The organism is Pseudarthrobacter oxydans (genome assembly GCF_034258515.1).
Taxonomy (GTDB): domain Bacteria; phylum Actinomycetota; class Actinomycetes; order Actinomycetales; family Micrococcaceae; genus Arthrobacter.
Genome location: NZ_CP139438.1, coordinates 227471 through 284852 on the forward strand (window position 1 = coordinate 227471; position 57382 = coordinate 284852).

Consider the following 57382-nt stretch of genomic DNA (forward strand, 5'->3'; position numbering starts at 1 on the left):
TATCAGTGTGATCTCAATGGTATGATTGGGATCACAGCTGAGTCAATAGCTGGACGAAAGTGGCACGAAGCTCCCGGTCGGTAGCCTCGTAACTGCAGCAAAGAACGGAGTGGCGCCTTGAATGCACTTCTTGCCCTGCCTCAGACGGAGGAGGAAGCACCGTCCCAGGCGGAGGCCGCGTACCGGCAGCTGCGGGACAAGCTGATCATGCTGGAAATCCGGCCGGGCGAGCCCATCAACGAGGGCCAGTTGGCGGCTGAGCTCGGGTTCGGCCGCACTCCCGTCCGGGAGGCCATCAAGCGGCTGGAAGTGGACCACTTGGTCATTTCCTACGCGCGCCGCGGAACCTTTGCCACGAACGTGGACTTCACGGAACTGGCGGATGTCTCGGAAATCCGGGAACTCCTGGAGCCGCTGGCCGCGCGCCGCGCGGCCAATAGGGCCAGTGACAGCATGCGCCGTGAACTGCTGCAGGTGGCCGACGCCATCGCCGGGCTGGCGCCGGGCCAGGGCGAATCGCGCGAACTCATGCGCTACGACCTGATGGTCCACCGGCTGATCTACAAGGCGGCCGCCAACCCGCACCTGGAAAGCACCCTGATCCGCTACGACAACCTGGCCACGCGCATCTGGTGCGTGGTGCTGGACAAGGTGCCCTCCGTGACCGGCCACATCACCGAGCATGTGGACCTGCTCAAGGCGGTGGCCGCCGGCGACGCCGACAAGGCAGGCGAGCTGGCCCTGCACCACGTCACCAGCTTCGAGGAAACCATCCGCAAGGTGCTGTAGCACAAACCGCGCCGTCGCCACTATTGCCTTGGCTGATGTGCAGATTCACAATGCCGCGGGCCGAATTGGTTGTCCGGTCCCAGTGCCTGCAGCATGCCGTCCTGAGACGATTGTGTACATCATCAATCCAAGCGTTAAGGACAAGCAGTCATGAGCAACGGTGCCGTGCCCGAACCCGATCCCACGAAGTTCACAGGAGCTGACGCCGTGTTCCTACAGGACTTCGCCACACTCAGCGCTTTTGGTGCCACTCCCGGCGGGGGTGTGGAGCGGCAGGCGGGTTCACCGGCAGACGGGGAACAGCGTGCCTGGCTGTCCGCCATCCTTCGGGACAAGGGGTTCAACGTATCCTTCGACCGGATCGGAAACCAGTTCGGCCTGCTGGAGGTGAACCCCGGTGCGCCATACGTGCTGGTCGGCTCCCACCTTGATTCGCAGCCGACGGCGGGACGGTATGACGGTGCCTACGGCGTGCTCGCCGCCGCCCATGCAGCATTCAGCCTCGCTGCCGAATGGCGTGCCGCAGGGACAACTCCCCGGTACAACCTGGCCGTCGTGAACTGGTTCAATGAGGAAGGTGCCCGCTTCAAACCGTCCATGATGGGCAGTTCCGTCTACACGGGAAAGATGACACCCGAGGAAGCCCTGGCGACGGCGGACCATGGCGGCACAACCGTTCGCCAGGCCTTGGAAGCAACCGCATCGCTGGGCGAGGGCACAGGGCCGACGGCAGCCTACGCCGCCGAAATCCATATCCAGCAGGGCCGCAGCATGGAACGCGACGGCGTCACTATCGGCGTCGTCGACTCCAACTGGGCGGCCAACAAGTACCAGTTTGAGGTCCGCGGCGAGCAGGCGCACACCGGTTCAACGGTCATCGCTGACCGGCGCGACGCCCTCCTGGGTGCATCGATGCTCGTGGTCGCCGCGAGGGAAATCGCAGACCACTTTCCAGGCGGGGCAGTGCATACCTCGGTGGGCCAGCTTGACGTCTATCCCAACTCGCCCGTCGTCGTGCCCTCGCTGGTTTCCTTGCTCCTTGACCTGAGGTCAGCCGACGAGGAACTCCTCGCCGAAGCCGACCGGATGTTCCACGACCGCATCGGCCGGATCGAGCGGACTGCCCGGGTGGAGATCAGCAAGACCGGATCCCACTGCTGGCCGGTTACTCCTTACCAGCCGGAAGGAGTGGCGCTGGCCGAAAAGACCGCGGCAAACCGCGGGTTGGCCTATGCGCGGGTCAAGACGCTGGCCGGACACGACTCCACCAACCTGAAGGACGTCGTTCCCACCGTGATGCTGTTCGTGCCGTCAGCTGAGGGCATCTCCCACAACGAGCATGAGTACACCAGGGACCAGGACATCATCAGCGGCCTGCACGTGCTCACCGACGTTGTCCGCAGCCTCTGCCTCGGGGAACTCGACCCCCGGTAGGCACCACAACGTGCAGAAGGCGCCCGGCCATTGGCCGGGCGCCTTCTGCGTGCCGTAAGGATCATGCTGCCTCGGTGACACCGCACCAGCCGGCGATGAACAAGGCGATGGTCTTGGTCACCTGGCGGACCGACTCGATGTTCACACGCTCATCGAACCCGTGAATCGCCTCTGACACGGGACCGTAGACCAGCGCCGGGATCCCCGCGTAAAGGGCGAAGACCCGGCCGTCGAGGTAACCGGGCGTCGTAAAGCTCTGCAACGCCGAACCGAAGACAGCCTCGTGCGCCGTGGCCAGCGCCGCTTCCGCTTCCGATCCCTCCTCCAGGACGTAGCCCTCAGAGAAGAAGCCCGTCCGTTCGGCCGACACCGACGCACCCGCTCCGGCCGTCTGCAGGCACTCCAGGATCTCGTTCCACGCATCCACGGCGGGGACCCCCGGATACAGGGCCGCCCGGACATCGAACTCGCACCAGGCCGGCACGCTTGAAGGCCAGTCGCCGCCGGAAATCATGCCGATGTTGACGTTGATCGGGTGGTCTGTGTCCTCGAAGTGCGGGTGGCTGCCCTTATCTGCGTTCCACTTGGCTTCGAGCTCCCGCAACGCACCCATGACGGTGTAGGCGGCGTCGATTGCGTTGAAGCCCGAAGCCATCTCCCGTACGTGGGTGGGCCTGCCGGAAACACGGACCCGGAACCAGATCACCCCCACGTTTGCCCGGACCAGCATGTTCTCTTCCGGCTCGGGGATGATGACAGCATCCGCGGTGTAGCCGCGCTGCAGCGCAGCCAGCGACCCGTTGCCCGTGCACTCCTCCTCCACCACTGACTGGAAGTGGATGGTCGAGGCCGGCGCGAAGCCGGCGGCCCGGATGGCGTCGAAGGCGAACAGGTTGGCAGCGAGCCCGGCCTTCATGTCACCGGCCCCGCGGCCATACATCCAGCCGTCCTTCACCACGGCATTCCAGGGGTTGCGTTCCCATACTTGCTCAGGCCCGGTGGGAACCACATCGACATGCCCGTTCAGGATGAGCGAACGGCCCTTTTCCTCCGGGGGAGTGTAGGTGCCCACCACGTTGGTGAGGTCCTCGAAGGCGACCGTGCTGGGACCATAACCCACGTGCGAAGCGAGGGCTTCGCCGTCGAGCGTCCAGCGGTCCACGGCAAGTCCGCGGGCCTCAAACTCAGCGAACATCAGGTCCTGCGCCCCGGCCTCGGCTGTCCTCAGGGAGGGATGCCGGACCAGCTCCGCGGTGAAATCGAGCTGGCGGTCAAAGGCTGCATCCACGGCCTCGGTAATACGGCGGGCTGTTTCCGGGTTCAGCATGGGGCTCCTTACCGTACGATCGCTTTGTCCTTGACGCGGAGGCGCTCTCCGAAGAATCCGCCGGCTGCGGTAATGAGCGACACGACGATCAGCAGCAGGGAAGCGGTCCATGACGCTCCACCGGATACACCGAGCAGGGCGACGGCGATCAGCGGCAGGAATCCGCTCAGGGCACCGGCCAAGTTGTAGCCCAGCGCGACGCCGCTGTAGCGCAGCTGCGGCGGGAACAGTTCGGTCAGCAGGGCGCCGGTGACCGAGTAGGCCACGGAAAGCAGCCCGATGCCGAGGGTGACGGCGAGGACCACGGCAAACGGATTGCGGGAGTCGATCATCCAGAAGAGCGGGAACGCTGCGGCGGCGGTCACGAGGCCGCCGATGAAGGTCATCCGTCCCGGGCCGACCTTCTCACTGATGCGGCCGATGACCAGGATGACGCCGATCTGCACGACGGCGGCGACGAGGGTGGCGTTGACCATGAGTCCACGGTCCAGGCCGAGGGTGGCGGTGCCGTAGCTGATGACGAAGGTAGTCATGATGTAGAAACCGCCGACGCCGAGGAAAGCGGCGGCGATAGCAACGATCAGCCGGCCCCACGCCTGACGGAAGACGTCGACTGCCGGAATCTTGGCGCGTTCCTCCAGCTTGACCAGTTCACGGAAGATCGGTGATTCCTCAACCTTCAGCCGGATGTACAGCGCGATCAGCAGCAGCGGGAAGGCCGCCAGGAACGGCAGGCGCCAGCCCCAGGAATCGAAGACCGCGGAGGGCATGAGCAGTACCAGGGCGAAGGCGCCGGAGGACATCAGCGTCCCCACGGGTGAACCGACCTGCACCAGGGCGGCATACCGTCCACGCTTCTCAATGGGGGCGTGTTCGACGGCGATGGTCATGGCACCGCCCCACTCACCGCCCACTGCGAGGCCCTGCACCAGGCGCAGGATGGCCAGCATGACGGGGGCTGCGAGGCCGATGGTGCCGAAATCAGGCAGCACGCCGATAAGGCCCGTGGCCACGCCAATCGCGACGATGGTGATCAGCAGGGCCGGACGCCTCCCTACACGGTCACCGATGTAGCCGAAGAGAACGGCGCCGAGCGGACGGGCAGCGAAACCGACACCGAATGTGGCGAAGGCCGCCAACGTTGCAGCCGTCGGATCCAGCGATGTGAAAAACAGCCGGTTGAAAACGATGGCTGCAGCGGTTCCGAAGAGGAAGTAGTCGTACCATTCGAGGGCGGTGCCGACGAAGGCCGCGCGGGCGATTTTGCCGGCGTCGGCTCCGCTGACAACGGGTACGGCTGCTTCTTCCTGGGTGGCGTCATGGGGTTGCATGCTCGGTGCCTCTCAATGTGGGAATGGGGTGGGACGATGCGGTGCTCTGGAGTTTCTCGATGTAGCCGTGCCCGAAAACGCAGGCGCCGTCGAGCAGGGTCGCCAGCACGCTGATCTGGCCGATCTCGTGGGGCGGCACGTCTGCGGGGTGTGCGGAGAGGAACACGAGATCGGCGAACTTTCCCGGTTCCAGCGTTCCCCGGCGGTCTTCCTCGCCTGCCATCCACGCGGTGTCGACCGTGTAGGCGCGCAGGGCGGTCTCGGCGTCGACCCGTTCCTGTGGGCTCAGCGTGGCGCCGCCGGAACTGGCGCGCGTCACCATGGATTGCATGCCCAGCAGCGGCGCCCCGGCCGCTACCGGGCGGTCCGAGCTGCCGGGAACGCGTACCCCGGAGTCCAGGAAGGACTTGTGGCGGTACAGCCACGGCGTCCGCTCCTCGCCGACTGCGTCCACCATGGTGTCGCCCACCTCATACAGGAAGTGCGGCTGCGGAACGGGTGTGACGCCCAGCGCCGCGAACCGGGGAAGCTGGTCCGGACGGACCATGCCGGCGTGCTCGATGCGGTGCCGCGCGTCGGGCCGCGCCAACTTCCGGTGCGCTGCCTCAAATGCGTCCAGCGCGACGTCGACTGCCGAATCCCCGATCGCGTGCGCTGCGACGTTCCAGCCGGAGCAGTGTGCGTCGATAATGCGCCGGGCCAGTTCCCCGGGCGATAGCTGGAAGCTGCCGTTGCCGTGATCATGATCGCAAAACGGCTCGGTTACTGCTGCAGTGCGGCCGATCAGGGAACCGTCGATGAATATTTTCATGGCGCCCAGCCGGAGGTGGTCGTCGCCAAAGCCCGACGTGATGCCGAGGTCCAAGCCGAAGCTGATCCCGTCCGCGGCATTGGACTGGAGCGGGTGCAGGGCATCGCTGACGGCCATCATCTGGACCCGGGTTTTCAGCAGGCCCCGGCGTCGTGCTTCAACGTAGGCAGCGAGTTCGACCGGGCTTCGGCCGATCCAGCCCGACCCGATGCCGGCCTCCACAACGTGCGTCAGGCCCTCGGAAGCGTAAACCCCGCTTGCTGCGCCAATCGCGTCCGCGAGGTCCGTGACCGGGTACGGCACAACCAGTGCGGTGACCAGTTTCTGAGCCTGTTCCTCAAGCAATCCGGTAGGCCCCCCGGAATCCTCCACCACCGTGCCGCCCTCGGGAACAATCGCCGAGCCGTCCAGAACGCCCGTGCGACCAAGCACCTCAGAGTTGACGGCGCACATGTGCCCTGACCGATGCTTGAGCCAGACCGCACGGCCGGGAGCGGACCGGTCCAGGCCGCTCCGGTGCGGATGACCCCCCAGGACCGTGTCGTCATAACCCGATCCCACCACCCACGCGTCTTCAGGGAGGCCGCGCGCAAACCGGGAGACTGCATCGTACAGTTCCTCCAGGGTCCGGCAGCCGGACAGATCGAGTTCGGCGAGGGATTGGCCAAACCACGCCATATGGTTGTGCGAATCACCAAAGCCGGGGACGACGACGGCTCCGCCGCAGTCGAGCGTCCGCCGAGCCGGGAGGTCCAGGACGTCGTCGTCAAACCCGATGATCCGCCCGTGGAGCACTCCCATGGCGTGGGCTGTTGAAGGGGCATCAGCCATCGTGAAGATGCGGGCTTTGACAAGTTTCAAATCGAGCATGGGCCTCGGCGGCTGTCCTTTCCGGATACGAGCGCGAGCTTACGGAACACCTCCTTCAATGGTGGGATGGATCACGTGGGGAAACAATGGACGAACACAGTGCAGTCCGGTTCTAGAATGGGCATATGCCCAATACAGCGTCCGCGGACAGGACTCCGGCGTCCGCTGGAGCCGCCCCCCGGTCGGTGGTGTCTGACCTGGTGTCCGACTGCCTCGCCGACATCGACCGGATCGCGCACCAGTACCTTCTCGAGGTGCAGAAGATTGAGGATTATGCGGCCTCTGCGGTGGCTGTCCAGGATCTGGAGGAGACAGCTGTCGCCTCGATAGAACTACTGCTGCGGCTGGTGGGAAGCCTTCCGATACCCGACCGGCTCGCGGGTATGTCCGACGCACTGGGACACCGCCGCGCGCAGCAGGGCCTGCCCCTGGAATCCCTGCTGCGCGCAGTGCGCATGGACTTCCGGGTGCTCTGGACGGCAATGCTGGAGAAGGTTCCGCCCTCGTCCTTGCCGGAGTTGACCAAGGATGCAGTGCGCGTGTGGGAAGCGGTGGAGTTCCACACTATCCGGGTGCACGCAGGCTACCTCGATGAGCTCGCCAGCATGGCGCAGGAAAAAGAGACGCAGCGCGCGTTCCTCCTGTCGCGGCTGCTCAATTCGGACGGTAAGGATCCGCAGGTGCTGGGACAGGCTGCCCGCGCGCTCGGCGTGGCGCCGGACAGCAACTTCATCGTTGCCGTTGCCGCCGAATACGCCCAGAAGGCATTCCGTGCGGAGGTGCTTCGTGCCGGTGCTGAGCAATTCCTCCACGAGCGCGACGGTGCACTGATCCTCATTCTTGAGGACGTTCCTGCCCGGACGGGTAGGGAGCCGGAGGGCGCCCGCCCGTGGCTGTCCAGGGTGGACTGCTTTGTGGCGCCGCCCGCCCGCTCCTTGGCCGACGTGCCCCGGATGCTTCGGATCGCCCTGGAGTCGTTGCCGGTGGTGACGCCGCAACGCCCGGGCCAGCGGACCGTGCGTGAGGCATGGGGGCATGTTGCCATGACTCGGCTGGGAGAATACGGAACCGTCCTGGCGGACACCGTGCTGGGCCCTCTCGCTACGATCTCCACGCATGAACGTGACCGGCTGATCGAGACGGTCCAGGCGTACCTCCGCACCGGATCGGTGTCGGAAACTGCCGGGGAGCTGTACTGCCACCGAAACACTGTGCTGAACCGCCTTGCCCGGTTCGGGCAACTCACCAGCTTCGATCCCGCTAATCCCCAGGACGCCGCTGCGGTGATTGCCGCCCTCCATGTCCTTTTCCCGGCCTCAACCTAAGGAAAGGCGGATGCCTCCGGGGCTGTAACAGCTCAGGTTCAGGCGTGCGCCTGGGCCCGGACGGAGGTCCGTTCCACGGCGGGACAGAGTATTTTCGCAACCCCGTCCGCCGCGGTCCCGGGTGCGTCGTCCAGCCCGAGCAGCATCCGCACGCCCGCCGCGCCCAGTTCATAGTGGGGGAGCGAGACGGTGGAAAGCGGGGGACGCAGGTGCGCGGCAATGACTTCCTGGTTGTCGAACCCCACCACAGCCATGTCCTCGGGGATGGAGAGGCCGTGCTCGCGGAGGCCGTCGTAGAGGCCCATTGCCATCCGGTCGTTGTAGCAGTACACCGCGGTCACGCCGCGCTTGAGGAGTTCGGGGGTGGCCCCGTAGCCGCCTTCCTGGTCCGGATAGGCTTCCAGCACCAGCTCGGGGTCGAACGGAACACCGGCCTTCTCCAGTGCTTCCCGGTACCCCTGGAGCCGTCCGTCCTTGGCGGGGGCGGGGATGGTGGCGTTGATGAAGGCGATCTTCCGGTGCCCGTGTCCCAGCAGGATGTCGGTGGCTGAGCGGCCGCCCTGCACCTCGTCGGGCACCACGGCCCGGGTTCCCGGCTCCTGGGAGAAGCAGTTGACCAGGACGAAGTCGGCTTCCCGGAGCGGCGCCGGAATTTCCGTCTGGCGGTGGAACCAGGTGGAGTAGAGGATGCCGCGGACTTTGTATTCGAGCATCATCTGGATGGCGTCCTGCTCAAGCTCGCCGTTGCCTTCGGTGTTGGCGATGAGAAGGGCGTACCCGTGCTTCCACGCCTCGTCCTGTGCGCCGTGGATGATCTGGCCGGCGAAGGGCGTGGTGGCAACGCCGTCCGCCACCAGCCCGATGAACCGGGAGGTGCCGCTGACCAGGGTTTTGGCCATCGCGTTGGGGCGGTATCCCAGGGTCCGGATGGCGTCCTGCACCCGCCGGCGGGTTTCCTCGGCGATCCGGGCGGCTTTTTTCTTGTTGACCACCAGGGACACCGTGGCCGTGGAAACACCGGCTGCTTCTGCCACGTCGCGGAGGGTGACAGGGTGCGCGCGCTCCGGGGCTTTTGGCGCCCGGGCCGCAGGTGCCGGCACCTCCGCACCATTCTCCATTGAACTCATCTGCCCTCCTTGAGGAGTATATCCATCCGCCGTTGCCGTCATCCTTTCGTCGCCCCGCTTTCGAGTCCCTGGATCATGGCCTTGTTGAGCACCAGGAACACCAGCAGCAGCGGGGTGATGGTCACGCACACGGCGGCGAAGGTTGCCGTCCAGTCCACCTTGCCCATGGCGCCGATGTAGTTCTGCAGGCCCAGCGGAATGGTCTTCAGGTCCTCGGACAGGACGAACGTGTTGGCGAAGATGAAGTCGTTCCAGATGAAGATGCTGTTCACCAGGACCACGGTCACCACGGTGTTCAGGGACAGCGGCATGGTGATCAGCCCGAAGATCCGGTAGGGGCCGGCGCCGTCCAGGGACGCTGCCTCATATGTCTCCTGGGGGATGTACTCGTAGAACGAGCAGAAAAGGTAGATGGACATGGGCAGCGAGAAACCGGCCAGCGGGATGATCATCGACTGGTAGGTGTCCAGCAGGTTCACGGCCGAATAGTCGATGAACAGGGGGACCAGGGCGATCTGGACCGGGACGATGATGCCGATCAGGAACAGCCCGCGGACCAGTTTGCTGAGCCGGAAACCGAGGACCTGGATGGCGTAGGCGGCCATCATGCCCAGCAGGACAATCAGGATGTTCGCGCCCATGGTGACGATGAAGCTGTTCAGGATGTTCCGGCCCAGGTCACCGGTTTCGAAAGCCCGGGCATAGTTCTCCCACGTCAGGGAGCCGGGCAGGGCAAAGGGGTCACCGGTGGCGAAGTCCTGTTCCGTGCGGAGGCTGGTCAGGAAGAGCCACGCCAGCGGGTAGACCTGCACGATCACGATCAGCATGACCAGCACGCGGGACAACGTCCGGAACAGGTCGGGCCTGCGCCGGCGGCGCTTCACTGGCGGCCGTTGGGGCACGACGGCGGCGGGCGGGGTGGGAGGGGCTGCCTGGGTGATCATGAGTCTGCCTTCCGCTTCAGCAGGAACAGGATGAGGCCGACGGCCACGAGGCACTCAACCACGATGAACACGGAGATGGTGCTGGCGTAGCCGAAGTCCGTGCTGGTGAACGCCGTCTTGTACATGTAGGTGGTGAGCAGTTCCGAGGACTGCCCCGGGCCGCCGTTGGTCATCAGGTAGGGGATGTCGAAGCCGCGCAGCCCGTAGGTGGTGGCCATGATGGTGGTGGTGATCCACACCGGGCGGATGTACGGGAAGCGGATCTTGGTGAACAGCGTCCACCGGGACGCGCCATCCAGGACGGCAGCCTCCTCAAGCTCCTTGGGCACCGCCAGCAGGGCCGCGTAGATGATGAGCATGTACAGCCCGGTGAAACGCCACCCCTCCGGTGCGGACACCGCCGCAAGGACCGTGTTGACGTCCGAGAGCCACGGCCGCTCGAGGCTGTCGAGGCCCACCCAGTGGAACAGCTGGTTGAGCAGGCCCACGGGCTCCAGGGAGTAGATCCGCACGAAGAGGAAGGCGATGGCCACCGTGGAGATCACGGCCGGCAGCAGGTAGAGGGTCTTGACCAGCTCACGTCCGCGGCGGAGCGACGTGAGGAGGCTGGCCACCGCCAGGGCGCCGCCGAGCTGCAGCACCAGGCAGATGGCCAGGTAGACGAGGGCGTTCAGGAACGCCCTCCAGAAGATATCGTCGGTTGCGAACATCCGGATGTAGTTGTCCAGGCCCACGAACTCCATGTCGCTGATGCCGTTCCAGGAGAAGAAACTGAGGAACAGGGACTGGAGGATGGGGAAGAGGACTGCTGCGCTGTAGAGGAGCAGCGGCGGGAGCAGGAAGACCAGGACCGAGGTCCGTGACCTGTTGGGCAGCATCCTGTTGGGTTGCATGGCGGGGCCTTTCGGGGCCTTGCGGACGGGGGAGCGCTGGGATCCCCCGCCGCGTTGGTTTCGTGAGGAAGCAGTGCCTACTTGAAGAACTTGGGGGCGTTCTGCGCGATGGTCTTGTCCATGGTTTCGGTGAACTGCTCAGGCGTGATGTTGCCCTGCACCAGCAGCACCAGCTCCTGCTGCAGCCGGCCGTTGGTGGTCGGATCCAGCTGCGTATCCCACGGCATGGCCTGCTTGGAACCGAGGCTGTCGGCCTGGTCCAGCGCCTTCCGGTATAGCGGGGTGGCGTTGGCCGGGACAACGGTTTCGACGTCGGTGGTGGGGGACAGCGCGCCGGTGGCGGCATATTCGGCCGGGTACTTTTCTAGGGCGAACTTCAGGAAGTCGCTCACCAGGGGATCGTAGGTTTTGGCGTTCACCGCCATGCCGATGCCGGACGGGGACACGAATTCGTTGGCCGCCGTCACGGAGTTGGCCGTGGTGGGCAGGGTAAAGAAGTCGATGTCGTTGCGGACGGCAGGATCCAGCTTCTCCGTGGCCAGGCTGGGCAGTTCCCACGTGCCGATGTTGTACATGGCGGCCTGTCCGGAGGTGAACTGGTTTTGCGCGTCGGAGTAGCCCTGGGCGGAGAAGCCGTCCTGGAAGCACTTGGCCTTGCCCAGTTCCGCCATCCAGTTCACGGTCTTCTGGCCGACGGGATCGCTGAACTTCGCCTCGCCCTTCTTCAGCTTCTGGACGAAGTCCGGGCCGGCTTCCCGGAAGGGCTGGTAGGCGACGTAGCGTTCCAGCGGCCACTGGTCCTGCCCGTCGATGGCGATGGGGGTGACGCCGGCGCTGCGCAGGGCAGTGCACATGGCCGGGATGTCGTCGAGCGACGTGGGTACTGCGACGCCGGCCTTCTGCAGCAGTGCCTTGTTGTACCAGATGAATTCCAGCTCGAACTGGAACGGGATCATGTACAGGGAGCCGTCGTCGAAGCGCTGGTAGTCCAGCGCGCCCGGACGGTAGTCGTCGTAGACGTTGAGCGACTTCAGCAGCTTTTCGGCGTCCACCATCTTGCCCTGCTTGGCCAACTCCTGGGCGAAGGGCGTTGCGTCGGTGTCGAACAGTTCGGGCAGCTTGTTGGCTGCCGCCAGGGTCTCGAGTTTCTGGATGTAGGAGGGACGGTCCGGGGTGGTGATCAGGTTGAGCTCAAAGCCCGGGTGGTCCTTGGCGTAGTCGTCGGCCAGCTTTTTCATGATGTTGATGACCGCGCCGTCGGCGGGCCGGGAGAGCAGCCACGAGATCTCGCGCGGCTTGATCTCGCCGGTGGGGCTGACGTTGGACGGATCGGTGGAGCTTGCGCCGCCACAGGCGGTCAGCGCCAGGGCGGTAACGGCTGCGCAGGCGGCAGCGCGGAACAGGTTCTTCATTGGTCAATCTCCCTTGATTGGAACGGAGGATGGGGTTGCGGGGGTATTCAGTTGTCGGTGCGCTTGCGTACTTCGAAATCTGTGATGGTGACGGATCCTTCGCCGGCGAACACGCCTATTCCGCCGGCGGGGAGGTCGTAGATGCGGGTGCTGAGGGCCACCTGCCGGTCCACGACGGCGACGCACAGGTCGCCGTCGACCACCACTTCCAGCGTGTGGCGGCCGGGCGGGAGGTGGCAGGGGCGTTCCAGTTCGATGGCGTAGGGAACGTCGCCGGAAACATGCCATTGGGCTTCTCCGGTGATCGTCCGGGGCCATCGGTCGAACACCAGGCGTCCACGCTTCGGTTCGAGGCGGAGGACGTAGGAGTGGTCGCCGTCCGGGCTGGAGCGCAGCAGGATCCCGCATTCCGTGGTGCCCGGCTGGATGTCCAGCACCGCTTTGGCATAGAACTGCGTGGGCAGATCGTTGCTGCTCACGATGGCGGCGTAACCATCCGGGACGTTTAACTGCAGAGGCAGCTCCTGGTCCAGCTCGAGCGGGACCCCGTCCCAAAAGCTGTCCACAAGCTCGTCCGCGAGGCCGAAAGCCAGGGTCCCGTCGGGGTTCTGCCGTGCCTCCAGGACGGACATGGTGCCCGCCCACTGCCAGGCGCCGTCGTCGCAATTGCCTTCCTTGCTGGCAATCCAGCCGAAGAAGAACCGCCGGCCGTCCCGCTCCGACGTCTTGGACGCGTAGAACGCACGCCCGTCGATGCTGTCCAGGTCCGGGACTGTCCACGGCCCGGTGGGGCTCTTGGCCATCCGGTACCGGGTGGTGAACGTTTCGGAGAACTCGGAGTAGACCATGTACCACCACCCGTTCCATTCGAAGACGTCCGGGCATTCATGCGTGATGTACCTGCGGGGATCCCAGAAGGGGTCCGTGTGCTCCCACGTCATCAAATCCGTGGACGTGCACTGCGCGATGACCCCGCGGCGGCGTTCCGGGCCGTCGGAGTGCCTGGCCGCCAGGAGCATCCGCCACAGGCCGGCCGCCTCGTCGCGGAAGACGAAGGGGTCCCGCCAGTCCGCGGACTCGAACCGGTCCGGCGCACCGAACGTAAGCTCGGGGCGCTTTACCCACGTGTTCATGCCGTCCGTGCTGGTGGCGTGCATAACCAGCTGCAGGGGCAGGCCGTCCGTCCCGAGGTTGCCCGGGTTCTGTCCCGTGTAGAACAGATGGTGGACGCCTGAGTCGTCGGCAATGATGCTGCCTGTGTAGCAGTTGAAGTCGAGCTCGTCCGAGGTGCCGTGGGGAAGGGCCACCCCGTGGTCCTGGAACTGGGTGAGGTCCTTGGTGGTCACCAGGTTCCAGGCCGTTCCGGGCTTCGGGTCGGCGCGGACCTCGGAAAGGTAGAAGAGCCAGAACTCCCCGTCCTTCTGGAAGGGGATAAGGTCTCCAACCCATGCATCGGCGGGCTGGAAGAAGACTGGATAGCTCATCGGCGTTGATGTCCATTTCTGCTAAAGCGTTTGATCACCATGAAGCTAGCGTGGAATGGAGCGGCGATCAAGCGTTTTAGCAAAAATAGTTCCGGTGCGATTTTTCGGCCTGTTTGTGACGGCGGCAATTTTGCTGAAACGCTTGACCATAACGGTGCGACTGGGTATCTTGTTCTGCTAAAGCGCTTAATCAGCCCGTGGGCTGATCGGCGAACCACCGATGGTTCCATCCCCGAGCGCCCGGCGGAGCAGCCGCCCCCTGAGAGGAAGTCAACGATGACATCTGCCTTTTCCCGTCGCCGTGTCCTGCAAGGCACCGGAGCAGGAGCACTCGCCCTGCTCATGGGCGGCACGATCCCTGCCACGCCGGCCTGGGCCAAGCGCTCACTGCGGGCGGTTTATCACATGACGCCGCCCTCGGGCTGGCTGTGCGATCCGCAGCGCCCGGTGTTCCTGGGCGGTGAGTACCACCTCTACTACCTGCACTCCACGCAGAACAACGGCCAGGGCGGCTGGGACCACGCCACCACGGCAGATGGCGTGGCGTTCACCCATCACGGCGATGCGTTGCCGCTGCAGCCGGACTTCCCCGTGTGGTCCGGATCCGCGGTGGTGGACACTGCCAACACCACAGGCTTCGGTGCCGGCGCCATCGTGGCCCTTGCCACCCAGCCCACGGACGGCATCCGCAAGTACCAGGAGCAGTATCTCTACTGGTCAACCGACGGCGGCTACACGTTCACCGCGCTGCCGGACCCGGTCATCGTGAACACGGACGGAAGGGCCGCCACCACGCAGGCGGAAATCGACAACGCCGAATGGTTCCGGGACCCGAAGATCCACTGGGATGCGGTGCGCAACGAGTGGGTCTGCGTGATCGGCCGGGCCCGGTACGCGGCCTTCTATACGTCCCCGAACCTGCGTGACTGGCAGCTGAAGCGCAACTTCGACTTCCCCAACCCCGCGCTGGGTGGCATCGAGTGCCCCGACCTGTTCGAGATGACGGCCGACGACGGCACCCGGCATTGGGTGCTGGGCGCCAGCATGGACGCCTACAGCATCGGACTGCCCATGACCTACGCCTACTGGACCGGCACGTGGGACGGCACGCAGTTCCTGGCTGACGACGTCAGCAATCCGCAGTGGCTGGACTGGGGCTGGGACTGGTACGGCGCGGTGACGTGGCCGGCCGTTGAGGCACCGGAGCGCCGGCGGTACGCGATCGGCTGGATGAACAACTGGAAGTACGCCGCCCGCGACGTTCCCACGGATGCAACCGACGGCTACAACGGCCAGAACTCGATCGTGCGCGAACTGCGCCTCGAACGCCAGCCGGGCGGTTGGTACTCCCTGCTCAGCAGCCCGATCGGGGCGCTCGCGAATTACGCCAGCTCCGCCACCACGTTCCCCGGCCGCACCGTGAACGGCAGCTACGTGGTGCCCTGGAACGGCCGCGCCTACGAGCTGGAACTCGATATTTCCTGGGAGGCCGCAACGAACGTGGGGATCTCCGTGGGCCGCTCCGCTGACGGCGCCCGCCATACGAACATCGGAAAGTACGGCAACGAGCTCTATGTGGACCGCGCGCCGTCGGACCTGGGCGGCTTCTCGCTGGTGCCGTACACGCGCGCAGCAGCGCCCATCGACGCGGCCGCGCGGTCAGTGCACCTGCGCATCTTCGTGGATACCCAAAGCGTTGAGGTGTTTGTGAACGCCGGCCACACGGTGCTCTCGCAGCAGGTGCATTTCGCCGACGGTGACACCGGGATCTCCTTCTACACGGACGGCGGCCCTGCGACCTTCTCCGGCATCACCATCCGTTCGTTCCAGTAGCCGGCCACGCGAAGCGGCGGCCCCCACGAGTCCGTGGGGGCCGCCGTCGGGTTGCGGGAGGTGGATGATCGGCAGGAAGCTAGCTGATCGCGGCCCGCAGTTCCTTGGCGGCGACGGCGGGATCGTCGGCGCTGTAGATGGAACCGCCGACGACGGCCACGTCGGCCCCGGCGCGCTGCACGGCTCCGATGGTGGACAGGTTCACGCCGCCGGCCACCGAGAACGGCACGCGGGCCTCTTCTCCTGCGCTCAGCAGCACGTCCAGGTTGTAGCCCGGCTTGGCCTGCTCATCCAGGCCGGCATGGAACTCGATGAACTTGGCGCCCAGGGCGCGGGCTTCCTGGGCGCGGGACACCTTGTCCGCAACGCCGATCAGGTCCACCACCACGCCCTTGTTGTGGGCCGTGGCGGCCTTCACGGCGCCGGCAATGGTGGAGTCGTCGGCGCTGCCCAGGACGGACACCAGGTCCGCGCCCGCGGTGAAGGCGATTTCGGCCTCGAGCTCGCCGGCGTCCATGGTCTTCATGTCCGCGAAGACAATCTTGTCCGGGTGGGCGGTCTTAACGGCGGTCACGGCCGAGAGCCCGGCGTTCTTGATCAGCGGGGTGCCGAGCTCGATGATGTCCACGGACTCGGCGACTTTGCCGGCAAGGTCCAGGGCGGCTTCGACGGTGAGGACGTCCATTGCTACTTGCAGTTTCATGTTCTATCTCTTTCGGTTGTGAAACGGACTTGCGGGGGGAGAGGGGGCTTATTCGAGGTTCGCGTGCCGCTGCCAGAGGTCCTCCGGGGCGGCGGCGTCCTCGTCCCACAGGCTTTGGAACACCGCCTCCGTGGTGGCAAAAAGCACCTGCTCAAAGAGGCTCCCGGAGTACTGCCGGGTCACCGCCGAGCCGTGGTCCGCCTTCTGTGCAGCCGGAATGAGGACGACGGCGGCGGCAGCGGCCGCGAGCGGGGAACCAGCGCTGGTGGTGTAGGCGGCCACGCGGGCGCCTTGGGCGACAGCGGTTTCCGCCGCTGTCACCACGCCGGCGGTGGTGCCGGAACCCGAGGCTGCGAGCAGCAGGTCCCCGGCACGGATGGCCGGTGCCGTGGTTTCGCCCACCACATGCACCGTCAGCCCGAGGTGCATCAGCCGCATCGCCGCCATCTTCAGGACCAGGCCGCTGCGTCCGGCGCCGGTGACGAAGATCCTGTCGGCCAGCCGAAGCTCGGTCACCAGGGCTGCGATCTCTGCGGCGTCCACGTGCTGGGAGACCCTGCTGACCTCGTCCATGACCAGGGCCCGGTTGCGGTCAAAGGCCCGGGCTGTGCCGGTCAGGGCTGGATCAGCCGGGGCCGCCGGGTCTGTTGCGGCGATGGTGCCCATGCTCGTACCTCCTTGAACGTTGTGATCCTTCAATGCTCGCCCGTCCGTTGGGTGGGTCCAACGCCATGATTGGACGGTCCCCGGCTACCCAAAGGGGTGGGTCTCCTGCGCCCGGCCCGTACACTGGGCAGGTGGAACGCGCCAACAACACTGCCTTGCTTGAAGCCGCCGCCGCCCTGGCCGCGGCTCCCCTTATGGACATCGCCCACCGGCTGCGGGCGGCCCTCAGCCCCTACTGGGAATCAAGCGCCCTGGTGATTTTCACGGAAGACTGCACCGGCCGGCCGCAGAAGAAGGCCGGTGCCGAGGCCATCATCAGCCGCGTGTCCATCGCGGAACTGGACGCCCTCCGCACCCTGCTCGCCGGTGATGGTTACGGGGCGGACGGCGCCGCCTGGCGCGGTGAAGCCGTGTTCGGCGGCGAACTGCGCCCGGTCCTCGCGGTTTCCTCGCCCAGCAATGCACTGCTGGTCCTCTCCGACCCGCAGCCCGGCCAGGCCTCCGGGACCGGGCCGGACCCGCAGTGGGTCCTGCACTACCTCTGGACGATGGCAGCCGAGCGGATCCGCGAGAAGGTGGCTGATGCGCCGCCGTCGTACCTCATCGAGTCCCGCGCGGCCTCGGCCGAGCGCCTGCGTGTGACCGCCGAACTGGTGGACCGGCATTCCACCACCCTGGAAACGCTGCTCGCCGCGCTGAGGTCGCCGGCGCTGGCCGACGCCGCCGCCAGGACGGCGGCAACCGACGTCGCGGCCAAGGCCCTGGTGGGACTCCGTACGCTCAGCGACCGCACCACGGACCTCGTGGAGGAGCCCGTTGCCTCCGCATTCCAGCGCCTGCGCGAGGACCTGCGCCCGCTGATGAACTTCAGCGGCATCGACGTCCAGTTCATCGAGCCGCCCGTTAACGGCCGGGCACTTCCCGGCGAGGTGGCGCACGCCGCCAGGGCGATCGTCCGCGGCCTGGTGCTGGCCATGGTGGACCAGCAGGGAGTGCGCCGGATCCGCACCCAGTGGGATTGCGACGGCGTGAACCTGCTGGTCAACGTGCGCGACGACGGTCCCGGCGAACTTTCCGCCACCGAACCCGCCGTGGCACGCCTCGTCCAGCGCGTGGAGGCGCTCAACGGCAGCATGGGTGTGGACGTCATGCCGGGCTGGGGCGCCGACGTGGCCGTCACCCTACCGCTCGACCCGCCCAGCCGCCCGCCGGCCGACATTGCCGGCTGGAACCTGGGGGACCGTGAGCTGGAGGTCCTCCAGCTCCTGGCGGTGGGCCAGCGGAACCGGGGCATTGCCGCAAAGCTCCACATCAGCGAGAACACCGTGAAGTTCCACCTCCGCAACCTCTACCGGAAGATCGGCGCCTCCTCCCGCACCGAAGCCATGGCGCTCGCGCACAGCAACGGCCTGCGCTGACCTCCAGTTCGCTGGCTGCCCGTGCACCGTGTCCTGATGCGGGAGTCCCGGTGCGGTGATTTCCCGCTGCGCAGGCTACTTGAGAGTATTAGTCATGGCTTCCAACAACGATCGCGAACCCGACGCCGATACCGAGGCGGGCCAGCACGGCGGCGTCCAGTCCGTGGACCGTGCCCTCGCCGTCCTGGAGATCCTGGCGCGGGACGGCCACGCCGGGGTGAGCGACATCGCCGAGGAAATGGGCATCCACAAGTCAACCGTCTCGCGGCTCCTGGGTTCGCTGGTGAGCCGGGAAATGGTCCACCAGAACAGCGAGCGGGGAAAGTACCAGCTGGGCTTCGGCATCCTGCGGCTGGCCAGCTCCATTCCGGGGCGGCTCAGCCTGGTCCGCGAGGCCCGGCCCGTCCTCGAGGCCCTGGCGGAGGAATTCAAGGAGACGGTGAACCTGGCCGTCCTCCGCTCCAACTATGCCGTCAACGTGGACCAGGCGATGGGCCCGTCAACCCTGGCCACCTACGACTGGGTGGGAAACCTGACACCGCTGCACGCCACCTCGAGCGGCAAGGTGCTGCTGGCCGCGCTGCCGGCGGAAGACCGGGACCGCATCCTGAAGGAGACGGGACTCCCGGCGCGGACGCCCCGGACCATCACCAACCGGAAGGAACTCGAAACCCAATTGATCGACGTCGCCCGCGAGGGCTACGGCGTGGTGCGGGAGGAGTTCGAGATCGGGCTGACTGCCGTTGCCGTTCCGGTCTACAACCACCTGGGCGCCGTGATCGGGGCCATCAGCATTTCCGGGCCGGCGTTCCGCTTTGATCCGGAAACGGCCCCTGGGCTTATCGAAGCACTGAAGCAGGGCGGGCTCCAGGTCAGCGCCAGGATGGGTTACACCGGGCGCCGGTGACTGGGCGCCGCTGCGGCGGCTTGAGTCACTCCGGGTTGTCCCCGTGCACGTTGCTGAGGTTGTCCTCGGAGCGGTCCAGGTACGCCAGCAGGAGATCCGCGGCGCGGTCCAGTTCGCCGGACTCCAGCGCCGCGCAGATGGCCTCGTTGTCCGCCAAATAGTGCTGGTAGAACTGCGCGTCCACTGTGGCTTTGTGGAAGAACAGCCGCATTTCCGCCAGGACCTGGCTCATGATGCTGTTCAGCCGGGGGCTCCTGGCCATGGCAACAATGGCGCCGTGGAAATGCTGGTTTGCGGTGCCCAGGGCTTCATTGTCTCCAGCCGCGGCGGCGCGTTTTCCTTCCTCGACGGCGGCCCGGACGGCGGCGACGTCTTCCGGACTCCCGCCCGCGCGCAGGGCGCTGACTTCGATGGCGCGGCGGACCGTGTAGACGTCATGGACATCCGCTGCCTCGAGGCTGGCCACAAAAACGCCCCGGTTGGGGTGCCGGACCACCAGCCGCTCGCTGGCCAGTTCCGCGAAGGCCTCCCGCACCGTGTTGCGTGAGACGCCCAGGTCCTCCGCGATGGTGGATTCGGTAAGGCGTGCCCCGGGGAGCAGGGCCCCCTCCGCCAGCTGCAGGCGGAGTTCGTCAGCCACCCGTTCCGCCACGGAGGGGACGGCCACCCGGAGGCGGCCTGCGGAGCGGAGTGTGGTCTCTTGAGCGGGCATACTTCAGAATTTACACGATCGTCACATCGTGGAATCGAAGGATTGTTGAACAATCCGTAGATTTAGGGCATCCTAGTAAAGACCGCTCAATGAGATGGAGATCACAAGTGGCAAGCATCGACCTGAACAGCGACGTTGGCGAATCGTTCGGACACTGGACGCTTGGCGACGATGCCGCCATGTTCCGTTCCGTCACCAGCGCCAACGTGGCCTGCGGTTTCCACGCCGGCGATCCCAGCGTGATCCGCCGCACCTGCCGCGAGGCCACGGCCGCCGGCGTTGCCATCGGTGCACACGTCGGCTACCGGGACCTCGCCGGTTTCGGCCGCCGCTTCCTCGACATCCAACCCAATGAACTGGCCGATGACGTGGTGTACCAGATCGGTGCCCTGCAGGCGCTGGCCGCCACCGAGGGAGCAAAGGTCCGTTACGTGAAGCCGCACGGCGGCCTTTACAACGCGATCATCCACCACACCGCCCAGGCGCAGGCCGTCGTCGACGCCGTGAAATCGGTTGACCCGGGCCTGCCGATCATGGGCCTTCCCGGTTCCGAAGTCCTGCGGCTTGCAGGGGAAGCGGGCCTGCGTGCGGTTCCCGAAGCGTTCGCGGACCGCGCGTACAACCCGGACGGAACGCTCGTCTCCCGGTCTGAACCGGAAGCGGTCCTTTCCGACCCCGCCGAAGTGGCGGAGCATGTATTACGGATGGCCACCGAGGGGTCCGTCAGGACCATCGACGGTTCCATCCTGAAGATCCGCGCGGAAAGCATCTGCGTGCACGGTGACTCGCCGGGGGCCGTAGCCATGGCCGCTGCAGTGAAGTCCGCTCTCGGGGACGCCGGTGTCAGCATCGGCTCGTTCCTCTAAACCTGTTCCCGGCCGCTCACCGGCCCCGCACCATCCCCTCACCCCCGGAGGAAAAACATGACCAGCACCAACAAGGCAGCAAGGACCGCGGCAAGGAAGCCGCCGCCCGGCGCGCTCAAGGCCTACATTGCCAGCCTCACCGGCACCTCGCTTGAGTACTACGACTTTGCCATCTACTCCGTCGCCTCTGCGCTGGTGTTCCCCAAGATCTTCTTTCCCTCAAATGACGAGTTCGTCGGGCTGCTGCTCTCCTTCTCGGCCTTCGCGGTGGGGTACCTGGCCCGTCCCATCGGCGGCGTGATCTTCGGCCGCCTCGGCGACAAGATCGGCCGCAAGTACGTCCTCGTGTTCACCCTGGTGCTGATCGGCGTCGCCACCGTCCTCATCGGTGCCCTGCCCGACTACTCGGTCATCGGCGTCGCAGCCCCCACCATCCTGGTGCTCCTGCGCCTGGCCCAGGGCATCGGCGTCGGCGGTGAATGGGGCGGTGCGGTCCTGCTGTCCAGCGAATTCGGCGATCCCAACAAGCGCGGTTTCTGGTCCTCGGCTGCGCAGATCGGCCCGCCGGCCGGCAACCTGATGGCCAACGGCGCCCTGGCGATCCTGGCGGCCACGCTCAGCACCGAGGCCTTCCTCTCCTGGGGCTGGCGCGTAGCCTTCCTCGCCTCGGCCATCCTGGTGGTCTTCGGCCTCGTGATCCGCCTCAAGCTGGAGGAAACCCCGGTCTTCAAGGCCATCCAGGCCAAAGGCGACCGCCCCAAGGCGCCCATCAAGGAAGTCTTCACCACCGAACCCCGGGCCCTGGTCTCGGCCGCCCTCTCGCGCCTCTGCCCCGACGTCCTCTACGCTCTGTTCACCGTGTTCGTGGCCGTCTACGCCACCAAGGAACTGGGCATGACCACGGGCAACGTGCTGGCGGCAATCCTCGTCGGATCCGCTTTCCAGCTCTTCCTGATCCCGGCCGCCGGCGCCCTCACCGACCGCCTCAACCGCCGCTGGGTGTACGGCGTTGCCGCCGCCGCAACCGCCGCCTACATTCCGCTGTTCTTCCTGATGATCCAGGGCAAATCGGTGGTGATGCTGACCATCGGCGTGGTGATCGGCCTGGCCCTGCACGCCTTTATGTACGGCCCGCAGGCCGCCTTCATCACCGAACAGTTTCCGGCCCGCCTCCGCTACGCCGGCAGCTCGCTGGCCTACACCCTGGCCGGCGTCATCGGCGGCGCCGTGGCCCCGCTGATCTTCACCGCCCTGTACGGCGCAGCATCCGGCGGCTGGCACCTGATCGCCGGGTACATCCTCCTGACGGCCATCATCACCATTGTGGGCATGCGCCTGGGCCGCGACCCGCAGCCCGAGGCCGACCTCCGCCTGCTCCACGACGGCCACGCCCAGGAGAGCCACGCCTGACCGGCGCGGATTGCCATGGAAACAGTCACCAACCCCGCCACTGCGCGCGTCCTCGCCGCCCGTGTTTTGGCCGTACGGCCGGTAGGCACGACGGCGGTGCTCGCCGAACTCTCCGGGCTCCACGACGTGCTGGCGCTGCAGGCCCTCCTGCTGGAGCATCCGCTGCCCGGCCAGGTGGAGGTCCTCGCGGCCGCCGAAACCGTGATGGTCAAGGCGGATTCGCCCCGGGCCGCACGGCGGATGGCGGCCCGGCTGCTGGAGCTGGACCTGGCGGTGCACGCGCAGCCGGAAGGCAGGCTCGTGGTCATCGAGGCCGTGTACGACGGCGAGGACCTCGCTGACGTGGGCAGGCTCACCGGCCTCGGTGCCGAGGGAGTGGTGGCGGCCCACACGGGGCAGGTCTGGACCGTGGCCTTCGGCGGCTTTGCCCCGGGCTTTGGATACATGGTGGGGGAGAACCAGCTGCTGGAAGTCCCGCGCCGGAGCTCCCCGCGGACTGCCGTCCCGGCCGGATCCGTGGCCCTTGCAGGCAACTATTCCGCCGTCTACCCCCGGCAGTCCCCGGGCGGCTGGCAGCTGATCGGCCGCACCGCCGCCCGGATGTGGGACCTGGCCCGCGAGCAGCCCGCCTTGGCTGCCCCCGGGGACCGGGTGCAGTTCCGGGCGGTGCGGGAACTCGTGGAACTTTCCGCCCCGGAGGCTGATGCCGCGAATTCCGAAGCACCGGCAGCCCGGGAACAGGCCGGCCGTTCCGGACTGCGGATCCTGTCGCCCGGGCTCCAAAGCCTGGTCCAGGACCTTGGCCGGCCCGGCTACGGCGGCCTCGGTGTTTCCGCAGCCGGTGCGCTGGACCGTTCCTCCCTGCGCCGTGCCAACCGCATCGTGGGCAACGAGCCAGCTGCCGCCGTCGTCGAAACCGTTGCCGGCGGCCTGCGCGTGCAGGCCGTGGGAGACCAGGTGCTGGCTGTCACCGGCGCGCCGGCGGCACTGACTGTTGCCACGCCGTCGGACGTTCCCGCCGGCCCCGAAGCTGCGGATGCGGACGACGCCGGCCTGCCGGAGCGGGTGCGCGAGGTGCCCATGGCCACGGCATTCGCCCTGCTGGACGGCGAAACCCTGACCCTTGGCGCGCCGGAACGGGGCTTCCGCACCTACCTTGCCATCCGGGGCGGCCTGGACGCCGAAGCCGTGCTCGGCAGCCGGTCCACGGACACCATGTCCGGGATCGGGCCTGCGCCGCTGGCCTCGGGGCAACTGCTTGCCGCCGGAGCCGCCACGTCCTCCAACGTGGTGGGAAATCCTGAGGTGCAGCCGGACTTCCCGGACACCGGGGTGACTGTCCTGGACGTCGTGCCCGGTCCTCGGGATGACTGGTTCGGCGCCGCCGCACTGGAATCGCTCTGCACCCAGGACTGGAGCGTCACGCCGCGCTCCAACCGGGTGGGCATGCGCCTGGACGGTGAGCCGCTCCAACGGAGCCGGGACGGGGAACTGGCCAGTGAGGGGACGGTTGCCGGCGCCATCCAGGTCCCGCCGGAAGGGCAGCCCGTGTTGTTCCTGGCGGACCACCCCATCACGGGAGGCTACCCCGTGATTGGCGTGGTGGTGGACCACCAGCTGGACCTCGCCGCCCAGGTGCCCATTGGCGGCCGCATCAGGTTCCGTTGGGCCCCCGGCTACGGCCTGCCCCTTGAACCGTCCAGCACTTCCCTCAACGTTTCCCAGAAAAAGTGAGCAGCACATGCGCAAGGTCCTGATTGCCAACCGCGGAGAAATCGCCGTCCGCATCGCCCGCGCCTGCGAGGACGCCGGCCTGGAGTCCGTCGCCGTGTACGCGGACGTCGACGCGGACGCCATGCACGTCGGCGCCGCCACGGAGGCCTACAGCCTGGGCGGCAACGCGCCGTCGGAAACCTACCTGGATATCCCCAAGCTGCTTGCTGTCGCCAAGGAGTCCGGAGCGGACGCGGTGCACCCGGGATACGGGTTCCTGTCGGAGAACGCCGACTTCGCCCAGGCCGTGCTGGACTCCGGCCTGACCTGGATCGGGCCGGCACCGGAGGCCATAAGGCTGCTGGGCAACAAGATCACGGCCCGCGAAATCGCCGTCCGGGCAGGCGCGCCCCTGGTGGCCGGCAGCGACGGGCCGGTGGCCTCGGCCGGCGAGGCACGTGCCTTCGCGGAAGAACACGGCCTGCCCATCGCCATCAAGGCAGCCTTCGGCGGCGGCGGACGCGGGCTCAAAGTGGTCCGTGAAATGGACCAGATCGAGGAAGCCTTCGACTCGGCGGTCCGGGAAGCGGTGGTGGCCTTCGGCCGCGGCGAGTGCTTCGTGGAGCGGTACCTGGACCGGCCCCGGCACGTGGAAGCGCAGGTCCTGGCGGACCGGCACGGCAACGTGGTGGTGGTGGGAACGCGCGACTGCTCCCTCCAGCGCCGGCACCAGAAGCTGGTGGAGGAGGCGCCCGCGCCCTTCCTCACCGAACAGCAGACCCGCCAGATTTACGCCGCCGCCAAGGCAGTCTGCCGCGAAGCCGCCTATACGGGGGCGGGGACGGTGGAGTTCCTGGTGGCCGCCGACGGCACGGTGGCGTTCCTCGAGGTGAACACGCGCCTGCAGGTGGAACACCCCATCACCGAGGAGACCACCGGGGTGGACCTGGTCCAGGAGCAGTTGCGGATCGCTGCCGGTGAGCCCCTGCGCCTCGCAGCCGATCCCGAACCCCGCGGGCATTCGTTCGAATTCCGGCTCAACGCCGAGGATGTGGGGCGGGGGTTCCTGCCCTCGCCCGGAACCATCGCCACGTTCAGCGGCCCAACGGGTCCAGGCATCCGGCTGGATTCGGGAGTCCGGGCCGGATCCATCGTTGCGCCGCAGTTCGATTCGCTGCTGGCCAAGCTGATCGTCACCGGCGCCGACAGGCAGCAGGCGCTCCGCCGGGCCCGCCGTGCGCTGGCGGAAATGGAAATCACCGGCGTGGCAACCGTGCTGCCGTTCCACCGGGCCGTCGTCCAGGCGCCGGACTTCACCTCGGAAACCGCGCTCCGCATCCACACCCGGTGGATCGAAACGGACTTCGCGGGATCCATCCCGGCGGATCCCGGGTTCAGCACAACCGCTCCGGACGGTGCCCGGCGCACCATCACCGTCGATGTCGACGGCCGGCGCCTCGCCGTCGGCCTTCCCGCGGCCCTGCTGGACGGCTGGGCACGTTCCGGCGCCGGCCTGCCTGCAGGCGTTTCGCCGGCCGGGCATTCTTCGGAGGGGGAGCGCGACGGCGGCGCCGCGGCTCCCATTGTGGACCCCAGTGAGCTGCGGGCCGACATGGCGGGGACCGTGGTGAAGTGGCTCGTGGAACCGGGTGCCGAAGTGGCGGCGGGGGACCCCGTCGTCGTCCTTGAGGCCATGAAGATGGAAACCCAGGTTGCCGCCCACCGCGGCGGCACCGTCACGGAGATCCGGGCGAAAGCAGGCGGCGTAGTGAGTGCCGGGGCAGTCCTGGCGACGATCGCGGGTTAACCGGGAAACGAACGCGGAACCGTGGGGCCAACCGGCGGATGTGCTTTCGCAGCGCTCAGAGATTCTCTTCGGGCCGGGCGGTGAGGATCCGATTGGCGTTGACCTGCAGGATGCCGAGCGACTCCTGGATCAGGGGTGAGGCGATGCTGCCCCTGCGCACGGCCGCGACAATGCGGCGCGTGGGCTTCGTTTGACCGGTGATGCGTAGCCGAACCACGTTTTCGGCACCATGCAAAGGCGCCAGCCGGGGCAGCAGGCCGACGCCCAGCCCCGCACCCACGAATGCGATGTGGGTTTCCCATTCAACGGCTTCATGGGCAATCCGCGGTGTCACCCCGACTGCCGTGAACGCCGCGGTGAAGAGGGAATGATAGGTGGATCCGGCGGACTCCGTGATCCAGGGTTCCGATGCCAGCTCTTCAAGCGTCGCTGTTTGGCGTGATGCAAGCGGATGGTCACCGGGAATGATCACGTCCAGCGGATCGTCGAGCAGGACTCTCTGCTCGAAGCGCGGATCGTCCTCACCGTAACTGTCGGACTGCATGGCGACGATAACTGCAAGGTCGATTCGTTCCGCAATCAACAAGTCGAAGCAGCGGGCCGGATCAGCCTCAAGGACCTGCACCTCCAGCAGGGGGTGTGTTGAGCGCAGCGTGGCGGCCAGCGGTGCGAGCAACTGGGCGGCTGCAGAGGAGAATCCGCCGAGGCCAAAGTGGCTCTGCACCTGGTCGCCGGCCTCCATGGCTGCGGCGCGCAGGCTCTCCCATTGGGCAATGAGGGGATCCGAGCCCGCCACGAGAAAGCGTCCCGTGGCGGTAAGCCGCACGCCCCGGCCGTCCTTCGCCAGCAGCTGCATTCCCAGCACGCGCTGCAGCTCCCGCAATTGCGCGGAGACGGCAGATGGAGAATAGCCCGTGAGCTCCGCGGTCCCGCCTATTGTGCCGCACCGGGCGAACACGCGAAGTGTGATGAGCCTCGGATCGATCATGCATCTATTCTGCATGGTTATCTTCAAAATCTTGCGCTTTCGTTGCAGCTGATGTGTCCCTAATCTCATCATTACAAGTTCTTCGACCAGGCCGTTAGCACCCGCGCACCCGTGGTCACCCCGCAACACCCACTACCCATGCCTCCCGGGAGGAAACCCATGACTGCTTCAGTGAACGTGCCCCTCAATTCACGCGGAAGACTCGCTGCATCATTGCCTGCCGAGCAGCTGGCGGAAATTACCGCGTTGTTTGAGTTCCGGCGCACTGGATACTCCCTCGATGCCCCCTTCTACACCGATCCCTCGATCTTCAAAATCGACATGGAGGCCATCTTCGGCCAGCACTGGATCTTTGCCGCCAGCACCGCCGAACTGCCGGAGCCGGGCGACTACGTCACGGTCGACTATGGGCCCTACTCCCTGATTGTGCTGCGCAACGACGATGGTGCCGTGAACGTCCTGCACAACGTATGCCGGCACCGCGGCGCCCGCGTTCTCACCGAGGCTGCCGGTTCAACCGGAAACCTGGTCTGCGGCTACCACTCCTGGACCTACTCGCCGGAGGGCAATTTGATCCATGCCTCCGCCCCGGGGGAAACGAAGTTCGACAAGAGCTGCTTCGGCCTCAAGCGCGCCCACGGACGCGAGGTCGCCGGACTCATTTTCGTCTGCATTGCGGATGAACCGCCGGCGGACTTTGACGAGACCTCAAAGATCTTTGAGCCCTACCTGGCGCCCCACGATCTCTCGAAGACAAAAATCGCCTACCAGCAGAACATCATTGAAGAGGGCAACTGGAAGCTCGTCATGGAGAACAACCGTGAGTGCTACCACTGCGACGGCCACCCTGAGCTCGCCTGCTCCCTCTTCCCCACCTGGGGCCTGACGGAAGGCCTGATCCCGCCCCATCTTGAGGAAGTGTGGGACCGGAACAAGGAGGCCCAGTCCTCCCTTGAGGAGCGTTGCCGCCGCTACGGCCTTCCCTACGAGGTGGTCGAGCAGCTTGACACGCGCATCGCGGGAATCCGCATCTCACGGGAATCGCTCGATGGAGAGGGCGAATCGTTCTCCGCGGACGGTCGGAGGCTTTCCAAGAAGCTGCTGGGTGACTTGCCCGACTTCCGCCTTGGCCGCTGCTCGATGCACCTGCAGCCCAACAGCTGGTTCCATTTCCTCGGCGACCACGTCATCACGTTCGCTGTCTTCCCCATCAACGAACACCAGAGCCTCGTACGCACCACCTGGCTGGTGGCCGACGACGCAGTGGAAGGCGTCGACTACGACCTGGAGAAGCTCACCCACACCTGGAAGCAGACGAACCTGCAGGACAAGGCGTTCGTGGAGCTGTGCCAGCAGGGCGCCGGCAGTCCCGCCTACGAGCCCGGGCCCTACATGAAGAGCGAATACCAGGTCGAGGCATTCATCAACTGGTACGTGCAGCGCGTGCAGGAGCACTTGGCGTGATTGAACTCCTCACTGAAACGGCAATCCAGGAACCACAGCGTATTCGCGGTCTTGAGATGCCGTGGAACAGGGTGATGGGAAACACCGAAACACCCGCCCGGGCAGCCCGTGCACTGGGTCCATGGCATCCGCAGGAGTTCATGGCCGAATGCGTCGAGACCGTTCCCGAGGCCGGCGCCATGATGACCTTCGTGTTCCGCCGATGCGACGGCGCGCCTTTGGCGTTCCGTGCCGGCCAGTACGTGAACGTCGCATTTCCCGTGAATGGCGAGGACCAGGAACCGGTGGACCGCAGCTACTCGCTGTCCAGCTCGCCCACCGAGCCGTGGACCTTCAGCATCACCGTCAAGTGCGACCCCACGGGACTGGTCTCGCCCTGGGTGCACGAGAACGTCAAACCCGGCACCGTTCTTGAGATGCTGGGACCGGTGGGAGCATTCCACCTCCCAGATGCCGACCGACGTGCACGGTATCTCCTGCTTGCCGCCGGCGCAGGCATCACGCCCATCATGTCCATGGTGCGGACCATCCATTCCCTGCCCGGACACGCCGATGTTGTGGTGCTCTACCACGGCTCGGATCCTGGAGGCTTTGCCTTCCACCGGGAATTGGCCTATATCGCCTCCGTGGACTCGCGCGTCAAGGTCTACTACTCCCTCGGTGACCGCAGCGTGCCGGAGGGATGGGAAGGGCTCCGTGGAAGGCTGACGGCGGCCACGCTCGAGGAGGTGGCCCCCGACGCCAACGGCCGCCAGGTGTACGCATGTGGTCCCGAGGGTTACCTGAACACGGCCACCGAGCTGCTCAAGAAGGTCGGCGTCGACGACACTTCCATTTACATGGAGTTCTTCTCGGGAGACCGCCAGACGCTCCTTGAATACCAGGCGGAGGTAGCACTTGCAGCCGACGTCGCGGAGGAAATCGCCGAGGAGATCTCCGAATCCGCCGAGGACTACTTTGAAAGCCAGCCCGCCGCGTTCGGGCTCTACGAGCCTGGCTACGACGCTGACGGGACTCTGCAGGCCTCCGGCATGCCGCTGGAAATCGCCGACCCGGACACGCCCGGCTCCGACCCCTCCGCCGACAGCCCGGGCGGTGAGCCGGAAGCCGGTTCCCCTGATGCCTCGAGCTTCGACACGGTGGGAACAGGCAGCCTCACCATGTCCTTCATGCGTACCGGCATCAATGTGCGGATCGACCCCACCGAGCGCATCCTCGAGGTGGCCCAGCGTGCGGGCGTCAGGATCGGCGCGAACTGCAAGGAAGGCATGTGCGGCTCCTGCAAGGTCGTCAAGCTTTCAGGGGAGATCGAGATGAACCACCAGGGCGGGATCCGGGCGCGGGAAATCTCTGCGGGCAAGTTCCTGCCCTGCTGCTCCACCGCGCAGACGGACCTGGTGATCGATGCCTGACCCCCTGTTCCGGCCCGCTGTCAAGGCGTGGCCGGAACCCCTGAAATAGGGCTTAAGACTTCAGAAAAACCTTGACACGCGGCCGCTATGCAGGCCACTCTGTTGCTTATCGCGAGACGTGTTGATCTTTACGGAACAACTGCCGCGATGGAAGCAAAGCTGACCTTGATGACCGAATGCCAGGAAGACCCCGATCTTCCGCCCGGCTTGGGGACGCCGGAGTACAGCGTCAAAACCGAGAATTCAAACCAAAGGACTTGACATGGCTTTGAGCAGCGACATCCGCCCGGATGCCCAACCCCCTCTCGAGATGGAAGAGCCCAAACCCGTTCCCGCACCGGAGCACGCTCCTTCCGCCCACGACTCACACGACGCGGAGGACACCGAACAAATCATGCAGGAACTCCGCCAGACCAGGGCCGAACAGGCTGTGGCAGAACGGCGGAACCGTAAGCTCACCCTCGACAAGGCCACCTTCGGCATCACCGGTGTCCTCGCCCTGGCCTTTGTGGCCTGGGGCTTCCTGGGCCGGGACAGCCTGGCCGCCACCTCAACACTCGCCCTGGGCTGGGTCATGGAGTACACCGGCTGGCTCTTTATGGTCCTGGCCTCGTTGTTCGTTGTGTTCGTCCTCTGGCTGGCCCTGGGCAAGTGGGGCAATATTCCCCTCGGCAAGGACGGCGAAAAGCCCGAGTTCCGCACCGTTTCATGGATCGCCATGATGTTCGCTGCCGGTATGGGCATCGGCCTGATGTTCTACGGCGTTGCCGAACCGCTCTACCACTACATTGCGCCGCCGCCCGGCACCGTGGACGGACGGACCCCCGCAGCCATCCAGACGGCCATGGCCACCTCCATCTTCCACTGGACGCTGCACCCGTGGGCGATGTATGCCGTCGTTGGCATCGCCATGGCCTACGGCACATACCGCCTGGGCCGCCGGCAGCTGATCTCGGCAGCGTTCACGTCGCTGTTCGGCATCAGGACGGTAGAAGGCCCGGTGGGCAAGTTCATCAACATCCTGGCGATCTTTGCCACGCTGTTTGGCACGGCCGCGTCCCTGGGCCTCGGCGCACTCCAGATCGGCAGCGGACTGACATCCAACGGGTGGATCGGCGAGATCGGCACACCTGTACTGGTGGCCATCGTTGCCATCCTGACCGCCTGCTTCGTCGCCTCGGCAGTGTCCGGCATCAGCCGCGGCATCCAGTGGCTGTCCAACATCAACATGGTCCTCGCCGTGATCCTGGCGCTGATCGTCTTCGTGGCCGGACCCACCCTGTTCATCCTCAACCTCATTCCGGCTGCAGTAGGCGACTACGCCAGGGACCTGGCCGAAATGTCCTCGCGGACCGAAGCAGTGGGGGACGAGGCGCTTCGCACCTGGATGTCCGGCTGGACCATCTTCTACTGGGCCTGGTGGGTTTCCTGGACGCCGTTCGTGGGCATGTTCATCGCCAGGATCAGCCGCGGACGCACCATCCGGCAGTTCGTCACCGGCGTCCTGCTGGTTCCCAGCATCGTGAGCGTCATCTGGTTCGGGATCTTTGGCGGCACGGCCTTCAAGGTCCAGGAAGACGCGGACAAGGCCGGCACCCCGGGCCTGGTGTCCATGGCCAGCGGTTCACCGTCCATCGACTTCGACGGAGCCCTGTTCGACCTGGTCCGGAACATGTCCATGCCTGCCTGGCTGACCACAGCCGTTATTGTCCTCGCCATGGTCCTGGTGGCCATCTTCTTCATCACCGGTGCCGACTCGGCGTCGATCATCATGGCGTCCCTGAGCTCCAACGGATCCTCCGACCCGAAGCGCGGGCTCGTCATCTTCTGGGGCCTGCTCACCGGCGCAGTCGCCGCCGTGATGATGCTGGCCGGTGGTGATGAGCCCTCCGAGGCGCTGTCCGGCCTGCAACGCATCACCATCGTGGCCGCCCTGCCGTTCGTGCTGGTCATGCTGCTGCTCTGTGTGGCCCTGGTCAAGGACCTGCGGCGGGACCCGCTGTCCCTGCGGCGGCGGCTGGCTGACTCCGTAGTTGAGCGCGCCATCCGTACGGGCGTTGACCAGCATGGCGGCGTCCAGTTCGACCTCGTCACCAAGCATGAATGCGGCGAACGCTGCCCGGACGGCACGTGCCGGGGAGACAGTCCAGGCAGTGATGCAGCCAGCAGCGATTCCCCGAAAGCGGGCTCCACCAACGGTGAACCCGCTGACGCCATCAAACCGGCACCCACACTTTAGGAGCACACCATGACCATCGTTATCGAGAACATCCCGTCAGGCACCGCCGCTGTCGGCGCCCCTGCCAGCAGCACCGCCGCGGCCGCCGCAGCCACGGCGGGTCCCACCACGCGCCAGGCCCAGTTCGTCCTTACCCTGTCCTGCCCGGAGCAGCCCGGCATCGTCCGGGCAGTCACGGCCTTCCTGGCGGACCGCGGCTTCGACATCGTGGAGCACCAGCAGTTCGACGACCACGTCAGCGGCAAGCTCTACCTCCGCACGGCCTTCACCCTTGGCTCCGACATCCACCAGGAGAACGGGCTCAACCACCAGGACGTGGAAGGCCTCAGCTCGGCCTTTGCGCCCATCGCCGCTGAGTTCGCCATGGACTTCACCATCAACGACGGCAGGCCGCAGCGGCTCCTGGTGATGGTCTCGAAGTTCGGCCACTGCCTTAACGACCTCATCTTCCGGTGGCAGGCCGGGAGCCTTGGCGCGGAGATCGCCGTCGTGGTTTCCAACCATGAGGACCTGCGTCCCATGGCGGAAGCCGCCGGACTGCCCTTCATCCACGTCCCGGTGACGTCGGCCACCAAACCCGAGGCCGAGGCCCGGCTCCTGGAACTGGTGGCCGAGTACAACGCGGACCTGGTGGTCCTGGCCCGCTACATGCAGGTCCTTTCCAACGATCTGTGCGAAAGCCTCCGTGGCCGCGCCATCAACATCCACCACTCCTTCCTGCCCGGCTTCAAGGGCGCCAAGCCGTACCACCAGGCCTATGACCGCGGCGTGAAGCTCGTCGGAGCCACCGCCCACTACGTGACGGCAGACCTTGATGAGGGACCCATCATCGAGCAGGAGGTGTTCCGGGTGGACCACAGCCTCGACGCGGACGCCCTGGTGACCGTGGGCCGCGACGCCGAAACACAGGCGCTGGCCCGGGCCGTCAAATGGCACTGCCAGCACCGGGTCCTGCTCAACAACACCCGCACCGTCGTCTTCCGCTAACGCCAACGCCCGCCAAGCTAACAGGAGAAACAAGACCCATGAGCGCATCACCACGCGTTGTCATCATCGGCGCCGGCATTGTCGGAACCAACCTTGCCGACGAACTCGCCACCCGCGGCTGGACCAACATCACGGTGGTGGAACAGGGCCCGCTGGAACTTGCCGGCGGCTCCACGTCGCACGCGCCGGGCCTGGTGTTCCAGAACAACCCGTCACGGACCATGACCGAATTCGCCACCTACACGGTGAACAAGCTGCTGGCCCTGAGCAAGGACGGCCAGTCCTGCTTCAACCAGGTGGGCGGCCTGGAACTGGCAACCACCCCCGAGCGCCTGGCCGACCTCAAGCGCAAGATGGGCGTGATGACCTCCTGGGGCGTCGAAAGCAGGATCGTCGACGCCGACGAATGCGAAAAGATCTACCCCCTCCTGAACACGGGCAAGCTCACCGGCGGCCGCGAAGTCCTGGGCGGCCTGCTCATCCCCACCGACGGCCTGGCACTGGCCGCCCGTGCGGTGCAGCTGCTGATCGAACGCTCCAGCGAGCGTGGCGTGACCTTCCTCGGCTCCACTACGGTGACCGGCATCGCCCGGGAGGGCGGCAAGGTGACCGGCGTCGAAACCGGCAACGGACTGATCCCGGCGGACATCGTGGTGTCCTGCGCAGGTTTCTGGGGCCGTGAACTCGGCAAGATGGTGGGCCTGGAAGTCCCGCTGCTGCCGCTGGCCCACCAGTACGCCATCAGCACCCCGCTGCCCGAACTCGAGGGCGTCAACGAGCTTCCCAAGGGCGCCGGCAAGCCCATCCTGCGCTACCAGGACAAGGACCTGTACTACCGGGAATGGGGCGATCGCATCGGCATCGGCAGCTACGCCCACCGCCCCATGCCGGTGGACATGTCCGCCCTGCCGAAGGTCGCCGCAGAGGAAATGTCGGACCACCGCATGCCCTCCCGCCTGGAGTTCACCCTGGAAGACTTCCTGCCCGCCTGGGAGGACAGCCAGGACCTGCTGCCGGCGCTGCGCAGCTCAGCGATCCAGGACGGCTTCAACGGCATCTTCTCCTTCACCCCGGACGGCGGCCCGCTCATGGGCGAGGCGCCCGAGCTCTCCGGCTTCTTCGTGGCCGAAGCCGTCTGGGTCACGCACTCGGCCGGCGTGGCCAAGGCAATGGCGGAGCTGCTGGTGGAAGGCCGGTCCCGCACGGACCTGCACGGCTGCGAGCTCACCCGCTTCGAAAAGGTCCAGACCTCCGATGCGTACGTCAGCGAGACATCCCAGCAGAACTTCGTGGAGATCTACGACGTGATGCACCCGCTGCAGCCCAGGGAATCTCCGCGGGACCTGCGCGTGAGCCCGTTCAACGTCCGCCAGAAGGAACTGGGAGCGTTCTTCCTGGAGTCCGCCGGCTGGGAGCGGCCGCACTGGTTCGAGGCCAACCGCGGCCTGCTCGAGGAGCTGCCGGCCGAGTGGCAGGCGCCGGAGCGGGACTCCTGGTCCGCCATGTTCTCGTCCCCCATCTCGGCGGCCGAGGCGTGGAAGACGCGTACCGCCGTCGCGCTTTTCGACATGACGCCGCTGAAGCGGCTGTCCGTGGTTGGCCCGGGCGCGCAGGCGCTGCTGCACCGGCTCAGCACCGGCAACATTGCCAAGAAACCGGGCGCAGTCACGTACTGCCTGCTGCTGGAGCACGACGGCGGCATCCGCAGTGACGTGACCGTCGCGCGGCTGGCGGAGGAGGACTTCCAGCTGGGCGTGAACAGCAACGTGGACTTCGACTACCTCCGGGTGGAGGCCCGGAAGCAGTCCGCTGCCGATCCAAGCCAGTGGGTGCATGTCTCCGACATCACCGGCAGCACCTGCTGCATCGGGCTGTGGGGCCCGCTGGCGCGCGAAGTAATCGGCAAGGTCAGCTCGGACGACCTCACCAATGACGGCCTGAAGTACTTCCGCACCAAGGAAATCTCCGTGGGCGGCATTCCGGTGACAGCCATGCGGCTCTCCTACGTGGGCGAACTCGGCTGGGAGCTCTACACCACCGCCGAGTACGGGCTGAAGCTCTGGGACCTGCTGTTCGAGGCGGGCCGGGAGCACGGCATCATTGCCGCCGGCCGCGGCGCCTTCAACAGCATGCGGCTGGAGAAGGGGTACCGGCTGTGGGGCACGGACATGACGTCCGAGCACCACCCGTACGAGTCCGGCCTGGGCTTCTCGGTGGCCAAGGACAAGACCGGTTTCGTGGGTTGTGAGGCTCTCGCCGCCCGCAAGGAGCAGCCCGCCACGCGGGCGCTGCGCTGCCTGACGGTCGACGACGGCACGTCCATCGTGCTGGGCAAGGAACCGGTGTACGCGGACGGTGCTGCGGTTGGTTACGTCACGAGCGCCGCCTACGGCTACACCGTCCGCAGGCCGATCGCCTACGCTTGGCTGCCGGCGTCGGTATCCGAGGGCGACTCGGTGGAGATTGAGTACTTCGGCAAGCGCATCGCAGCCACCGTCACCCCCGAACCGCTCTTCGACCCGGGCATGGAGCGCCTCCGCGGCTAACCGTTCGCGGGAGGGTACGACATTTGCCCCTGGGCTCCCGTCCTCAGGTCGAGGCCCGCGGTTAAATGTCGTACCCTCCCGCGATGATTTTGGTATGGGGAAAGCGGCGGTGGCGAAGGCGTTTGCGGACATGAATGCCGCTCTTGCCGTGCTCATTGCCGAGGCGGACGGGTGCGGTTCGGAGCCGTTTTCCGCTGCTGATCCGCTGGCCGGGCTGGCCGACGGGTGCCTGGACATCCTTGCCGGGGCCGCCGGGGTCCAGGCCAGGGTGGCGGGGCTGGTGGCCAGCGCTGCAGGGACTTACGCGGCCACCGCACGGGCGGCCGCCCCGCCGGACCCGCCCGTGCAGGCGCTCGAAAGGGCTATCGCCGCCGAGATCAGCTGTGTCATGGCCATCGGCGACCGGGCAGCCGGAGCCCTGCTGGCCCGCTCCCACGCCCTGACCACCTCCCTGCCCCGGACCCTCGCAGCCCTGCACAACGGAACCATCTCCTGGCAGCACGCCACCGTCATGGTGGACGAGGCCGCCACCCTTGACCCCGCCGGCGCCGCCGCCCTGGAAGCCCACTTCCTGGACCCGGACACACCAAAACCAGCCACGGCCGCCCCGATCGGGGAGATCCCCGCGTACAGGTTCCGGGCCAAGGCGCGCACCTGGCGCGAACGCCACCACGCTGACTCCATCGAACAACGCCACGCCCAAGGGGTTTCGGACCGGCGGGTCGAATACCGGCCCGACCAGGACGGGATGGCCTGGCTCTCCGCCTACCTGCCCGCCCACCAGGCCACGGCCCTCTGGAACAAGCTCACCGCCCTCTCCCGGACCATGCAGGGACCAAACGAGCACCGCACCCTCACCCAACTCCGGGCCGATAGTTTCGCCGAAGGGCTCCTCAACAGCGGCAACACCAGCGGCGTTACCGGTGCAGCCGGTGCTGGCGACGGCGGCGAGGGAACCGGTCCAAACCAAGCGCCAGTCCGGGCCGAGGTGCTGGTCACCGTGCCGGTGTTCGCCCTGCTCGGCCTGACTGATGAGCCAGCGTTGCTGGACGGGTACGGACCCATCCCGCCCTCCATGGCCCGGGACCTCGTCGCGACCGGGGCGGATTCGTTCCACCGCGTCCTGGTGGACCCGCGGGACGGGGCGCCGCTGGAAATCGGCCGCACCAGCTACCGGGTGACCAAGGCCATGCGGAACTGGCTCAGGCTGAGGGACGGAAAATGCCCCTTCCCCGGCTGCAGCAACCACTCCCTCGACAACGAAGCCGACCACCTCCTCGCCTGGCACAACGGCGGCACCACAGGAGTCTCGAACCTGGGACAGCCCTGCCCGAAACACCACAAGCTCCGGCACACCAGCGGCTGGAAACCCACCCCCGCCGCCAAAACCGCACCACCCGGCTGGACCTCACCCACCGGCCGCCACTACGCAAGCGAACACCAGGACTGGGAACCACCCCACTGGCCCCATCAAGTAAGGTCCGTCTCAGGCGGGGCAGGGTCCGTGGCCGGCGGGCCGCCGGACTTTGCTTACGTCGGCCTCTCCCCGGGAGAAGAAGCCCTGGAACGGCTCCTGCACGCCCCGCCCGCCTGAAGGGATACGGGTGGTGGCTGAATCTTCAAAGCCGGACCAACCCGCCCGGACAGAAAAGCGACGGCGACATCCGGCACGTGCCGAATATCGCCGTCGTCGTGTTGCCTGACTGCGATCCCTCGCAGGGCAGTGGAGAACTACACCGCTGCGGCAGGCTCCAGCTCCTCTGACGAAACCTGCCCGGCCTCTTCAGCCAGATGCGGGACGAAGCGGACGAACATGGCCTTGAACCCGGGGGTGTTGGAGACGCGGGCAACGTTTTCCTTGTGGACCAGGGCGTTGGCTTCGGGGAAGTACGCGGCGGCGCAGCCCTTGGCGGTGGGGTAGGCCACCAGGCGGAACTTGTCCGCCTTGCGGTCGTGGCCGCGGAAGGTGCTGACCACGTCCACCAGGTCCCGGTCCTTGAAGCCCAGTTCCACCAGGTCCTCGGGATGCACCAGGATGACGCGGCGGCCGCCCGAGATGCCGCGGTAGCGGTCGTCCAGGCCGTAGTAGGTGGTGTTGTACTGGTCGTGGCTGCGGATGGTCTGGAGCACAAGGTGCCCGTCCGGCGGGGTGAGGTATTCGAGCGGGCTGACGGTGAACCGGCCGCGGCCAATGTCGGTCTTGAAGGATCGGGTGTCGCGCGGCGGGTTGGGCAGCACGAACCCGTTCTTGGTCCGGATGCGGGTGTTGAAGTCCTCGAAGCCGGGCAGGACGCGGGCAATGTGGTCGCGGATCACGTCGTAGTCCTCGGCCATGGCCTTCCAGTCCACCGAATGGTCCGGGCCGAAGGTTGCTTCGGCCATGCGGGCCACGATGACCGGCTCGGAGAGCAGGTGCTCTGAGACGGGCTGGAGCCTGCCCTGGGTGGAGTGGACCACGGACATGGAGTCCTCCACGGACAGGAACTGGGCGCCGTTCGGGTGCTTGTCGTCCTTGTCCGTGCGGCCCAGCGTGGGCAGGATCAGCGAGGTGCGGCCGTGGACGATGTGGGAGCGGTTGGGCTTGGTGGAGATGTGCACGGTGAGGCCAATCCGCTGCATCCCGGCTTCCAGCGTTTCGGTGTCCGAGCAGGCCAGCGAAAAGTTGCCGCCCATGGACACAAACACGTCCACCTCGTCGCGTTCAAAGGCTTCCATGGCTTCGACGGCGTCATAGCCATGGTGCCGCGGAGACGTGATCCCGAACTCCGTATCCAGCGCTTGCAGGAGCCATTCCTTGGGTTTCTCCCAGATGCCCATGGTCCTGTCGCCCTGGACGTTGGAGTGCCCGCGGACGGGGCAGGCGCCGGCGCCGGGCTTGCCGAAGTTGCCCTGGAGGAGCAGGACGTTGACCATTTCCTTGATGGTGTCCACCGAGTGCGGCTGCTGCGTCACGCCCAGGGCCCAGCAAAAGATGGTGGCCTTGGACTTGATGAGCATTCCGGCCACGGTTTCGATCTGTTGGCGGGGCAGGCCGGTGGCCTTCTCGGTCTCCGCCCAGTCCAGCTCCCGGCGGGCCTGGCGGTAGGCGTCGAACCCGTCCGTCTGCGCCTCCACAAAGTAATGGTCGACGACGGTCCCCGGGTTGCGTTCTTCCTCTGCCAGGAGGAGGTGGCCGAGGGCCTGGAACAGGGCGAGGTCGCCGCCCACCTTGATCTGCAGGTACTCATCGGCCAGGGGCGTGCCGCCGCCCACCACGCCGGAGACGGTCTGCGGATCCTTGAAGTTGAACAGGCCGGCCTCGGGCAGCGGATTGACCGCCACTACCTTGCCGCCCTTGTCCTTGCATTCCTTCAGCGCGGACAGCATGCGGGGATGGTTGGTTCCGGGATTCTGCCCAACGACGAAGATCAGCTCGGAATCATGGATGTCGTCCAACGAAACGGTGCCCTTGCCGATCCCGATGGTCGGGTTCAGTGCGGACCCGGAGGACTCGTGGCACATGTTGGAGCAGTCCGGCAGGTTGTTCGTGCCGATGGCCCGGGCGTAGAGCTGGTACATGAACGCGGTCTCGTTCGCGGTGCGCCCGGAGGTGTAGAAGACGCAGCGGTCCGGAGTTGAAGCCCGGACGTGTTCTCCGATCAGCTCGAATGCTTCGGCCCAGGAGATCGGCGAGTAGTGGGTCTCGCCGGCGCGGATCACCATCGGCTCACTCAGCCGGCCCTGGTTGCCCAGCCAGTATTCGGTCTTGGTGGAGAGCTCGGCGATGGAGTGCTTTGCCCAGAACTCGGCACCAACTGTGCGGAGGGTGTTTTCCTCGGCCACGGCCTTGGCACCGTTCTCGCAGAACTCGGCCGCCTTGCGCTTCTTGTCCGATTCGGGCCACGCACAACCGGGGCAGTCGAAACCGCCGCGCTGGTTCAGCCGCAGCAGGGAGTGTGCCGTACGCGCGACCCCGGCCTGGGCCACGGCGCGCTCCAGCGCCACCATCACGGCCTTGACTCCCGCCGCCTCAACCTTGGGTTTGCGGACCTCCAGGTCGTCCTCATTGATGTCCGCGACGGGGGCGGGCTGTTTCCCGAACTTCATTGTCCCAACTTCCTTGCCGGCATTCGTCCTGCTCTTGCTGCCGTGCTCGTGCTTGCTGACTGCAGGTGCTCGTGGCGCCATGAAGGCGCGCCAGGCTTTCCCGGCGCGCCTGTTGGCACCTTAGTTGATTTCGACGGCTACTGCGCGATCCCCGCCAGGGTTTCCTGCTCCGCCGCGATGGTGGTGTTGTCGCCGTGTCCGGTGCGGACCACCGTCTCCGGCGGGAGGGTGAGCAGCCGTTCGCGGATGGAGGCCAGGATGGTGGGGTAGTCGCTGTAGGACCGCCCGGTGGCGCCGGGGCCGCCCTTGAACAGCGTGTCGCCGGTGAAGACGGTCCCTTCGCTCTCCAGGTAGAAGCAGGTGGAGCCGGGGGAGTGCCCGGGGGTGTGGATCGCCCGGAGGGTTGCCCCGCCCACCTGGAAGAGGTCGCCGTCGTTCAGTTCCCGGTCCGGCTTCGTGTCCGGGTACACCTGTTCCCAAAGGACCAGGTCCTCGGGGTTGAGGTAGATCGGGGCGTCGACGGCGTCAGCGACCTCGCGGGCGGCGCCGATGTGGTCGTTGTGGGCATGGGTCTGCAGGATGGCAAGGACCTTCCGGCCCCGGACCTGGTTGATGATCGCGGACGCGTCATGCGGGGAATCGATGATCACGCATTCTTCGTCGTTGCCCACGATCCAGACGTTGTTGTCGACGTCCCAGGTGCCGCCGTCGAGGGAAAACGTGCCCGAGGTGACCAGGTTCTCGATCCGGACGCCCATCAGGAACCCGCCACCGGCAGTTCGACGACGGAGCGGAGGACCTTGCCTTCGTGCATTTTCTCGAACGCTTCCTCCACCTGGTCGATGCTGATGCGCTCGGAAACGAAGGCGTCCAGGTCCAGGTTGCCCTGCTTGTAGTGGGAGACGAGCATCGGGAAGTCGCGGGAGGGAAGGCAGTCGCCGTACCAGGAGGACTTCAGCGATCCGCCCCGGCCAAAGACGTCCAGCAGCGGCAGTTCCAGCTTCATGTCCGGCGTCGGGACGCCCACCAGCACCACGCGGCCGGCGAGGTCGCGGGCGTAGAACGCCTGCTTGTAGGTTTCGGGACGGCCGACGGCGTCAATCACCACGTCGGCTCCGTTGCCTCCCGTGAGGGCGCGGATGGCCTCGATGGGGTCCTCCTTGCTGGAGTCGATGCCGTGCGTGGCGCCCAGCGACTTGGCCATGTCCACCTTGTTCGCGTCAATGTCCACGGCGATGATCGTGGTAGCGCCCGCCAGCTTGGCGCCGGCGATCGCGGCGATGCCCACGCCGCCGCAGCCGATCACCGCTACGGACTCGCCCCGCTTTACCTCGCCGGTGTTGATGGCGGCGCCGATGCCTGCCATCACTCCGCACCCCAGCAGCCCCACGGCGGCAGCATCAACCTCGGGGTCCACCTTGGTGCACTGTCCCGCGGCAACGAGGGTCTTCTCGGCGAAGGCGCCGATGCCCAGGGCAGGGGAGAGCTCGGTGCCGTCCTCGAGCGTCATTTTCTGGGTGGCGTTGGCCGTGTTGAAGCAGTACTGCGGCTGGCCCTTGGCACAGGCACGGCATTCGCCGCAAACGGCGCGCCAGTTCAGGATCACCCGGTCACCGGGGGCGATGGATGTGACACCGTCACCCACGGCGGACACAACACCCGTGGCTTCATGGCCCAGGAGGAAGGGGAAGTCATCGTTGATGGCGCCCTGCCTGTAGTGCAGGTCCGTATGGCAGACGCCGCAGGTCAGGATGTCAACGAGCGCCTCACCCGGTCCCGGATCCGGAACCAGGATGGTCTCTACTGACACCGGAGCGTTCTTTTCCTTGGCAATGACGGCCTTGACTTTGTGAACCATGTTTCCTGTGTTCCTTTCGTTGGCCGGACGAAAGTTCCCGGCCCGACTATCAATTCTAGGAGCTGCGGCACCTCCGGACGGCTACCCAAAGGGGTGGGCGGGAGCCCCCAAAGGGGTGGTTGGCGCCGCTCGATCCTCCCGGCATCTCCCGAATCAATTGCGTATTACACAACGCGATGCGTATAGCGCTTACACGAAATATGTCAGTCGCCTTGTGGGGTGTCAACAGCACGGCCTGGCTGCCACGCGCCGCGCGCTTCACGCCAGCATAGGCCAGCACGCACCCTTCGCTGCAACCTTATTGCATGTGAGGCAACGTGCTCCTGGAAGTCAGCCTCAAGACCCGGGCCTTAGCAACCTTCCGTACCAACCGAGGGTGCAAAGAAATTGCCCTTTCCGAAAACCATTGACTGTGGCCGCCGTCACGCCTATTCTGGTGCAACAGCGTTGCGCTGAATGCAACCACAAACACTTTGGTGGATACATGAGTAACGAAACTTCTTCCCCCGCCCGTGAGCGGGAAGCTGGCCCGGAGTCGAATGGAACCCCGTCCAGCAACTCCACGCCTGCTGACAATGCCGTCAGCAAGGAAACGCGCCGCCGCGTCATTGCGGCCAGCTTCATCGGCAACTTCGTCGAATGGTTCGACTACGCGGTCTACGGCTACCTGGCCGTCACTATCGCATCAGTCTTCTTCCCGGAATCCAACCCGCAGACCGGGCTCCTGCTGACCTTCGCCCTGTTTGCCATTTCATTCCTGGTGCGGCCGCTCGGCGGCTTCGTCTGGGGCCACATTGGCGACAAGGTTGGCCGGCGGACAGCTCTCTCGCTGTCGATCCTGATAATGTCCGGAGCAACTTTCTGCATCGCGCTGATTCCCGGATACGGCACGATCGGAATCTGGGCTCCCATCCTGCTCCTGGTCATCAGGGTGATCCAGGGCTTCTCTGCCTCGGGCGAGTACGCGGGAGCATCGGCGTTCCTGGTGGAGTACGCCCCCGCCAACAAGCGGGGCCTGTATGCCGCGGTTGTTCCCGCCAGCACCGCAGCCGGCCTCCTGCTCGGTTCACTGATCGCCGGGCTGCTGACCACGCTGCTCGCTGCCGACGCGATGCAGAGCTGGGGCTGGCGGCTGCCGTTCCTCCTGGCCGCCCCGATGGGCCTGATCGGCCGGTACATCCGGACAAAGCTCGAAGACACCCCGGTGTTCCGCGATCTGGAGGCCCAGGACCACGCTGCCAAGGCGCCCGTCTCCAGCCTCTTCCGCAACCACTGGCGGCAACTGCTCCAGGCCGTCGGGGCCGTCCTGCTCAACGCCGTCGGCTTCTACGTGATCCTCAGCTACATGCCCACCTACCTGTCCTCGGAACTGGGCCTGGGCGAGACCGAATCATTCCTTGCCACGACCATCGCGCTGGTCACCTACATCGGCTTCATCTTCCTCACCGGCATGCTCTCGGACCGGTACGGGCGCAAGAAGGTACTGATCACCGCATCAGTCGCCTTCATCGTCCTGACAGTTCCTGCGTTCGCACTGCTCGGGACCGGCAACTTCCTGGTGATCGTCCTGGTCCAGATCCTGCTGGGCGCCATGCTCACCCTCAACGACGGCACGCTCCCCAGCTTCCTGGCTGAAATGTTCCCCACCCGGGTCCGCTACAGCGGCTTTGCCGTCAGCTTCAACCTCTCCAACGCCCTCTTCGGCGGCACCGCCCCGTTCATGGCGACGCTCCTCATCGCCGCAACCGCAAACGACCTGGCGCCGGCCTGGTACCTCGTCGCTGCCGCCGTCGTTTCGCTCATCGCCGTGGCACTCTCCAGGGAAACCTGCAAAGAGCCGCTGCGGCACGAATAACTTCCGTCCCTACCGAACCACCTGCACATCGAAAATGCACCAGAGAAAGGCATCGCCACGATGACCATCACCACCGAGAACGCCACCACCGTCGCCGAACTCGAGCGCACCAAGATCCTCAAGAACGGCGAGAAGGTCAGCCTCACGTTCTCCGACGCCGAGTTCGAACGCCGGCTCGCGGGCCTCCGGCGGATCATGGCAGAGAAGGAACTGGACGCCGTCGTCCTCACCAGCTACCACTCCATCAAGTACTACTCGGACTTCCTGTTCACCACCTTCGGCCGTTCCTACGGCATGGTGGTCACCAAGGATGACACCGTCACCGTTACCGCCAATATCGACGCCGGCATGCCTTGGCGCCGCAGCTACGGCGACAACATCGTCTACACGGACTGGCGCCGGGACAACTACATCTTCGCCATCCAGGAAGTCCTGCGGACCCGCGGCATCAACCCCCGCCGCCTCGGCGTCGAGGATGACTCGCTCCCGCTGGACAACCGCAACAAGATCCAGGCAGCCTTCCCGTCCGCAACCCTGGTGGACGTGGCCCAGGCCGCCATGCGCCAGCGCATGATCAAGTCCGCCGAGGAAATCGAAGTCATCAAGCACGGTGCCCGGATCGGCGACCTGGGCGGCGAAGCCATCCGCAACGCCATCACCGCCGGGATCACCGAATACGAGGTCGCGCTGATCGGAACGGAGGCCATGGTCCACGAGATCGCCCGGACCTTCCCCGACTCGGAAATCCGTGATACCTGGGTCTGGTTCCAGTCCGGCATCAACACCGACGGCGCCCACAACTGGGCCACCACCCGCAAGATCCAGGAACACGACATCCTGTCCCTGAACTGCTTCCCCATGACCTCCGGCTACTACACCGCCCTGGAGCGCACCCTGTTCTACGGCGAGCCGGACGCCCGGTCCCTGGAGCTGTGGAACATCAACGTGGAAGTCCACAAGCGAGGCCTCGAACTGATCAAGCCCGGCGCGGTCTGCAAGGACATCGCAGCGGAACTCAACGAGATCTACGTCGGGTATGGACTCCTGGCCAACCGCACCTTCGGCTACGGACACTCCTTCGGCGTCCTCAGCCACTACTACGGCCGGGAAGCCGGGCTGGAGCTCCGCGAGGATATCGACACCGTCCTGGAGCCGGGCATGGTGGTCTCCATGGAGCCGATGATCACCGTCCTTGACGGCCAGCCGGGCGCCGGCGGCTACCGCGAGCACGACATCCTGGTGGTGGGCGAGGACGGCGCGGAGAACATCACCAAGTTCCCGTTCGGCCCCGAGTACAACATCATCGGCGCCTAGCCTTCCAGGAACGAAACCCGGAAGCGGCGCCACCCCCGTGGCGCCGCTTCCGGCCTCCCTTAGGGAATGATGGGTACCACCATGAGTGCAGCAGAATCCGAGACCACAGGCAACGGCGACAGCAAGGGCGCTTCCGTCATCGTCAACGCCATCGCCGTCCTCCGGACTTTCTCGGCGGACGAGCCACTGCTCGGCGTCACCGAGATTGCCAACCGCGTGGGGCTGCACAAAAGCACCGTCTCCAGGATCCTGGCCACTTTTGAACAGGAGCACCTGGTGGAGCGGGACCCCGAGACGCGCCGCTTCCGGCTCGGCCTGGGCCTGATCGCCGTCGCCGGGCCGCTCCTCGCCGAACTCGAGGAGCGCCGCGTCGCCTACCCGGTTCTGCGGGAGCTGTCCGAGCAGACCGGTGAAACCAGTGCACTCATGGTGTGGAGCGGTGACGAATCCATCTGCGTGGAGCAGATCGCCAGCCACCACCAGATCAAGCACACCACCCCGCTGGGTGCCCGGTACAGCGACGCCCTCAGCTCCTCAGTCCAGGTCTTCCTCGCCCAGGAGCCGGAGGAAAGGGTCCGCTCCCTGCTCAGCAGCGGGACGATCAGCTATCCCGGCCTGGACGAATCCAGCCTGGATGCCTACCTGGTCCGGCTGAAGGACGACCTCCGCCGCGGCTGGGCCGTCAACTACGGGGAAACCTCCATCGATGAGGTGGGACTGGCGGCCCCCGTTTACGACCATCGGGGTGAGGTGGTGGCTGCCGTCCTTATCCCCGCGCCGCGGTTCCGGGTTTCCACGGAGCGGCTCCAGGCCTTGGGGGAGGCATGTGCTGCAGCTGCTGCCAAGGTCACTGCGCGCCTGGGCGGCAGGCCGCGCCAAGCTGCCGGGCGCGTCTCCGGCCAGCGGCAGCACGGAAAATAAAGCTTGTAGCTTCAAGTAAGCTCGGGTATCGTTAGGTTGAAAGTTCAACTAACGCCTGAGGACCCGAAATGCCCCTGACCAGTGACCAGTACGTCAGCCGCGGGCTCGGTAGCGCCACCGTTCGCAGCCGGGTCAGCGTTCCCCTGCGCTTTCCGGACGGCTATGCCGCAACCGCCGACGTCCTCACCTTCCACGGGCTTGCCGACGGCAAAGAGCACCTCCTGCTTGGACTCGGCGGCTGGGAACAGGCCCTGCTGCTCCACGGGGAATCGGCGCAGTCCGCGCCCCTTGTCCGGCTCCACAGTGAATGCCTCACGGGCGATGTGTTCGGCAGCGAGCGGTGCGACTGCGGCCCCCAACTGCGCGAAGGGGTGGAGGAGATCGCGGCCACCGGCGGGTTCCTGCTGTACCTGCGACAGGAAGGCAGGGGCATCGGCCTGTACTCAAAGCTCGATGCGTACGCGTTGCAGGACGCAGGTCTGGACACCTACGAAGCGAACGTGGCCCTGGGCCACGGCGAGGACGAGCGGGACTACACGGCCGCTGCCCAGATGCTCGCCGCGCTTGGCGCCACGTCAGTCCGCCTCCTCAGCAACAACCCGGACAAGACGGCCCAACTGAAGGCGCTGGGCATAGAGGTCACCGAACAGGTCCCCACGGGAGTGCACCTGTCTCCGGCAAACCACCGCTACCTCGCCGCCAAGCGGGACCGCACCGCCCATACCCTGGACTTTGCGGCCTGAGGCGGGCGGGACAGGCATGACAATCTATATCGACGATGTTTCCGCCGGCGTGTCCACCGTTCCTGGATCCGCGTCTACGGGGATCCCAACACATGAGGAACTGCTGGCCAGGGTTGATGCCCTGGTTCCCCGGCTGAGGGAGCGGGCGGAGGAAACGGAGAACCTGCGGCGCATCCCGGACATCACACTGCTGGAACTGCAGGACGCCGGCGTCTTCAGGATCCTCGCCCCCATCGGTGTCGGCGGTTATGGAATGGGCGTGGAAACCTATGGTGAGGTGGTGCGGAGGCTGGCCCGGGGCTGCCCCTCCACGGCCTGGAACGCCGGGCACCTGATGGAGCACGTCTGGATGCTCGCACGCTGGCCGCAAGCGGTGCAGGATGAAGTGTTCGCAGGCGGCCCGGCGCCCCTGGCAGCCGCCACCGGCGCGCCGGTCGGCATTGCCGAGGAGGCGCCCGGCGGTTACCTCATCACCGGCCGCTGGAGCTTCGCCTCCGGCGTGCTGCACTCCCAGTGGGCGCTCCTGGCGGTGGACCACAACGGCGTGCGCCTGCAGTGCCTTGTCCCCATCAACGATGTGGAGATAGTGGACACCTGGCACACCGCCGGCCTGAGGGGAACCGGAAGCAACGACATCCACGCACAGCAATTGTTTGTGCCTGCCCGCCGGGCAGCGGCCTGGACCCTGCTGACGGCTGAGGACAATCCCGGCAGCCGCATTCATCCGGACCCCATCATCAGCACGCCCATGGGCACGCTGTTGAACATTGTTGCCCCTTCGGCCGCACTGGGAGCCGCGGAACTCGCCCTGGAGCTGTTCCGGGAACAGATGCTCAGGCGCAAGGTCAAGAACACTGCGGAGAGCCGACAGGCGGACTCTGCCGTTGCGCAGGCGCGTTTCGCCCAGGCTTACGGGCTGGTTGCCACCGCACGGCTGCACTGGGCGGAGGCGGTGCGGCTGGTGGACGCGTCCCATCGACGGCAGCCGAGGACCATGGCGGAGGGGACGAGGGCGCAGTATCGCCTGTCCTTTGCCCTCAGCGGCGAGGCCGCTGCCCAGGCCGTCAACCTGATCATGGCCCGCTCCGGCGGAAGCGCCCACCGGCTTTCGCATCCGCTCCAGCGGATCCAGCGGGATGTGGGTGTCCTGCTTAACCATCCAACCCTGGCCACCGATCCCATCCTTGAGCAGGCGGGCCGGGGGCTCCTTGGCCTGGGCCTGTCGGTCTCCAGTTTCTAGCAGGCACCGACGGCGGCGCTGGCCCCGGGGACCGCCACGTAGACTGGCATGATGCGGTTGGTAGCAAGCGACATTGACGGAACGATCCTCGGCCACGACGGAAAAATCAGCGACCGCACCGTCCGCGCCTTCCACGCATGCCGGGAGGCCGGCGTCGAACTCGTTTTTGTCACCGGCCGGCCGCCGCGCTGGCTGCACCCGCTGCAGGACCGGCTCGGCCATGCGGGAACCGTCATCTGCTCCAATGGCGCCGTGGTCTGGGACCTTGAGGCGGACAAGCTGGTCTCGGCCCGCACCTTGACCATCGATGCCGTGCTGGAGGTGCGCCGCATCATCAAGCGGCTGCGCCCCGCCGCCCTGTTCGCCGCCGAAACGCTGGGCGGGTTCCATCTGGAGCCCGGTTTCATCGAAAACGGCTCCAGCGAGCTGCTCGCCGAATTCACCCCGGCGCCGCTCGCCCAATCGCTGGCGGCGGACGACGCGGTGGTGAAGTTCCTGGCCATTGTCCGCGAGGGCACCGCAGATGACTTCCTCGCGGAGGTGGCTCCCGCCGTCGAACACCTCGCGTCCGCCACGCACTCATCGCCGGGCGTGCCGATGCTCGAGCTCGCGGTTCCCGGGGTCAACAAGGCCGTCACCCTGGCCGAATACGCGGCCAGCCTGGGAATCCGGGCTGCGGACGTGGTGGCCTTCGGAGACATGCCCAACGACATCGAGATGCTCCGCTGGGCAGGCCAGGGCTACGCCATGGCCAGCGGCCACCCTGAAGCAATCCGCGCGGCAGGGCAGCAGGCCCCGCATTTTGACGACGACGGCGTGGCCCAGGTCCTGGAGGCGCGGCTGGCCTCGCTGGGTGTCCAACTGTCCTGACTCTTGGGTGCCGGCGCCGTTTACACAGCTGGCGCTCACCTCGCGTTTACCTTTGCTCCCTAACGTGGGAAACGGAGAGCCCAACCTCTCCGTTCCGGCACAGGGGGAAGCAATGGGAAGAAAAGCGAAGCTTGGAAATGCTGAGGCGCCGCTCCGCGAGGCCGCGCCTGCTCCGCACTGGAAGAAGCTGCGGCAGGGCGACCGCGTCCGCGTCCTCCTGGCCCCGGGTTTCGAAGCCAGCGGCCTGGTGGATGCGGTCACCGCCGACCATGCGGCGGTATGGATCGATTTCGACGGCGGGCGCGGCCGTACGCTGCTGCACTGCAGCGACGGCGTGGACATAGTCCTTCAGGAGGGCTGACCGCCGCGGCCCTGCCGCCCGCCCCCGGGCCGGTGCCGCCTGGGGTACGCTCGCATTGTGGCCCTCCCCTTCTTCGAGCATGCTGATGCAGACGGGTCGCCGCTGCCCATCCCGATGGCCCACCGTGGATTTTCGCGTGAGGGTTTGGAGAACTCGATGGCCGCATTCCGCGCCGCCGTCGACCTCGGCTACCGGTACCTCGAAACCGATGTCCACACCACGGCCGACGGCGTGGTGTTCCTCTTCCACGATGAGACGCTGGACCGGGTGACCGACGGCAGCGGGAAGGTGTCCGAGCTTCCCGCCCATAAGGTGGCCGAGGCGCGGATCGGCGGACGCGAGCCCATCCCGCGGTTCGATGAACTGCTCGTCGAGCTGCCTGGCGTCCGGTTGAATGTGGACGTCAAGGACTGGAATTCCGTACGCAGCATCGCCGCTGGAATTGAATACCACCAAGTGCACCACCGGGTGCTGCTGACCAGCTTCTCGGACCGGAGGCGGCGGGCGGTGCTGAAGCTGCTGAGCCAGCCGGTGGCAGCGTCAGCCGGAGTGGTTTCGGTGGGCTTGTTCACGGTGCTGGGCCCAATCCTCCCCGGACCGGTGTTCAGGTGGAGCATGCGCCTGAACCTGCGAGGAGTCCACGCCCTGCAGGTTCCGGTGCGTTACGGCAGGGTGGAAGTGGTGACGCCCGGGTTTGTCCGCCGCGCCCACACCTTGGGCCTGGTGGTCCATGCCTGGACGATCAACGATCCCGGTGAAATGCGCCGGCTCCTTGACATGGGCGTGGACGGTCTGGTGACCGACCGCGCGGACCTGCTCCGCGATGTCCTGCTGGAACGCGGAAAGTGGCCGCGCGGCTGAGGTCACCTACGCCCGGCCACTACCCCCGACCCGTGCTGGTGCCCCCGCTACCTCCATTGCTGCCGGTCGGCTCGTCAGGCTCCGCATCCCCGCCGAAGGGATTCTCCGATACGGGCCCGGGGGCCGCGCCGGTCTTGAGTCCCGGAGCCTCTTCCTTCTCCGCTTCCATCGCGTTGGAACCCTCGCTCAGGGAGGAGTGCACTTCCACGTCATCGTTGGGATCCGCGGGATCAGGAACATGTGCTTTCTCCGCGGGCTTTGATGTCCCTGCCAGATCCTCCATGGCGTTTTCTGCTGCCTTGCCGATGCTGTCGCCGATACCCATGTGGCTGCTCCTTCCGACCTTGCCTGCCGGGCAATCCAGCGGATGCCCGAAGCATTACCCTTCCAGAATTATCAGCATGCTTACAATTAGTCCAGAGCCGGGGTAAGGAACCCCGGCCGTACATGAAGGACGCATGCACCGTGAGCAGCTACCATCCGGAAAATGATCCCGCGAACCCTGACCAGCCGGGCAAGCAGGGAAGCGGGGACTCCGCCGCATCACCGAATCCGGACCCTGCCGAAGGCAACGTCACCGGGCTGGAGCCGGGTGGGGGAGTGCCTCCCGGCGAGACGCCGCCGGCTGAGGACCAAATGAGCCGCGACCAGGGCCACAGCGAATAGCCCCGCCGGCTGAGGCCTTGTGCCAGTGCGGTTAGCTTGTGTGTGGCTTGCCGGCGGCCTGATCGGGTCCCGCCACGTGGCGGCTGATCCCGTCCAGGTCCAGCCGGCTGTTCCAGCTGGCCCAGTCCTTGGGCCGCACCGAAGGCCGGCCGAGGAGATAGCCCTGCCCGGCTGTGATTCCCAGTTCGGTGAGGACCTTGAGCTCCCCAACAGTCTCGATGCCCTCTGCCACGAGGGAGGTGCCGATCTGGTCCGCAAAGTCCACCAGGCAGGCGGCAAGGGCGCGCTGGAGGCCGTCTTTGTCGACATCGCCGATGACGTTCCGGCCCACTTTCAGGAAGTCCGGGCGGAGGTGCACCATCCGGCTCAGTGCCCCTGCCCCTGAATGGGTGTCATCCACGGCGATCCGCAGGCCCTGGTCGCGCAACGGATTGATGGCGGCGATGAACTGCGGGTATTCCTCGTCCGTGATGGTTTCCGTCAGTTCGAGCACTACGCGGCTGACGGGAAGCTCGATGTGCTCGAACAGTTCCGGAAGCCTGGGGTCAAGGCATGAATCGGGCGAGATGTTGAGTGACACGAACAGGTTCTCGGGAAGCGTCTTAGCTGCGGCGGCAGCAGATCCCAGTGCCGAAAATTCGAGGTTCGCTCCCAGCCCCACAGCGGCTGCCTCAGCGAACCACAGTTCTGCCGCAGCACCGTCGTCGCTGACGAACCGGGACAACGCCTCGACTCCCACCACGATTTTTTCTTCCAGCCCGTAAATGGGCTGGAAGGCTGTCATCAGCATCTGGCTCTCAAGCAGGGCGCTGATGCGTGACATGCTGCGGATTGCATCGATCTGTTCCGCCACTTTGGGCGGGACGGCGGGTGTGAGGCGCATCTGCCTGGCAGTCTCCAGCGTTTCCGCCGTGTTGGCGTCACTCCGCCGGGTCTCAAGAAGGTACTCGAGGAGCGCACGCTCGGGCACTCCGGGATTTTCGTCCAAGCGGTTGCTAAGGCGCTGCCGGACAGCCGCTCCGGCCGGATCCGTGTCCGCCAGCACAGCGGCGATAATTCCCCATGCCTGTATTCGAACCGACATTAGCTACGCCCCCAGTTGACGAAGTAATGACCCAATGGCCCTTTGATGTTCAATTTGTAAACGCCTTTAAAGTCCGGTGCCCAGTTCAACACTGATTTTCGCGGCGACGAAAACCCACACACCGCATCATGATCGTATATCGCAGGAAACAAATGCGCAGTAGTTTCAGCCTTGCTGCTTTGCGCGTTCCGGCTGTTTTGCCACTAATTCCGGAATTTGTTCCGGAGGGACCGGCCTGCTGAAGAAATAGCCCTGGGCGCTGAGGCAGCCCAGGCCGCGAAGGATCTCAGCCTGCTTTGCTGTTTCCACGCCTTCCCACACCGCTTCCAGCCCGCACGCCCGGACCAGCTGCAGGACCGCCGCCACCAGGGCGGGCTGCGTGGGATCGGTTCCCAGCCCGGTGATCAGTGACCGGTCCACCTTGACCCGGTCCACCGGAAGCCGGCGCAGGTAGCTGATGGACGAGTAGCCGGTGCCGAAATCGTCGATCTCGATCCCCACGCCCAGGCCCCGCAGTCCGCCCAGCGAGTACCGGTCAAGATCGTTGCCTTTGACGATGGCAAGTTCCGTCAGCTCCAGCACCACCTGGTCCGGCCGAACGCCGGTTTCCTTCAGGACATTCCTGACGTCCTCGATGAACTGCAGGCTCTGCAGGTCTGTGGCGGAGATATTGATCCGGACTGAGAACCGGCTGTCCACGACGGAGGCGTTGACCCAGTCGCGGAGCTGGTGAACTGCCGCCCGGAGCACCCACAGCCCCAGATCGGAGATCAGCCCGGCTTCTTCCGCCAGCGGAATGAACTCGTCCGGCATGATCAGGCCGCGGGTCGGATGGTTCCAGCGGACCAGGGCCTCAACGCCCTCGATCCGGCCTGAGCCCAGTTCCACGACCGGCTGGTAGTTGAGCGTCAGGCCGTCCGTGCTGATGGCGGTACGCAAATCCTCCACCAGCTGGCTGCGGAGCCTGCGGACCAGCAGGAGTCCCGGCTCGAAGCGGTGCAGCTTGTTCTGGCCTTCCGCCTTGGACGCGTACATGGCGACGTCGGCCTCCATCAGCATGTCCTCCGGCGTCTTGCCCGGCTCGCCGGCGCTGAGCCCGATGCTGGCACCGCAGCGGAGGCTCCGTCCCGGCAGCTCAATGGGCTCACGTACGGCTGCCAGGATGCGGTGGCCCACAAAGCCGGCCTGGTCATGGGTGGCCGAGGGCAGGACGATGGCGAACTCGTCGCCGCCGAGGCGGGCAACGACGTCGGATTCGCGCACGGCACCGCGGATTCGTTCCCCCACGGTGATCAGGACGTGGTCCCCGGCGGAGTGGCCCAGGCTGTCGTTGATGGATTTGAACGCGTTCAGGTCCATCATGAGGAGGACCGGGCTTTCGTCCGATTCGGTGTCGGCCTCAAGGGCGGCGTTCAGTGCGTCGATCAGGGCGGAGCGGTTTGCCAGGCCCGTGAGCGGGTCCTGCATGGCCATCTTCTGCATCTCCAGATGGGCCTCGTGCAGGAGCCGGGTCCGGACCTGCACCCGCTGTTCAAGCTCCTCGTAGATGATCTGCAGGTCCTCGGCGAGCAGGTTGGTGCCCATGATGATGGCATCGAGCTCGTCACGCGCCGGAGAAACCTCGATCCGTGAGGTGAGGTCGCCGGACGCCAGCCGCACAATGCCTTCCAGGAGCCGGGAGAGCCGCGGGTCGTTATCCGCAAACATCGGAGTCCTGCATCCCGCTCAGTTTTCCTGGCTGCGTTCAGCGTCAAGGGGGAGGCTGACCGTGACCGTGGTCCCTGCGCCCAGGATCGAGGAAACGTCGATCCTGCCACCGTGCCGGGACACGATGTCCTTGGTGATGGCCAGCCCCAGCCCTGTCCCGGGAATCGCCCCCGACATGGCGTTTGATGCCCGGTAGAAGCGGGTGAAGACGTGGTCGATCTCGTCGCTCGAAATGCCGATGCCGGTGTCCGCCACACTGACCGTGGCCCACCGGGTGCCGTCAGCCGCGGCGTGCGACTCGCTCCCCACCTGGATGCGCCCTCCGCTGGGGGTGAACTTGATGGCATTGGAGACCAGGTTGGTGAACACCTGCTGCAGCTGCACCTCGTCGGCAAGGATCTCCGGGTCCTCCGGAACCTGCTCCACGGCGATGGTGACGTTTTGAAGTGTAGCCAGGGGCCGAAGCGCCGCGGCCACGAGGTCCAGGGTCTGTCCCAGCCGCACCGGGGTGAGGTGCATCAGGCTGTCATCAAGGCCGTTGCGGGAAACGCTCAGCATGTCCTCGATCAGGATCCTGAGCCGCTCCGTGTTCCGGACCACGATGTCCAGCATCTGGTGGACTTCGGGAGAGACGGGCTGCTCGGTGCTTTCCTGGATCATGTCCAGATACGCCATGATGGACGTCAGGGGCGTCCGCAGCTCATGGTTGACCGTGGCAAGGAAGTCCGTTTTGGCCTTGTCCAGCTGCTGCAGCTGCTTCACCACCTGCTGCTGGCTGCTGATCAGGTGGCTCTGGATCAGTCCGTGGGCCGCGTTGCCCGCCACATGTTGGATGAGCCCCAGTTCAGTCCCGGACCAGGTCCGCGGCTGGTCGATCATCGCAATCCAAATAATGCCCAGCGAAGAGCTGCCCTCGCCCATGGGCACGGCCAAGGAGGAAACGGCGTCGCCGATGCCCGGTGAAGCGGCCTCACCCGCCGTCGGCTCCTCCGTGCCGGGTGAAGACGAGGTCTCGGCGCCGGCCCACAGCAGGTCCGCTGTCCGGCGGGCATCATCCTCGTCCGGCAGTGCCTGTTCGTTGAGCGGCGCCAACCCGGGCCTGCTCCAGGCGGCGTTGATGCGGGGAACCCGGCTGTCCTCGAAAGTGGTCAGCCAGACGTGGTCGGCCTTGAAGGTCCGGCCAAAGCCGGCCACCACATGGCGGGCGATCTCCTCCGGGTCGTTCGTGGCCCGGACAGCGGCAGAGACCTGCCGGAGCTGTTCGCGCAGTGCCTCGGTTTCCTGCCGGGCGGCATTGCGGCGGGCCACCATGTCGATCAGGGCAGTGGCGCGGTAGGCCAGTTCCCGGGGGGCGGGCGGCTTGGCGATGCAGTCGTGGATGCCGGACGGCTTCATGGCAGCGAGCTCTGCAGGATCGTCGAGGTCCACCACCACAAGCACCGGCGCGTCTGCTTTGACGGCGGAGAGCGACGTGTCAACCACGACGACTGAAGGGCGGCTTTCTTCCAGGGAAGCAGCAAGTCCGGCGGCGTCCCTTGCGCACAGGACCGAATAGCCCGCATCCCGCAGCGCCCTGGCATATGATGCGAGGCGCGCATCGTCAGGGTCTGCCACGACGGCGGTGCGCGGCGCGCGCAAGTCACTCGGCGTGTCAGCCGCCACGGTGTCCCCTTCCCTCCCAGTTGAGTACATTGTATGGTCACGCCGGGCGGGCGGCTCCCCGGGAAAGAAATGGAGGACTTTTACCGCCCTGGCGGGCGCCGACAGGAGCTGCGAAGGGGGTCATGCAGGCGGCAGATCCCGCAGCCGGGTTGTCCGGGCCCCTATATTTGATCCGTGCCCTCCCCCTCGAAGTCCCTCCCGGCAAAGTCACTGTGGTCCACCCTGCAGAAGTACCTGATGGTCCCGAAGCTCATCCGGCTGTCCCGCTCTGCCCCCAAGGACCGGCCGCTGGCATGGGACGCGTACTGGGCCGGCATCAGGGGGGCCGGAGGCGAGGTTCTCTGGGATGCCGGGACCGACCATGAATTCCTCGGCTACAGGGACGTGCTGCTTCGCCACTTGGACCCGGACCTGCCCGTGGTGGACGTGGGCTGCGGCCACGGCAGGTTTACCCGCGCGTTGGCCTCAGTCTTCCCCAAGGTCATCGGCGTGGATGTTTCCGGGCAGGCCATAGCCTACGCCGGCGCCCAGGCACCCACGGCCGGCAGCGCAGGCCCTGTGCGCTACGTTGCGCGGGACATGACCGCGCCGGGGGCGGGCAGGGGATTGGCCGGCAGCACTGACGCAAACGTCTTCATCCGGGGCGTGCTCCACGTGCTGGATCAGGCCGACCAGGCGGCGCTGGTGGAAAACCTGCGGCTGCTGGCCGGAAGCCGGGGCACCGTCTTCCTCGCCGAAACGAACTTCCAGGGCAATCCCGTTGAGTACGTTTCCCACCTCGGTGCAACCCGCCAAAGCATCCCGGCCCCCCTTGAGCGCGCGATCCGCGGGCTGCCGATGCCCGGCCATTTCGGTCCCGAAGAGCGCTCGCGGGTACTTCCGCCGGAGAGTTGGGAACTCCTGGAAGACGGGGAAGTGGCCATCGAAACACATCCAATGACCGGGATCGGCGGGAAGAGCCGGGTGCCGGGGTACTTTGCTGTGCTCCGTCCGAGGCATTAGCCGGGGCTCAGCCCCTTCCGCCCGGAGGCTGGCTCCTTTCCGAAGGCGCATCGCGCCGCCACTAAAACCCTTGACACGCAGGCGGATCGGGATGCTGAATGGCAAGTACACTTACTGCCGACCGGCAGGGGAAGGGCAGCCGGAGTCATCCAAATCCCCTAAGTATTCACAGGAGGTCACCTCAACGGAGGACGAACCGGAGCGCGAGGGCCGGACCCTGGCCGCCACGCACCACGAAGAGCGAAAAGGGCAGGATCCGGCACATCAGCCGGGAGGAATGGTTTGAAAAATCCGACTCCCGGGGACTGAACTTCATCTACCAGGAACAGCGCAGCGACGGCCAGCAGTCAAACATCTTCCGGCTGGAGAATCCCGGCCGCAAAGACGCCTAAGCCGCGTACCGTTCTGCCGCCAGCACCAGCACCGGCCCATGAAGCCGGCGCCGCTTTGCCGACGGCGGACGCAGACATTACAGGAACTACCATGCGCAAACTCATTCCCTCCGGTTCCCTCCGCGGGATGCTGCTCCCGCCCACCTATGGGCACCATGTCACCCGCTCCACGGAGTTCACCGTCCTGTCCGTCGAGATCTGGTCCGCGGGATTGGTGGTCAACATCCACTTGGCCTCCGACGGTGCGCCCGAGCCGCGCATCAGCCTCCAGGACCACTTCGGAACGGCGTACTCGTTCCGGGATTCCGCCACCGTGGGGTCGAGGAATCTCCAGGTGTTCACCCCAACGGTGCCTGCCGGAACCAGGAGCCTGACCATCAGGTCCGCGGACGATCCTGAGGGGCGCCCTGTAGTGACCTTCGCGGTGCCGCTGATGGCCGTGCCGGAAGAGCCTGATTCTTCGCAGGACGGCGAATATCCCTCGGCGCCGGAACTCCGCCGCCCGGCTTGACCGAACGAAAGGCTGCCACCATGCAGGACACCGCAGGATTTGCCCCAAGCACCGCCATCGTTACCGGCTCGGACTCCGGCATTGGGAAGGCAACGGCTGTCGCCCTTGCCAGGGCCGGCATGGACGTGGGTGTCACCTGGCACTAAGACAAAGCCGGCGCTGAAGGCACGGCCGAGGAAGTGCGGCGGCTGGGGCGCAAGGCGGTGGTGCGCCGGCTTGACACTACTGAACTCCGCGCCGCCGGGGCCGTCATTGACGAATTGGCGGACGAACTGGGCGGAGTGGACGTCTTCGTCAACAATGCCGGGACCGGCGACGGCACCAAGTTCCTGGACCTGGACGTCGACACCTGGATGCGAACACTGGACACCAACCTCAACGGGGCTTTTGTTTGCCTGCAGGCCGCCGCCCGCCGAATGGTGCAGGCCGGCAAGGGCGGACGCCTGATTGCCGTCACCAGCGTGCACGAATTCCAGCCGCGGGTGGGTTCGTCCGCCTATGACGCGTCCAAGCACGGCCTGGGCGGCCTGATGAAGACGCTGGCGCTCGAGCTCGCCGAACACGGCATCACGGCCAACAGTGTGGCGCCGGGCGAAATCGCCACTCCCATGACAGGGCAGGAAGACGAGGACCCCACCACCAAGGACCGGCCGGGTGTGCCCCTGGGCAGGCCCGGTGACGCCCGGGAAATTGCCGCGGTCATCGCCTTCCTTGCCTCGGCAGGTTCCAGCTACGTCAACGGCGCATCCTGGGCGGTCGACGGCGGAATGCTGCAGATGGGGCCGCAGGCCGGCTCGCACATCACCAGCCACGAGTGGCGCGAGGGCTAGC

General features: G+C 66.2%; 46 protein-coding genes and 1 pseudogene. 28 read left to right on the top strand and 19 right to left on the bottom strand.

The window, feature by feature from the left end; all coding sequences use genetic code 11:
• Positions 1 to 117 precede the first annotated feature (117 nt).
• Both SMD14_RS00990 and SMD14_RS00995 read left to right on the top strand, forming a co-directional pair.
• Complete coding sequence (locus SMD14_RS00990) at positions 118 to 789, top strand: GntR family transcriptional regulator (RefSeq protein ID WP_157239895.1); 672 nt, start codon at positions 118 to 120, stop codon at positions 787 to 789.
• A gap of 150 nt (positions 790 to 939) precedes the next feature.
• On the top strand, positions 940 to 2223 hold the full coding sequence (locus tag SMD14_RS00995) for a M20 family metallo-hydrolase (RefSeq protein ID WP_321214997.1): 1284 nt from the start codon (positions 940 to 942) through the stop codon (positions 2221 to 2223).
• A 61-nt stretch (positions 2224 to 2284) separates the two neighbouring features.
• Here SMD14_RS00995 and SMD14_RS01000 read toward each other — a convergent pair whose 3' ends face one another.
• Genes SMD14_RS01000 through SMD14_RS01010 form a run of 3 tightly spaced genes read right to left on the bottom strand, consistent with a single transcriptional unit; the run spans position 2285 to position 6562 of the window.
• Complete coding sequence (locus SMD14_RS01000; RefSeq protein WP_321214998.1) at positions 2285 to 3550, bottom strand: ArgE/DapE family deacylase; 1266 nt, start codon at positions 3548 to 3550, stop codon at positions 2285 to 2287.
• An 8-nt stretch (positions 3551 to 3558) separates the two neighbouring features.
• Positions 3559 to 4881 carry an MFS transporter gene (locus SMD14_RS01005; protein ID WP_157239890.1) on the bottom strand — a complete coding sequence of 441 codons (1323 nt, stop codon included), beginning with the start codon at positions 4879 to 4881 and terminating at the stop codon, positions 3559 to 3561.
• Complete coding sequence (locus tag SMD14_RS01010; protein ID WP_321214999.1) at positions 4868 to 6562, bottom strand: amidohydrolase; 1695 nt, start codon at positions 6560 to 6562, stop codon at positions 4868 to 4870. The genes SMD14_RS01005 and SMD14_RS01010 overlap by 14 nt, the downstream gene beginning before the upstream one ends.
• A 125-nt stretch (positions 6563 to 6687) precedes the next feature.
• Between SMD14_RS01010 and SMD14_RS01015 the strand changes: the two genes are divergently transcribed.
• A complete protein-coding gene (locus tag SMD14_RS01015) occupies positions 6688 to 7887 on the top strand; it encodes a helix-turn-helix domain-containing protein (protein ID WP_321215000.1) in 1200 nt (399 codons plus the stop codon).
• A gap of 38 nt (positions 7888 to 7925) precedes the next feature.
• On the opposite strand, the gene SMD14_RS01020 is transcribed toward SMD14_RS01015, so the two are convergent.
• The 5 genes from SMD14_RS01020 to SMD14_RS01040 form a co-directional block, all read right to left on the bottom strand.
• Positions 7926 to 9014, bottom strand: coding sequence for a LacI family DNA-binding transcriptional regulator (locus SMD14_RS01020; protein ID WP_409339699.1), 1089 nt, complete (start codon positions 9012 to 9014; stop codon positions 7926 to 7928).
• 38 nt (positions 9015 to 9052) lie between these two features.
• Complete coding sequence (locus tag SMD14_RS01025; RefSeq protein WP_321215001.1) at positions 9053 to 9958, bottom strand: carbohydrate ABC transporter permease; 906 nt, start codon at positions 9956 to 9958, stop codon at positions 9053 to 9055.
• The gene (locus SMD14_RS01030; protein WP_321216322.1) at positions 9955 to 10836 is read right to left on the bottom strand and encodes a sugar ABC transporter permease; all 882 of its coding nucleotides are present in this window, start codon (positions 10834 to 10836) and stop codon (positions 9955 to 9957) included. Before SMD14_RS01030 ends, SMD14_RS01025 begins: the two co-directional genes overlap by 4 nt.
• Positions 10837 to 10928: 92 nt before the next feature.
• A complete protein-coding gene (locus SMD14_RS01035; RefSeq protein ID WP_321215002.1) occupies positions 10929 to 12263 on the bottom strand; it encodes an extracellular solute-binding protein in 1335 nt (444 codons plus the stop codon).
• A gap of 47 nt (positions 12264 to 12310) precedes the next feature.
• Complete coding sequence (locus tag SMD14_RS01040; RefSeq protein ID WP_321215003.1) at positions 12311 to 13747, bottom strand: glycoside hydrolase family 32 protein; 1437 nt, start codon at positions 13745 to 13747, stop codon at positions 12311 to 12313.
• 276 nt (positions 13748 to 14023) lie between these two features.
• Between SMD14_RS01040 and SMD14_RS01045 the strand changes: the two genes are divergently transcribed.
• Positions 14024 to 15580, top strand: a complete 1557-nt coding sequence (locus SMD14_RS01045; protein WP_321215004.1) for a glycoside hydrolase family 32 protein — start codon at positions 14024 to 14026, stop codon at positions 15578 to 15580.
• Positions 15581 to 15659: 79 nt separating this feature from the next.
• On the opposite strand, the gene hxlA is transcribed toward SMD14_RS01045, so the two are convergent.
• Together hxlA and hxlB are read right to left on the bottom strand one after the other, a co-directional pair.
• Positions 15660 to 16283, bottom strand: a complete 624-nt coding sequence (gene hxlA, locus SMD14_RS01050) for a 3-hexulose-6-phosphate synthase (protein WP_321215005.1) — start codon at positions 16281 to 16283, stop codon at positions 15660 to 15662.
• 48 nt (positions 16284 to 16331) lie between these two features.
• Positions 16332 to 16949 carry a 6-phospho-3-hexuloisomerase gene (gene hxlB, locus SMD14_RS01055; protein WP_321215006.1) on the bottom strand — a complete coding sequence of 206 codons (618 nt, stop codon included), beginning with the start codon at positions 16947 to 16949 and terminating at the stop codon, positions 16332 to 16334.
• Between the two features lie 194 nt (positions 16950 to 17143).
• Here hxlB and SMD14_RS01060 point away from each other — a divergent pair, with 194 nt between their 5' ends.
• Together SMD14_RS01060 and SMD14_RS01065 are read left to right on the top strand one after the other, a co-directional pair.
• Positions 17144 to 18367, top strand: a complete 1224-nt coding sequence (locus SMD14_RS01060; RefSeq protein ID WP_321216323.1) for a response regulator transcription factor — start codon at positions 17144 to 17146, stop codon at positions 18365 to 18367.
• A gap of 94 nt (positions 18368 to 18461) precedes the next feature.
• The gene (locus SMD14_RS01065; protein WP_157239871.1) at positions 18462 to 19274 is read left to right on the top strand and encodes an IclR family transcriptional regulator; all 813 of its coding nucleotides are present in this window, start codon (positions 18462 to 18464) and stop codon (positions 19272 to 19274) included.
• A 25-nt stretch (positions 19275 to 19299) separates the two neighbouring features.
• Here SMD14_RS01065 and SMD14_RS01070 read toward each other — a convergent pair whose 3' ends face one another.
• The gene (locus SMD14_RS01070) at positions 19300 to 19986 is read right to left on the bottom strand and encodes a GntR family transcriptional regulator (RefSeq protein WP_104996383.1); all 687 of its coding nucleotides are present in this window, start codon (positions 19984 to 19986) and stop codon (positions 19300 to 19302) included.
• Positions 19987 to 20093: 107 nt separating this feature from the next.
• On the opposite strand from SMD14_RS01070, the gene SMD14_RS01075 reads away from it, so the two are divergent.
• Genes SMD14_RS01075 through SMD14_RS01090 form a run of 4 tightly spaced genes read left to right on the top strand, consistent with a single transcriptional unit; the run spans position 20094 to position 25782 of the window.
• A complete protein-coding gene (locus SMD14_RS01075; RefSeq protein WP_321215007.1) occupies positions 20094 to 20852 on the top strand; it encodes a 5-oxoprolinase subunit PxpA in 759 nt (252 codons plus the stop codon).
• Positions 20853 to 20909: 57 nt separating this feature from the next.
• Positions 20910 to 22262, top strand: a complete 1353-nt coding sequence (locus SMD14_RS01080) for an MFS transporter (RefSeq protein ID WP_157239868.1) — start codon at positions 20910 to 20912, stop codon at positions 22260 to 22262.
• A gap of 15 nt (positions 22263 to 22277) precedes the next feature.
• Entirely contained in the window at positions 22278 to 23996 is a 1719-nt protein-coding gene (locus SMD14_RS01085) for a 5-oxoprolinase/urea amidolyase family protein (RefSeq protein WP_321215008.1), read from the top strand.
• Between the two features lie 7 nt (positions 23997 to 24003).
• Complete coding sequence (locus SMD14_RS01090) at positions 24004 to 25782, top strand: biotin carboxylase N-terminal domain-containing protein (RefSeq protein ID WP_321215009.1); 1779 nt, start codon at positions 24004 to 24006, stop codon at positions 25780 to 25782.
• Positions 25783 to 25837: 55 nt separating this feature from the next.
• On the opposite strand, the gene SMD14_RS01095 is transcribed toward SMD14_RS01090, so the two are convergent.
• On the bottom strand, positions 25838 to 26770 hold the full coding sequence (locus tag SMD14_RS01095) for a LysR family transcriptional regulator (protein ID WP_157239862.1): 933 nt from the start codon (positions 26768 to 26770) through the stop codon (positions 25838 to 25840).
• A gap of 159 nt (positions 26771 to 26929) precedes the next feature.
• On the opposite strand from SMD14_RS01095, the gene SMD14_RS01100 reads away from it, so the two are divergent.
• The 6 genes from SMD14_RS01100 (at position 26930) to SMD14_RS01125 (ending at position 37012) form a co-directional block, all read left to right on the top strand.
• Positions 26930 to 28234 carry an SRPBCC family protein gene (locus SMD14_RS01100; RefSeq protein WP_157239860.1) on the top strand — a complete coding sequence of 435 codons (1305 nt, stop codon included), beginning with the start codon at positions 26930 to 26932 and terminating at the stop codon, positions 28232 to 28234.
• Positions 28231 to 29646, top strand: coding sequence for a ferredoxin reductase (locus tag SMD14_RS01105; RefSeq protein ID WP_321215010.1), 1416 nt, complete (start codon positions 28231 to 28233; stop codon positions 29644 to 29646). The genes SMD14_RS01100 and SMD14_RS01105 overlap by 4 nt, the downstream gene beginning before the upstream one ends.
• Before the next feature lie 262 nt (positions 29647 to 29908).
• Positions 29909 to 31885: a BCCT family transporter gene (locus SMD14_RS01110; protein ID WP_321215011.1), complete on the top strand. Its 1977-nt coding sequence runs from the start codon at positions 29909 to 29911 to the stop codon at positions 31883 to 31885.
• A 9-nt stretch (positions 31886 to 31894) separates the two neighbouring features.
• On the top strand, positions 31895 to 32872 hold the full coding sequence (gene purU / locus SMD14_RS01115; protein WP_157239856.1) for a formyltetrahydrofolate deformylase: 978 nt from the start codon (positions 31895 to 31897) through the stop codon (positions 32870 to 32872).
• Between the two features lie 38 nt (positions 32873 to 32910).
• Positions 32911 to 35418, top strand: a complete 2508-nt coding sequence (locus SMD14_RS01120) for an FAD-dependent oxidoreductase (RefSeq protein WP_321215012.1) — start codon at positions 32911 to 32913, stop codon at positions 35416 to 35418.
• A gap of 94 nt (positions 35419 to 35512) precedes the next feature.
• Positions 35513 to 37012, top strand: a complete 1500-nt coding sequence (locus tag SMD14_RS01125) for a DUF222 domain-containing protein (protein ID WP_321215013.1) — start codon at positions 35513 to 35515, stop codon at positions 37010 to 37012.
• Between the two features lie 137 nt (positions 37013 to 37149).
• On the opposite strand, the gene SMD14_RS01130 is transcribed toward SMD14_RS01125, so the two are convergent.
• The 3 genes from SMD14_RS01130 to SMD14_RS01140 form a co-directional block, all read right to left on the bottom strand.
• Positions 37150 to 39504, bottom strand: coding sequence for an FdhF/YdeP family oxidoreductase (locus SMD14_RS01130; protein WP_321215014.1), 2355 nt, complete (start codon positions 39502 to 39504; stop codon positions 37150 to 37152).
• A gap of 137 nt (positions 39505 to 39641) precedes the next feature.
• Complete coding sequence (locus SMD14_RS01135) at positions 39642 to 40262, bottom strand: MBL fold metallo-hydrolase (protein ID WP_321215015.1); 621 nt, start codon at positions 40260 to 40262, stop codon at positions 39642 to 39644.
• Positions 40262 to 41362 carry an S-(hydroxymethyl)mycothiol dehydrogenase gene (locus SMD14_RS01140; RefSeq protein WP_321215016.1) on the bottom strand — a complete coding sequence of 367 codons (1101 nt, stop codon included), beginning with the start codon at positions 41360 to 41362 and terminating at the stop codon, positions 40262 to 40264. Before SMD14_RS01140 ends, SMD14_RS01135 begins: the two co-directional genes overlap by 1 nt.
• Positions 41363 to 41846: 484 nt before the next feature.
• Between SMD14_RS01140 and SMD14_RS01145 the strand changes: the two genes are divergently transcribed.
• The 8 genes from SMD14_RS01145 to SMD14_RS01180 all read left to right on the top strand — a co-directional run bounded on the left by SMD14_RS01145 (position 41847) and on the right by SMD14_RS01180 (position 49527).
• On the top strand, positions 41847 to 43217 hold the full coding sequence (locus tag SMD14_RS01145) for an MFS transporter (protein WP_321215017.1): 1371 nt from the start codon (positions 41847 to 41849) through the stop codon (positions 43215 to 43217).
• Positions 43218 to 43277: 60 nt separating this feature from the next.
• The gene (locus SMD14_RS01150; RefSeq protein ID WP_157239841.1) at positions 43278 to 44531 is read left to right on the top strand and encodes an aminopeptidase P family protein; all 1254 of its coding nucleotides are present in this window, start codon (positions 43278 to 43280) and stop codon (positions 44529 to 44531) included.
• A gap of 81 nt (positions 44532 to 44612) precedes the next feature.
• Positions 44613 to 45452, top strand: a complete 840-nt coding sequence (locus SMD14_RS01155) for an IclR family transcriptional regulator (protein WP_321215018.1) — start codon at positions 44613 to 44615, stop codon at positions 45450 to 45452.
• A 68-nt stretch (positions 45453 to 45520) separates the two neighbouring features.
• Entirely contained in the window at positions 45521 to 46195 is a 675-nt protein-coding gene (gene ribA, locus SMD14_RS01160; protein ID WP_321215019.1) for a GTP cyclohydrolase II, read from the top strand.
• A 16-nt stretch (positions 46196 to 46211) separates the two neighbouring features.
• Positions 46212 to 47435 carry an acyl-CoA dehydrogenase family protein gene (locus tag SMD14_RS01165; protein WP_321215020.1) on the top strand — a complete coding sequence of 408 codons (1224 nt, stop codon included), beginning with the start codon at positions 46212 to 46214 and terminating at the stop codon, positions 47433 to 47435.
• A gap of 51 nt (positions 47436 to 47486) precedes the next feature.
• Complete coding sequence (locus SMD14_RS01170; RefSeq protein ID WP_321215021.1) at positions 47487 to 48305, top strand: HAD family hydrolase; 819 nt, start codon at positions 47487 to 47489, stop codon at positions 48303 to 48305.
• 112 nt (positions 48306 to 48417) lie between these two features.
• A complete protein-coding gene (locus SMD14_RS01175; protein ID WP_157239831.1) occupies positions 48418 to 48666 on the top strand; it encodes a hypothetical protein in 249 nt (82 codons plus the stop codon).
• Positions 48667 to 48723: 57 nt separating this feature from the next.
• Positions 48724 to 49527 (top strand): glycerophosphodiester phosphodiesterase, encoded by an 804-nt coding sequence (locus tag SMD14_RS01180; RefSeq protein ID WP_321215022.1) that lies wholly within the window; start codon positions 48724 to 48726, stop codon positions 49525 to 49527.
• A gap of 19 nt (positions 49528 to 49546) precedes the next feature.
• Here SMD14_RS01180 and SMD14_RS01185 read toward each other — a convergent pair whose 3' ends face one another.
• Complete coding sequence (locus SMD14_RS01185) at positions 49547 to 49852, bottom strand: hypothetical protein (protein WP_321215023.1); 306 nt, start codon at positions 49850 to 49852, stop codon at positions 49547 to 49549.
• 140 nt (positions 49853 to 49992) lie between these two features.
• On the opposite strand from SMD14_RS01185, the gene SMD14_RS01190 reads away from it, so the two are divergent.
• Positions 49993 to 50193 carry a DUF6480 family protein gene (locus SMD14_RS01190; protein WP_321215024.1) on the top strand — a complete coding sequence of 67 codons (201 nt, stop codon included), beginning with the start codon at positions 49993 to 49995 and terminating at the stop codon, positions 50191 to 50193.
• A gap of 31 nt (positions 50194 to 50224) precedes the next feature.
• Here the strand turns inward: SMD14_RS01190 and SMD14_RS01195 are convergent, their stop codons facing one another.
• From SMD14_RS01195 to SMD14_RS01205, 3 genes are all read right to left on the bottom strand, one after another.
• Positions 50225 to 51277 (bottom strand): EAL domain-containing protein, encoded by a 1053-nt coding sequence (locus SMD14_RS01195; RefSeq protein WP_321215025.1) that lies wholly within the window; start codon positions 51275 to 51277, stop codon positions 50225 to 50227.
• 165 nt (positions 51278 to 51442) lie between these two features.
• The gene (locus tag SMD14_RS01200; protein ID WP_321215026.1) at positions 51443 to 52984 is read right to left on the bottom strand and encodes an EAL domain-containing protein; all 1542 of its coding nucleotides are present in this window, start codon (positions 52982 to 52984) and stop codon (positions 51443 to 51445) included.
• Positions 52985 to 53002: 18 nt separating this feature from the next.
• Positions 53003 to 54646 carry an ATP-binding protein gene (locus SMD14_RS01205; RefSeq protein WP_321215027.1) on the bottom strand — a complete coding sequence of 548 codons (1644 nt, stop codon included), beginning with the start codon at positions 54644 to 54646 and terminating at the stop codon, positions 53003 to 53005.
• A gap of 237 nt (positions 54647 to 54883) precedes the next feature.
• Here SMD14_RS01205 and SMD14_RS01210 point away from each other — a divergent pair, with 237 nt between their 5' ends.
• From SMD14_RS01210 to SMD14_RS01220, 3 genes and pseudogenes are all read left to right on the top strand, one after another.
• Entirely contained in the window at positions 54884 to 55648 is a 765-nt protein-coding gene (locus tag SMD14_RS01210) for a class I SAM-dependent methyltransferase (protein WP_409339737.1), read from the top strand.
• Between the two features lie 483 nt (positions 55649 to 56131).
• Positions 56132 to 56551, top strand: coding sequence for a hypothetical protein (locus SMD14_RS01215; protein WP_321215029.1), 420 nt, complete (start codon positions 56132 to 56134; stop codon positions 56549 to 56551).
• Between the two features lie 20 nt (positions 56552 to 56571).
• Positions 56572 to 57381 (top strand): annotated as a pseudogene (locus SMD14_RS01220) (SDR family oxidoreductase).
• Position 57382: the final 1 nt, after the last annotated feature.

What these genes read in the sequence shown, in the direction of transcription:
- SMD14_RS01135 (WP_321215015.1), bottom strand. Translation starts at nt 40,262, where the DNA reads ATGGGCGTCCGGATCGAGAACCTGGTCACCTCGGGCACGTTTTCCCTC.
- SMD14_RS01145 (WP_321215017.1), top strand. Translation starts at nt 41,847, where the DNA reads ATGAGTAACGAAACTTCTTCCCCCGCCCGTGAGCGGGAAGCTGGCCCG.
- SMD14_RS01110 (WP_321215011.1), top strand. Translation starts at nt 29,909, where the DNA reads ATGGCTTTGAGCAGCGACATCCGCCCGGATGCCCAACCCCCTCTCGAG.
- SMD14_RS01035 (WP_321215002.1), bottom strand. Translation starts at nt 12,263, where the DNA reads ATGAAGAACCTGTTCCGCGCTGCCGCCTGCGCAGCCGTTACCGCCCTG.
- SMD14_RS01010 (WP_321214999.1), bottom strand. Translation starts at nt 6,562, where the DNA reads ATGCTCGATTTGAAACTTGTCAAAGCCCGCATCTTCACGATGGCTGAT.
- SMD14_RS01215 (WP_321215029.1), top strand. Translation starts at nt 56,132, where the DNA reads ATGCGCAAACTCATTCCCTCCGGTTCCCTCCGCGGGATGCTGCTCCCG.
- SMD14_RS01185 (WP_321215023.1), bottom strand. Translation starts at nt 49,852, where the DNA reads ATGGGTATCGGCGACAGCATCGGCAAGGCAGCAGAAAACGCCATGGAG.
- SMD14_RS01210 (WP_409339737.1), top strand. Translation starts at nt 54,884, where the DNA reads ATGGTCCCGAAGCTCATCCGGCTGTCCCGCTCTGCCCCCAAGGACCGG.
- SMD14_RS01095 (WP_157239862.1), bottom strand. Translation starts at nt 26,770, where the DNA reads ATGATCGATCCGAGGCTCATCACACTTCGCGTGTTCGCCCGGTGCGGC.
- hxlA (WP_321215005.1), bottom strand. Translation starts at nt 16,283, where the DNA reads ATGAAACTGCAAGTAGCAATGGACGTCCTCACCGTCGAAGCCGCCCTG.
- SMD14_RS01090 (WP_321215009.1), top strand. Translation starts at nt 24,004, where the DNA reads ATGCGCAAGGTCCTGATTGCCAACCGCGGAGAAATCGCCGTCCGCATC.
- SMD14_RS01065 (WP_157239871.1), top strand. Translation starts at nt 18,462, where the DNA reads ATGGCTTCCAACAACGATCGCGAACCCGACGCCGATACCGAGGCGGGC.
- SMD14_RS01195 (WP_321215025.1), bottom strand. Translation starts at nt 51,277, where the DNA reads ATGTCGGTTCGAATACAGGCATGGGGAATTATCGCCGCTGTGCTGGCG.
- SMD14_RS01045 (WP_321215004.1), top strand. Translation starts at nt 14,024, where the DNA reads ATGACATCTGCCTTTTCCCGTCGCCGTGTCCTGCAAGGCACCGGAGCA.
- SMD14_RS01165 (WP_321215020.1), top strand. Translation starts at nt 46,212, where the DNA reads ATGACAATCTATATCGACGATGTTTCCGCCGGCGTGTCCACCGTTCCT.
- SMD14_RS01005 (WP_157239890.1), bottom strand. Translation starts at nt 4,881, where the DNA reads ATGCAACCCCATGACGCCACCCAGGAAGAAGCAGCCGTACCCGTTGTC.
- SMD14_RS01125 (WP_321215013.1), top strand. Translation starts at nt 35,513, where the DNA reads ATGGGGAAAGCGGCGGTGGCGAAGGCGTTTGCGGACATGAATGCCGCT.
- SMD14_RS01170 (WP_321215021.1), top strand. Translation starts at nt 47,487, where the DNA reads ATGCGGTTGGTAGCAAGCGACATTGACGGAACGATCCTCGGCCACGAC.
- purU (WP_157239856.1), top strand. Translation starts at nt 31,895, where the DNA reads ATGACCATCGTTATCGAGAACATCCCGTCAGGCACCGCCGCTGTCGGC.
- SMD14_RS01080 (WP_157239868.1), top strand. Translation starts at nt 20,910, where the DNA reads ATGACCAGCACCAACAAGGCAGCAAGGACCGCGGCAAGGAAGCCGCCG.
- SMD14_RS01070 (WP_104996383.1), bottom strand. Translation starts at nt 19,986, where the DNA reads ATGCCCGCTCAAGAGACCACACTCCGCTCCGCAGGCCGCCTCCGGGTG.
- SMD14_RS01015 (WP_321215000.1), top strand. Translation starts at nt 6,688, where the DNA reads ATGCCCAATACAGCGTCCGCGGACAGGACTCCGGCGTCCGCTGGAGCC.
- SMD14_RS01060 (WP_321216323.1), top strand. Translation starts at nt 17,144, where the DNA reads ATGGACATCGCCCACCGGCTGCGGGCGGCCCTCAGCCCCTACTGGGAA.
- SMD14_RS01040 (WP_321215003.1), bottom strand. Translation starts at nt 13,747, where the DNA reads ATGAGCTATCCAGTCTTCTTCCAGCCCGCCGATGCATGGGTTGGAGAC.
- SMD14_RS01085 (WP_321215008.1), top strand. Translation starts at nt 22,278, where the DNA reads ATGGAAACAGTCACCAACCCCGCCACTGCGCGCGTCCTCGCCGCCCGT.
- SMD14_RS01100 (WP_157239860.1), top strand. Translation starts at nt 26,930, where the DNA reads ATGACTGCTTCAGTGAACGTGCCCCTCAATTCACGCGGAAGACTCGCT.
- SMD14_RS01175 (WP_157239831.1), top strand. Translation starts at nt 48,418, where the DNA reads ATGGGAAGAAAAGCGAAGCTTGGAAATGCTGAGGCGCCGCTCCGCGAG.
- SMD14_RS01200 (WP_321215026.1), bottom strand. Translation starts at nt 52,984, where the DNA reads ATGTTTGCGGATAACGACCCGCGGCTCTCCCGGCTCCTGGAAGGCATT.
- SMD14_RS01120 (WP_321215012.1), top strand. Translation starts at nt 32,911, where the DNA reads ATGAGCGCATCACCACGCGTTGTCATCATCGGCGCCGGCATTGTCGGA.
- SMD14_RS01025 (WP_321215001.1), bottom strand. Translation starts at nt 9,958, where the DNA reads ATGATCACCCAGGCAGCCCCTCCCACCCCGCCCGCCGCCGTCGTGCCC.
- SMD14_RS01000 (WP_321214998.1), bottom strand. Translation starts at nt 3,550, where the DNA reads ATGCTGAACCCGGAAACAGCCCGCCGTATTACCGAGGCCGTGGATGCA.
- ribA (WP_321215019.1), top strand. Translation starts at nt 45,521, where the DNA reads ATGCCCCTGACCAGTGACCAGTACGTCAGCCGCGGGCTCGGTAGCGCC.
- SMD14_RS01150 (WP_157239841.1), top strand. Translation starts at nt 43,278, where the DNA reads ATGACCATCACCACCGAGAACGCCACCACCGTCGCCGAACTCGAGCGC.
- SMD14_RS01140 (WP_321215016.1), bottom strand. Translation starts at nt 41,362, where the DNA reads ATGGTTCACAAAGTCAAGGCCGTCATTGCCAAGGAAAAGAACGCTCCG.
- SMD14_RS00995 (WP_321214997.1), top strand. Translation starts at nt 940, where the DNA reads ATGAGCAACGGTGCCGTGCCCGAACCCGATCCCACGAAGTTCACAGGA.
- hxlB (WP_321215006.1), bottom strand. Translation starts at nt 16,949, where the DNA reads ATGGGCACCATCGCCGCAACAGACCCGGCGGCCCCGGCTGATCCAGCC.
- SMD14_RS01030 (WP_321216322.1), bottom strand. Translation starts at nt 10,836, where the DNA reads ATGCTGCCCAACAGGTCACGGACCTCGGTCCTGGTCTTCCTGCTCCCG.
- SMD14_RS01155 (WP_321215018.1), top strand. Translation starts at nt 44,613, where the DNA reads ATGAGTGCAGCAGAATCCGAGACCACAGGCAACGGCGACAGCAAGGGC.
- SMD14_RS01020 (WP_409339699.1), bottom strand. Translation starts at nt 9,014, where the DNA reads ATGAGTTCAATGGAGAATGGTGCGGAGGTGCCGGCACCTGCGGCCCGG.
- SMD14_RS01130 (WP_321215014.1), bottom strand. Translation starts at nt 39,504, where the DNA reads ATGAAGTTCGGGAAACAGCCCGCCCCCGTCGCGGACATCAATGAGGAC.